Genomic DNA, 55,007 nt, shown 5'->3' on the forward strand with positions numbered 1-55,007 from the left:
TTGACCCCGGGCGGCAGTTCCAGGTTCTCGATGACCTCCGGCTTGTCCCACGGACCGAACAAGCCGCTGCGCAGCACCTGGTCCATCGGCTTGACCATGGACAGGTCGGCGGGCGGAGCCTGACCACCCCATGTCGACTGCAGGCTGTGCGGGCCGGCCACCTCGTAGTGCAGCGCCTCGTAGCCGTACTTCTGGATCTTGGCCGCTTCCTCCCTGGTGTACTGCCCCTGGTGCAGGATCGGCGCGTGGTAGAACTCGACGAACGCGTCGATGAACAGCTTCCAGTTGCTGCCGACCTCGGCCCGGTAGGAGTAGGTCTCCGTCATCGCGCCGAAGGGGTAGCCCTCGATGCCCTTGGCGAGCGGCCCCAGGTAGTCGGTGAGCGGCGCCGTGGTGTTGTCGAAGTTGATGAAGATGAAGCCTTCCCAGACCTCGCAGCGCACAGGCACGAGCCCGTACTGGCTCTTGTCGAGGTCGAAGAACTCGTCCTCCTGCTGGACGAAGGTCAGATCACCGTCCAGGCTGTACCGCCACGCGTGGTACTTGCAGGTGAACTGCCGGCAGGTGCCCGAGGTCTCCTCGTGCGGAAAGTCGTTCCACACCAGCTTGTTTCCGCGGTGGCGGCACACGTTGTGGAATGCCTTGACGGCCCCGTCCTTGGTCTTGACGACGATCACCGACATGCCGGGGCCCGCCGAGGGCAGCTCCTTGGTGAAGTAGCTGCCGGTGCGCGGGAGCCGCTCCACGCGGCCGACGTTGAGCCAGGTCCGTTTGAAGATCGCCTCGCGCTCCGCTTCGAAGAAGGCCGGATCGATCGAGTCGCTGTAATCCACCGGGGCGGTGCCCAATTCGGGATAGTGCTGCGTCCAGCTGCCCTCGGCCGGTTTGGTGAAGTGGGGCACGTTGCTACCTCTCTGTTCGGTCCTGCTCGACCTCGACGCCGAAAGTGTTGATTGCCATCGCGAGTCCCGCATAGCCGCCGACGGTGAAGACGAGGTCCATCAGTTGCCGCTCGTCGAGCCGTCCGCTCAACGCGGCCCAGGTTTCGTCGGAGAGGTCGGACCGCTCCTCGAGCTCGTCGACGGCGGTGATCACCGCACGGTCGAACTCGTCGTCCGCGGCGCCGGTGCGGGTGGCGGCGATATCGGAATCCGACAGCCCCGCCTGCCGCGCCAGCTTGACGTGATGCGTCCATTCGTAGTCGCACCGGCGCCGATGGGCGACCCGCAGGACGGCCAGCTCGCGGACGCGGGGCGGGAGAGTGGAGCCGTAGAGCAGGTAGCCGCTGAAACGGAGGTACGCGCGCGCCAGCTTGGGGTGGCGCGCGAGAGTCGACATGAGGTTGCCGGCGTCCTTCGGGTTGCGCCGCTCCGGCGGCAGCATGCCGGACAGTGAGTGCTCGACAGCCTCGTCCCACTGGTCCGCGGGCAGCGGCTGCAGGCGCATCCGCAATCTCCTCTCGGCGTCCACGCGGCTACTCTCGGTTATGGAGAATCGTATTCTCATTTCCAACCAACAGACTTGCACGAATCGAGCGGCCGGTCAATCCCGGCGCCGAATACCTCGGCGCGATTTGAGTCGATCGCTCTCGTCGAGACCTGCCGAGACGGTCGCTGGATGTTGATTCTCACTTCACGAGAAGCTAGTTTTCAAGAAGGGATCTCGGCTGCGCGGCGTCCGTGTGCCGTGTGGGAACAGAAGGATTCGCACGAAACCAGATGGACTCGATGGAGAGGGTAGTGGCCATGAACAAAGAGGACATGATGCTCATCAGCGTCGACGACCACACGGTCGAGCCGCCGGACATGTTCAAGAACCACCTCCCCAGCAAGTACCTGGACGACGCGCCCCGGCTGGTGCACAACCCCGACGGCTCGGACATGTGGAAGTTCCGCGACACCGTCATCCCGAACGTGGCCCTCAACGCCGTGGCCGGGCGGCCCAAGGAGGAGTACGGCATCGAGCCCACGGGTCTCGACGAGATCCGGCCCGGCTGCTACAACGTCGACGAGCGCGTCAAGGACATGAACGCCGGCGGCATCCTGGCCTCGATCTGCTTCCCGTCCTTCCCGGGCTTCGCCGCGCGGCTGTTCGCGACGGACGACCCCGAATTCTCGCTGGCGCTTGTGCAGGCCTACAACGACTGGCACATCGAGGAGTGGTGCGGCGCCTACCCGGCGCGATTCATCCCGATGGCGATACCGGTGATCTGGGACGCCGAGACGTGCGCCGCCGAGGTGCGGCGGGTCTCGAAGAAGGGCGTGCACGCGCTGACCTTCACCGAGAACCCCGCCGCGATGGGCTATCCCAGCTTCCACGACGAGTACTGGAACCCCCTGTGGAAAGCATTGGTGGAGACCGACACCGTCATGAACATCCACATCGGTTCCTCGGGTCGGTTGGCCATCACCGCGCCGGATGCGCCGATGGACGTGATGATCACGCTGCAGCCCATGAACATCGTGCAGGCCGCCGCGGACCTGCTGTGGTCGCGGCCGATCAAGGAGTACCCGGACCTGAAAGTCGCCCTGTCCGAGGGCGGGACCGGCTGGATCCCGTACTTCCTGGAGCGCGCCGACCGGACCTATGAGATGCATTCCGCGTGGACGCATCAGAACTTCAAGGGCAAGCTGCCCAGCGAGGTCTTCCGCGACCACTTCCTCACGTGTTTCATCAGCGACAAGGTCGGTGTGGCGTTGCGCAACATGATCGGCATCGACAACATCTGCTGGGAGGCCGACTATCCGCACAGCGACTCGATGTGGCCCGGCGCGCCGGAGGAGCTGTGGGACGTCTTGAGCGCGAACAACGTTCCCGACGACGAGATCAACAAGATGACGTACGAGAACGCGATGCGCTGGTACTCGTTCGACCCGTTCACCCACATCTCGCGCGAACAGGCGACGGTCGGCGCGCTGCGCAAGGCCGCCGAGGGGCACGACGTGTCGATCAAGGCGAAGGGCCACGACAAGGACTCCAGAGGCGGGTCGTCCTTCGCGGAGTTCGCGGCCAACGCGAAGGCCCTCACCGGCAATAAGGATTAACGGCGGGGTTGGCTCGGCCGGGGTGCGCCGCGTCGACATTGCGATGAGGGTCGCGATTTTCGGCACATTCACGACCACCACGGCAATCTCGCCGTTGGCAATGAAGAGGAGATCCCAGCAGTGCCCGGCGACGGAATGAACTTCGAGCTGACCGAGGACCAGGAGCTGATCCGCCGGTCGGTCGCGGAGTTGGCGCGCAAGTTCGACGACCACTACTGGACGGAGAAGGACCAGGCGCACGAATTCCCGACGGAGTTCTACCGGGCCATCGCCGACGGCGGCTGGCTGGGCATGACGATCCCCACCGAGTACGGGGGGCACGGCCTGGGCATCACTGAGGCCACGATCCTGCTCGAGGAGGTCGCCAAGTCCGGCGGCGGCATGAACGCGGCCAGCTCGATCCACCTGTCCATCTTCGGCATGCAGCCGGTGGTGGTGCACGGGTCCGAGGAACTCAAGGCGCGCACGCTGCCCAGCGTCGCCACCGGCGAGGTGCATGTCTGCTTCGGCGTGACCGAACCCGGTGCGGGGCTTGATACCTCGCGCATCACCACCTTCGCCAAGCGCGACGGCGATCGCTACGTCGTCAACGGTCGCAAGGTCTGGATCTCCAAGGCGATGGAGTCAGACAAGATCCTGCTCCTCACGCGCACGCAGGCCTACGACGAGGTGGCCAAGAAGACCGACGGCATGACGTTGTTCCTCACGGACCTCGACCGCAGCCGCGTCGACATCCGTCCGATCCGCAAGATGGGACGCAACGCCGTCAGCTCCAACGAGCTGTTCATCGACAACCTGGAGGTGCCGGTCGAGGACCGAGTCGGGGAGGAGGGCAAGGGATTTCAGTACATCCTCGACGGACTCAACCCCGAGCGGATGCTGATCGCCGCCGAGGCGCTCGGCATCGGCAGGGTGGCGCTGGAGAAGGCCGTCAAGTACGCCAACGACCGCGAGGTCTTCGGCCGGCCCATCGGCATGAACCAGGGCATCCAGTTCCCGCTCGCGGACTCGCTGGCCCGGCTCGACGCCGCCGAGCTGATGCTGCGCAAGGCCACCTGGCTCTACGACAACGGCAAACCCTGTGGACGCGAGGCGAATACGGCCAAGTACCTGTGCGCCGACGCCGGCTTCACCGCCGCCGACCGCGCCCTGCAGACCCACGGCGGCATGGGCTACGCGGAGGAGTACCACGTCGCCCGGTACTTCCGCGAGGCCCGGCTGATGAAGATCGCGCCGATCAGCCAGGAGATGATCCTCAACTTCCTGGGTTCGCATACCCTGAAGCTGCCGAGGAGCTACTGACGGTAAGTTGCTACTCGTCGAATGTGCACTGATCGCGATTTTTTCGTGGTTTCATCGCGCTGAGTGCACGCTCGGCGCAGGGGCGCATAGGAGCGGAGTGGGCGCATGCGTGAGACAGTCATCGTCGAGGCCGTGCGGACGCCGGTGGGCAAGCGCAACGGCGCCCTGTCGGGCATGCACGCCGCCGACCTGTCCGCGGTCGTCCTGAACGAGCTGCTGGACCGCACCGGCATCGAACCGACGATCGTCGACGACGTCATCTGGGGATGCGTGTCCCAGGTGGGCGACCAGTCGAGCAACATCGGGCGGTACGCCGTCCTCGCCGCGGGCTGGCCCGAGAGCATCCCCGGCACCACGGTGAACCGTGCGTGCGGCTCCAGCCAACAGGCGCTCGACTTCGCGGTGCAGGCGGTGATGTCCGGCCAGCAGGACGTCGTCGTGGCCGGCGGCGTCGAGGTGATGAGCCGGGTCCCCCTCGGCGCGGCCCGCGCGACGGGAATGCCGTACGGCCCGAAAGTCCTTGCGCGCTATGACGATTTCTCCTTCAACCAGGGGCTCTCGGCCGAGATGATCGCCAAGAAGTGGGGCTTTCCCCGGGCCGCCCTGGACGAGTACTCGGTCCGGTCGCACGAACGGGCGGCCGCCGCCCAGGACGCCGGCGCCTTCACCGACCAGATCGTGCCCGTGTTCGCCGACGGCGGCGCCCCCGTCGCCGCGGACGAGGGCGTGCGGCGGGGGTCCACCGTCGAGAAGCTGGCCGCGCTCAAGCCCGCGTTCGTCGAGGACGGCGTCATCCATGCCGGCAACTCGTCGCAGATCTCCGACGGCGCCGCCGCCCTGCTGGTGACGACGTCCCAGATGGCCGTCGAGTTGGGACTCACGCCGATCGTGCGCTACCGGGCGGGCGCGGTCACCGGCGCCGACCCCGTGCTCATGCTCACCGGCCCGATCCCGGCCACCGAGAAGGTCCTCAAGAAGGCCGGCGTCCCGCTGGCGGAAGTGGGCGTGTTCGAGGTGAACGAGGCATTCGCCCCGGTGCCGCTCGCGTGGATCGCGGAGACGGGCGCCGACCCGGCGCGGGTCAATCCGCTCGGGGGCGCGATCGCGCTTGGTCACCCGCTGGGCGCCTCCGGCGCGGTGCTGATGACCCGCATGGCGCACCACATGCGCGACCACGGCATCAGGTACGGGCTGCAGACCATGTGCGAGGGCGGCGGCACGGCCAACGCCACGCTGGTCGAACTCGTCCGCTGAGCCGGGCAAGCGTCTGACTGAGACCCTTGTCACAGGCGCCAAACCAACCTACTGTGTGTTCACTAGGTTGGTTGCGATCCGCATGAAGGAGTCCGGTGCCCGACGCGCGGCGATACGACACGCTCCTCGCCAAGGGTGAGGACCGCAAGCAGCGGATCCTCGAGGTCGCCCAGCGCCTGGTCGCGCGGAACGGTTGGCGCAACACGACGCTGGCGCAGATCGCGGGCGAAGCCGGCGTCACACCCGCCGGACTGCTGCACCATTTCGAATCCAAGGAGCAGTTGCTCAACGCGGTGCTCGACGCGCGCGACCTCGACGACGACCTGCACGCCGACCGGGCCGGCGACCTCATCGGCGAGATCGCGCAGGTGGCCGACCGGTTCACCCGCGCGCCGGAACTGATCGGCACCTTCACCGTGCTGCTGGCGGAGAACATCTCACCCGACGCGCCGTTGCACGACCGCATGCTCGAACGGCACCGCGCCGCGACGCAGATCGTCGCCGACCTCATTCGCCGCGGCCAGGCGGACGGCCGATTCCGCACCGACATAGACCCCGCCGTCAAGGCGATCGAAATCCTCGCCTTCGTCCACGGAATGGAAACCACATGGTTGCTCGACCCTTCGATACCGCTCACCGATGTGTTCAAGCAGTACGCGGAGACACTGGCGCGGGACTTCGCGCCGCCCACGACGGGGCAGACGACATGAGGTACCGGCTCGACGTGGTCGCGGCCGATGTCGTGGACGTGGTCTTGTTCGCGGGCGGTTGGCTCTTCGACCGGGCGATGGCCGGGTGGGACGTCACCGTGCTCCTCACGGACCTGTCCGGGCGCCCCGACTGCCGGCCGCTGCAGATCCTGGGCGCGCGGGTGGCGGACCTCGACGATGCGCTGGCGTCGGTCGGGGTGCGCCCCAAGCCTCAGGCACTGGCCGCCGCCGCCGATCTCTTCGGCTGCGATTCGCGTGTCCGGCAAGGAGTTTCGCAGGCTCTCGACCACGGCGTCACCGAGGTGACGCTCTGGGGCAACGACTGGCCCGCCGAACTGGACGGCAGTGTCGGCCAGGTGCGACACCGGCTGAGCGCCGCCGCGCGGATCTTCAAGGGGCGGGCGCTGTCCGCCGTCGCCCTGGACGGCTCGGTCGTCGACGCCTACGAGACCTTCCGGGGCGGCCTGCTGGCCAGCCCCTCGGTGGCCGCGGACCTGATCCCCGCCGGCTGACGCCCCCGCCTGCGTTGACGACCAACGCGGCCGTGTGGAAATGTAATACTCATCTCCGAGAGGGACATTCTCACTAGCCGAGATCGAACGGAGCGATTCAGTGAACGAGTTCGCCGACATGGACTTCTTCAAGGACGCCCGGCTCGTCGAGGATCCCTACCCGTACTACGAGTCCCTGCGGCAGCGGTGCCCTGTCACCCGGGAAAGCCACCACGGGGTGACGATGGTGACCGGCTGGGACGAGGCCTGCGCCGTGCTGAACGACGCCGAAACCTTTTCGTCATGCGTCTCGGTGACCGGCCCGTTCCCCGGCTTCCCGGTGTCGCTGGAGGGTCTGGAGAACAGCGACATCACCGAGCTGATCGAGCAGCATCGCGACGAGCTGCCCTTCAGCGACCAGCTGCCCACCCTCGACCCGCCGACGCACACCAATCACCGCGCGCTGCTCATGCGGCTGATCACCCCCAAGCGCCTCAAGGAGAACGAGGACGCCATGTGGCTGCTCGCCGACCGGGTGCTCGACGACTTCCTGGCCCCCGGTGAGGGCGACTTCATCAAGGCCTTCGCCGGCCCCTTCACTTTGCTGGTCATCGCCGACCTGCTCGGCGTGCCCGACGAGGACCGCGACCAGTTCGTCAAGGGCATCGGTCGCCACGCGGGCGGCGGCGTGGGCGGCACCGGGGACAAGGCGCTGGCGCACAGCCCGCTCGAGTTCCTCTACGGCACCTTCGCCGACTACGTGCGCGACCGTCGCCGCGAGCCCCGGGACGACGTGCTGACCGGCCTGGCCACCGCCACATTCCCCGACGGATCCGTCCCCGACGTCGAGGACGTCGCGCGCGTTGCGACCAACGTCTTCTCCGCGGGCCAGGAGACGACGGTGCGACTGCTGGGCGCCGCGCTGCAGATCATCGGCGAACGCCCCGACATCCAGCAACAACTGCGCAAGGACCGCAGCCTGATCCCGAACTTCATCGAGGAGGCACTGCGCATCGAGAGTCCGGTCAAGGGGGATTTCCGGCTGAGCCGGACGCCCGTCACCGTGGGTGGGGTGGACCTCGCCGCCGGCACCACCGTGATGATCCTGCAGGCGGCGGCGAACCGCGACCCGCGACGGTTCGACGACCCCGCCACCTTCGATCCCGCACGCAAGAACGCGCGCCAGCACCTCTCGTTCGGCCGGGGCATCCACAGTTGCCCCGGCGCGCCGCTGGCCCGTGCCGAAACCCGGGTGGCGATCGAGCGGCTGCTCGACCGCACGTTGGACATCGTGGTCGACGAGCGCTTCCACGGCCCGGCGAATGACCGCCGCTATCAATACGTTCCGACCTATATCCTGCGCGGCCTGACCGAGCTGCACCTGCGGTACACGCCGGCATGAAAGTCTCGGTCGACGACCAGCGCTGCCGCGGACACGGCGTCTGCGTCACCCTGTGCCCGGACGTGTTCAGCCTGACCGACGACGGTTACGCGGTGGCGATAACGTCCGACGTGCCAACCGAATTCGAGGCGGACACCCGCGAGGCGATCGACTGCTGCCCCGAGCAGGCGATCACGGAGGCCTGACGGGCAAGGGAGTTTCAGGCGTTGACTGCCCGGCCGGCCGGGCGCTCGGCGGCGGGACCGGCTACTCGACGATCGAGATCGCCTGGCGCGGGCACTGGCGCACCGCCTCGCGCACCAGCGCCTCGTTCTCGGGCGTCACCTCCGGTTTCAGCACGGTCAGCATGTCGTCATCCCCCACTTGAAAGATGTCGGGGGCGATGCCCATACACACCGCATTGCTTTCGCAGAGGTCCCAGTCGACTTCAATCTTCATCGCAACACCTTCACCGGTACGTGTTTCCATCCTGCGACGTTCTGCATGTGCACGCGCTCGCAGCCGGCCCAGTCGACCTCGAATCGAGGCATGAAGTCAAGCAGCTTCTCGAGCGCGATCGCGCTCTCCATGCGCGCCAGCGCCGCCCCCAGGCAGCTGTGAATCCCGTAGCCGAAGCCCAGGTTCAGCGCCTCGGTGCGGTCGCGGTCGATGTCGAACTTGTCGGGGTCCGTCCACGCCGCCGGGTCGCGGTTGGCCGCGCCGTTGATGAGGAAGACCGGGTACCCCGCCGGAATCGTGACGCCGTGCAACTCGACGTCCCGCATCGAGCGACGGACCTGGTATTGGGACGGCGCCTCGTAGCGCAGCAACTCTTCGACCGCCGCCGGGATCTTGCTGCGGTCGTCGAGCAGCTTCTGCCACTGCTCGGGATTGCGTCCGAACACCACCGGCGCGTTGCCGACCAGCTTGGTCACCCCGGCGGCGCCGGCGCCGCCCAACAGCGTTGCGAATCCGGCTATTTCGAGGTCGTCCAGCCTTCTCTTCGAGCCGTCGTCGCAGATCAGCTCGGCCTCGAGCAGCTTGGTGAACAGGTCGTTGCCGGGCTCGGCGCGGCGTTGCATCACCAGGTCGTAGTAGAGCATCGCCGTTTCGATGTTGGCCTTCATGCCCTCCTCGCCCACCTCGACCTGGCCGGGTTCGCGGGTGAGCGATTCGTCGATCAAGTGCCGGATCTTCTGCGCGTGCTCCTCGGGCACGCCGAGCATCGTCGTGATCACCTCGACCGGGAAGGGGCCCGAGAAGTCCTGCACGGCGTCGAACCCGTCGGGGTCGACCGCGCCGAGGTACTTGTCGACCTTCTCGCCGACCATCTGCCGCTGCGACTGGATGGCGCGCGGCGTGAAGACCTTGTTGAGCAGGCTGCGCATGTGGCGGTGGTCCGGCGGGTCCATGAAGATGATCGACTGCGGCGGCTTCTCGCCGGAACGCACCATCGCCAAGTCGATCCCGTACGCCGACGAGTACGTTTCGAAGTCCTTGAGCCCGGCGGCGACGTCCGCGTGGCGGGTCAACGCGTAGAAGTCGTACTTCTCGTCGTAGTAAACCGGCGCCTCATCCTGCATCCGGCGGTACGTCTCCCAGGGGCCGTTGAAGAATTCCTCGGAGAAGGGATCGAAGACGAGCTTCGACGTGGTCATCGGGCACTCCTCAACGGGGTCGCGGGCTGGCTCGTACCGTTACAGCGGATCGGCTCACTGTAACGCTAACGGTAGCGGTTTCGTGACGAAGCCAAAAGAACCAAAACGCCGCAACTCACAGCCTCCGGGCGGCGTCGACGGCCTCGATGGCGGCGTCCAGCGCACCCAAATCGGCGCCGGCGTCACCGGCCATGTGCCGAACCACCGCGACGTCCTTGTCGACGAATTCCCCTACGGCGTCGACGAAGGCGGCGATGGATCCTCTGGACGCGACGAGGCTCAGCACGCGGCTCGCGGCGCTGCCGTGGGCGAGCGCCCCCAACAGAACCGGCTCCGCCACACCCAGGCGCTCACCCAGGCGAACCGACTCGGCGAGCAGCCCGATCTGCGCCGCGAACAGCGCATTGTTGACGAGCTTCACCTTCTGCCCGGCGCCCAACGGCCCCACGTGCAGGACGGGATCCCCGTAGCAGTCCAGCACCGGTCGCACGCGCGCGACGGCATCGCAGGCCCCGCCCACGAAGAGGGAGAGCCGGCCGGCGGCGATGTCGTGGGGGCCGCCGCTCACCGCGGCGTCGACCACATCGACGCCGTGGGCGCGGGTGGCGATCGCGGCGACGGTGCCGACGGCGGCGGTGGTGTGCACCACCAGAGCTGAACCGGGTGGCATGGCCGACATGAGCGCCGCATCCAGGCAGACCTCGCGCAACTGATCGTCATCGAAGACGCACACCACGACGGCATCCGCGCCGGCGGCCGCCTCGGTCACGCCGCGGACCGCGGTGGCGCCCAGCTCGTGTAGCTGGCGGCGCTTGTCGGCAGTCCGGCCCAGAGCCCGGACGTCGTGGCCGGCGTAGACGAGGCGGGCCACCATGGGCCGCCCCATTCGCCCGGCACCGACGAACCCGACCTTCACGACGCCCTCATCGGGGGTGGTCCATCAGGGCCAGCGCGGCATCGGCCGCGTCGAGCACGGCGCCGGTGTTCGCGCCGGCCCGTTCAGCGACGTCGACGATCAGCCCGACGTCCTTGCGCAGGAGCCCGCCCGCGATCCCGGCGAGCCGCTGCAACCCACCGACGCCGCCGAGGGCGCCCAGCGCGAAGCTGTTCCCGCTGCTGCGTGAAACGACGTCGGTGAGCCGGTCCACGTCGACACCGAGCGCGTCCGCGAGCGACATGGTGGTCGCCGCGGTGGCGAGGTTGGCGGTGAAGAGCAGGTTGTTGAGCAGCTTGGCCGTCTGTCCGGATCCCACCCCGCCGAGGTGCACCACCGGATCGGCATAGGTCTCGAACACCTGCCGGCACCGCTCGACGACGTCGTCGTCGCCACCCACCATCACCAGCAGACGCCCCCGCTCGGCCGCGGGGGCCCCGCCGCTCACCGGCGCATCGAGCACCGAAACCTGATGCGCGGCAGCCCTGTCCGCCAGCTTGCGGCACGTGTCGGGGTGCACTGTGCTGTGCACGGCGATGACGCCTCCGGGGCTCATCGACGCCAGCAGGCCGCTCTTATCACCGGTGAGCTCGTCGACGTCGGCGTCGCCGACGACGCAGAGGCAGACCAGGTCGCTGGCCGCCGCCAATTCGGTCGGTGAGCCAACGATTGTGGCGGCGGTGTCCGCGAAGGGTTCGAGGCTTTCGGGCCGGCGCGCCCACAGTGTCGTCGGATGGCCGCCGTCGATGATGCGTCGCGCCATCGGGGCGCCCTGGCTGCCCAGGCCGATAAACCCGACCCTCATCGCGCCTCGCCCGCGGCGACACACTCGTCGGCGAACGAAAAGACCTTCGTGTGGTAGTCCGCGGCCGTGTGACCGAGGCTGATGTTGTGGCCGGCCTCGGGCTGTCGGTGCACCTCGAACCGTGGCACCCGGGAAAACAGCGCTTGAACCTCCGCCACCGCCGAAGCGTCGCTCTGCCAGACCTTCTCGTGCTCGGCGATGCTGAAGTGCACCGGGACGCGCACCGCGGGCGCGAGCGTGGGAAACGTCTTGCGCGCCCAGTCAGACACCATCTGGTCCTCGTAAGCGGGAGCCGTCGGCGAGACGGTGGCGCCATTGAGAACCTCGGGCGGGTAGAGCCTTTCGGGATGCCACAGCAGTTCGCGGAGGCCCGCCGGACGGCGTTCGCGAGTCGCGGTTTTCAAGATTTCGCGGGCGTCAGGGTGGTAGTGCCGGCCGGTGCCGGCGAATTCGATGCCCAGCAGATGTGCACCCCGATCGTCGGCGCCCATCCGAATCGCCAGCTCACATCCGCCCGAATGACTCATGATGAAAAGCCCTGCACCGCGGGGTCGGTCGCCCAGGATGCGGTCCACCGCCCCGTAGGCGAGGTCCACCCGTTGCTCGGGCAGCGCCATGGCCTCGGGGTACGGGCCCGAGCTGCCATAGCCCGGCCGGTCGAGCGCCACCACGGTGAAGCCGGCCGCCGCGCCGCTGCGCAGCAAGGACAGCGACGGGTGGCCGGGGCAGTCGAAATACGTTGCGGTGGTGCCTCCGCCGTGGATGGCCACGATGACGGCCTTCGGCTGTTCGGCCTCCGCCACCAACGCCGACATGGGCACGCCGTTGACGATGACCAGCCGTGGGCGCGGTGCGGTCACGCGTCGGCCCGCAACAGGATCACGCCGCTGGGCGTGAGGCCGCCACTGCTGACCACGCCCACGCGGGCGCCGGCGACCTGACGATCACCGGCCTCGCCCCGCAGTTGACTGACCGCCTCGTGCAACAGGCCCATGCCGTGGGTGCGGCCATGGGATAGCTGACCGCCGTGCGTGTTGAGCGGCAGCAGCCCGTCGCGGGCGATGTTCTTGCCGCCGTCCAGGAAGTCCTTCGCCCCGCCGATCTCGCAGAAGCCCAGCGCCTCGATCCACGACAGGCAGTTCATGGTGAAACCGTCGTACAGCTCGGCGACGTCGACGTCGCTCGGCCGCAGCTCGGTGCGGGTCCACACGTGCGCCGCCTGCCCCAGCACCTGCGGCTCGTGCGTGAGAGTGCTTTGATCCCAGTCGATTCGCTCGATGATCTGCGTGCCCACCGCCTCGACAAGCACGGGCGGCTTCGCCAGGTCGCGGGCGGCGTCCACGGCCGAGACGATGACCGCGATCGCGGCGTCGCACGGCACGTCACAGTCGTAGAGGCCGAACGGTGTGGTGATGGGCCGCGCGTTCAGGTAGTCGTCCATGGTCATCGGCGACCGGTACACCGCTGTCGGGTTGAGCCCGGCGTTGGCGCGCTGGTTCAGCGCGATCCAGCCGAGCGTCTCCTTGGTGGTGCCGTAACGGTGAAAGTGCCGCTGCGCGTTCATGGCCAGCGTGTGCGCGGCCGACGTCGCGCCGAACGGGAACATCCAGCCGGCGGCCCGGCCCATCGACCCGGTGATCTTGCCCTGCTTCATCAGCTCGCTGTGGGTGGCCTCCCACAGGGTGCGGAAGCACAGCACGTGGCGCGCGAGGCCGGTGGCGACGGCGAGCATCGCCGCGATGAGTGAGCCGCCGGGACCGAAGGTTTCGATGCCGCCGTTGTGCCACGTCGGGCGGATGCCCAGCGCCGCCTCCAGGGCGGTGACGCCGCCCTCCCCGAACCCGCCGAGGTTGCCGCCGCCGGGGTACGTCGAGAGGCCGTCGATGTCGGCGAAGGTCAGGCCGGCGTCAGCGACAGCGGCCTCGCAGGCCTGCATGGTCAACGACAACGGCGGAACCATCAGCCGGCGGCCGACCTGCGACATGCCGATGCCGGTCAGCGCGACCCTGTCCTCGAACTTCTCGGCCGTGAGCATGGGCCGGACGTGCTCGCCGAAACGCTCGGGCGCGATCTCGTCGTCCGGCAGGGGAGCGGGCTCGGCGTCGGGGACGGGGCGGAACAGCGGCAGCCACACGTCCTCGGCCGGCTCGAAGACCACCTCCACCCGCTGGCCGAGTTCGAGACTGTCCGGGTCGCAGTCGATGATGTTGGTGGTCAACCGAACTCGCGGGTCCTCGGCGACCGCCACCTGGGCGATCACGTAGGGCGGCGGCAGGCCCGGCAGGCCGAACCGGTAGTTGACGGTGAACCCGGCGAGCGTCGCCTTGCCCGAGACGGCGCGCACCCCCATGTCGCGGGAGCGGCAGTACCGGCACACCGGTGCCGGCGGGTGGATCAGCGACGCACAGGCCCGGCATTCCTGCAGGCGCAGCGTGCCGTCGGCGCCGGACGTCCAGAAGAACTCGTTGTCGAGCGTGACCAGGGGAGCGGGACGCCCGGTCAACGGGTGAAACCCCACTCGGCCTCGTTCTCTTCGACCTTGAGGTGCGCGACGGGATCGTCGTCGGTGTCCGTCTTTGGCGGCACGTCGTCCGGCCGGCGCTCGTCCATTTCCATGATGGCGTGCACGGGGCAGTCCATCAGCGCGCGCATCACCGCGTCGCGGTCGGCCTCGGCGACCGTGCCGTCACCGACCACGCACGCATATCCCCAGTCGTCCAGCGAGAAATACGCGGGCGCGTGCTTGGCGCAGATGCCGAAACCGTCGCACAGCGTCCGGTCGAGATGAATTTTCATGTCCCGGTTCACGCGTATGCCACCGCCTCCACCTCGTAGGGCCGCTCGGCGCGAAACGCGTTGGTACGGCAGGATTCACAGGCGTTGTCGAGATGCCGCGCCACCGCGTCCGGAAACTGGCTTAGCAGTGTGCCCGCCACGTTGGTCGCGGCGTCGAGGGTCGCGCACGCCCCGCGGCCCCGCAGCATCACCGACCATCGCCGCAACCGGCTGACGTCCTCGGCGGTGGCAACCCCGTCGCGCAGCGCACCGGCGGCGGCGGCCATCGCGGCGGTGCCGTTGAAGCAGGAGCCGCACTGGCCGGCGTTCTCCCGGTCGAAATAGGCGAGCACCGAGGCGGCAACCGCGACCGGGCAGTCGTCGGTGAGCACCGTGATCGCGCCGCAGCCCAGTCCGGCGCCCAGGCCGCGCAGCGTCTCGTGGTCCAGCGTGGCACCGAGCACGGCACGGTTGAGCATCCCGGCGAAGTATCCGCCCAGCAGCGCTCCCGTCACCTTGTCGGATGGAACTCCGTGCAACGCAAGCAGTTCCGTGAACGGAAGGCCGTGCGGGATCTCGTAGAGGCCAGGCGGCAGGCCGGCTCCGGTGAGAGTCGCCAGGAACGTGCCGGGCGACGATGTTGTGCCCTGCGACCGGAAGGCGGCCGCGCCGTGGCGCTGCAGGAAGGGCAGATTCGCAAGGGTTTCGACATTGCTGACCAGGGTGGGCAGGCCGCCGACCCCGCGCTGGAACGGCCGTGGCGGCTTGTCGGTCGGCTTGACCGGTCCGCCATTGATGGCGCGGGTGACCGCGGTCTCCTCGCCGGCGATGTATCCGGGCCCGACGCGGCACAGCTCGACGACGCCGTCACCGAACGGGCGCTCCGCCAGCGCGGCTTCGACGCTGCGCGCCGAGTCCTCGTCGGACAGGTAGACGTAGGCCCGGTCGGCGGCCACCATCGCCGCGGCCAGGCGCAGGCCGTCAAGGACCAGATGCGGCCGGTTGCGCAGCAGCCAGCGGTCCTTGATCGAGGCCGGCTCGCCCTCCTCGCCGTTCGCGACGACGGCGCACCCGCCGGCGCCGCCGGCGCTGTCGCGAACCGTGCGCAGCTTGACGGCGAGCGGGAAGGCCGCGCCGCCGCGGCCCTGCAGCCCGCTGGCCTCCACTTCGGCGAGCAGTTCGGCGGGTTCGGCGAGCGCCTGGTAACCGCCGGCGCCTTGGTAGGCGCGGTGGTCCTCCCGCGCTCCGCCGACTTGCTCACCCAGCAGCCGCGAGCCGCAGCCGGGCCAGGCGGTGACGGTGATCGCCGGCTTGGCGCTGGTTTCCATCACGAGCTCTCCCATGCCTTCGCTAGCCTTGCGCACATGCGAACCGCGGTAGTGCGCGTCAACGTCGACCCCCCCGGTCTGCTGACGGCCGCGCGGCTACGCGAGGGCATGGCCGCGCTCCTCGTGCTGGCCCGCGAAAGCGGCGCGGACGTCGTCGAGAACGACCTGGCGGTCATGCCGGTGGGCCGTCGCGAGGTGGAACTGCTGATCGCCGGCGACGACATCGACGCGCTGAGGCGCCTCGGAACCAAGCTCTGCGCAACGGCTTTCGGGACCAGCCCGGTGGCCGGCGTCGTCACGTTCATCAGCAGGGGCACCGACGATGACGCGCACGGTGTACTCGCCGGGTTCGGGCTCAGCGGCGAGATCACCCGCACGCCCGGCGACGACGGATTCGACATCGTCCACGTGACATTGCGCGAGAGCGACCTCGACCGCGTTCCCGAGAGCCGCATCCACACCGCCCTCGAGGCCTCGCTCAATTGCGAGGTCCACATCCGCACGGTGTAAAGCCAACGCCGGCATCACGATCCCAAGAATTCGAGGATCGGGGGTGCGGCCTGCACCCAGGTGTCGAACATGTTGAAGTGCTGCACTTTGCCCTTGGCCCGGTCCTCGGACGCCCGCTCCCACGCGTCCTCCGGCCACGGCGGGTCGATCAGCTTGGAGCCCTTGATCAGGCAGCTGACCTCCAGCGAGGTCCGCTTGGGGTGGTCCCAGTCGTTCTCGCCGCCGCGGATGATCAGCGTCGGAACCGTTATGCGATCGAACATCTCGTCGTCGACGCCGGGTATGGTCTGCCCGGGCTTGGAGACGAAAGCGTTGAGCCAGCGCAGCATCACCTTGAGGAATTCGTCCTTGTCGAACGAGAGGAACCGCTGCTCGTTGTCCGGGTTCTCCTCGATGCGCTCGCGCCACTCGGGGACCTTCACCACCCCCTCCATCCCGGTACCGCGGGCGGCGAGGATGCTCGGCACGATGTAGTAGGAGCCGAGCACGAACGTGCCGTAGATGCCGCCGACGATGTTCCACACCACCAGCTTCTCGACGAGTTCGGGATAGAGCATGGTGGTGAGCATGGAATCCCTTGCGCCGCCGGATCCCCCGGCCAGGATGCACCGCTCGACGCCGAGGGCGCCCAGCAGGGCGTGCAGGGTCTCGGCCCGCATGTGGGACTCGCTCTGCCCGTAGAACTGCACATCGGAGGCGCCGCAATTGGGCCGGTCCCACAGCAGCACGCGATACCCGCCGGCGACCAGCGCCTCGGCGAGCGGCCGCAGCCCCGGGATCTCCTTGCTGAACCGCCCGCCGGGGGTGAGGGCGATGAGATCGCCTGCTTCTCCGAGGATTTCGTAGACGACGTTTCCACCGTTCACCTCGATAGCGGACAACCGATTCTCCCGTCGCGTCAGGCCATTACCAACACGTCGTTGCCGACGACACGCACCGGATAGGTGCGGATGCTCCACTCGGGCTTCACCGCGGTCGTGCCGGTCGCCAGCTCGAAACCCCATTGATGCCATGGGCAGTAGATGAACTCCAGGTCGCGCACCATCACCGCGTCACCGGCGGCGGACTCGTCGACTATGGTGCGGCCGCGGGGCCGGCCGGAGCACAGCGGTCCGCCCTGATGCGGGCAGTAGTTGGCGATGGCGTAGAAGGTGCCGTTGACGTTGTAGACGCCGACGCCGTGACGGCCGATGGGCACCAATTTGTGCTTCCCGGGCGGTATTTCGTCTATCGTCGCCACGACGTGCTCGCGGCCCTGAGCGAGGCGGGGCTGGGGCCGCCCGGTGGTCGCCCCGTCGGTTTCCGACGTCAACTCAGTACACCCGGGTCTGGCCCTCGAGGACCGGCACGGTCTCGGGAAGGTGGTAGGTCGCGATCCCGTTCTTGAACATCACCGCGTCCCGCGCCGCCTTGGGCAGGTGCTTGACCAGCCAGCGCGGGTCGTCGAACGTCCAGTGCGGGTAGTCGGAGGAGAACAGCAGGATCTTGTCGCACTCCATCCACTCCAGGGCGCGGGTCAGTTCCGTCTTGTCCTCGGGATAGTCCAGCGGTTGCGTCGTGAACTTGATGTGGTCCTTGACGTATTCCGAGGGCTTGCGCTTGATGTCCAGCCACGACTTGCGAGCCTCGTAGATCGCGTCCATGCGCCACATCAGCGGCAGGATCCAGGAGAAGGCGTGCTCGACGAACACGATGCGCAGCGTCGGGAACCGGTCGAAGACGCCGTCGAAGATCAGGCTCATCACCTGGTTCGCGGCCAGCAACGAATAGGTCACCATGAAGTCGTGGTTGTAGCTGGGCAGGCCCACGGGAGGTGTCGGCAACATCTCGTAGTTGCTCCGCGACAGGTGACAGCTCACCGTGATGTCGTGCTTGGTAGCGGCGGCCCAGATCGGGTCGTACTGCGGGTGTCCCCAGGACGGCCGCGGCTCCGCCTTGATCAGGATCTGCGCCATGTAGGGGTGGCCCGCCCACTTCTCGATCTGCTCGACGGCCCCCTTAGGGTCCTCGATCGCGGCGCAGATCGAGCCGCGCCAGCGCTGGTGCCAGTTGTTGTGGCTGTCCAGCCAGTGATTGTGCTGCCAGTCGTTGAGCGCGCTCGAGAAAGCCTGGTGCGCTCCGGCCAGCCGCGGCGTCCGGCCGCCGGGCTCGAGGATCGCGATGTCGGAGCCGGCTTCCATGATCAGCTGGCGGAAGGCCATATCCGGGTCGCTGCAGGCGAATTCGCCGTCCGGCGGGAACGTGTCGACGCGCATCGCGAAGGTGTGGGCATAGTCGGGGGCGTCGTAGTAGATCAGCTCGCCGACCTTGTGGTGCTGGAAGAACTTGCTGCGCCACGGCTCGGGGATGTACTGGACGAGTTCGCCGCGCCGGGGCACGGGGTGGACGTCGGAGTCGACGCACCGGACGGCTATGCGCTCGGAGGCGGGAACCCGCTCCCGCATATGGGTCAGCGTCATCTTTCGAACTCCTCTGCTTCTTTCCTCTACTGTGCGCCCGACCCGACGGCGATGTCTATGCCGTACAGCTCGGCCGCATTGCGCCAGCACAGCTTGTCGCGCTGTTCGGCGGAAAGCGCCGCGGGCAATTTGCGGACGTCGCCGCACTGCCAGTGCGGGTAGCTGGAACCGAACATCACCATGTTCTCCTTGCCGGTGAAGCCGAACCACTCGCCGGCGAAATCGACATCCGGGGGACCGTCGAGGCTGCCCTGCACGAAATACACGTGACCGGGCAGGTAGTCGCTGGGGATCCGCGGCGCCCACGGCGTCTGCTCGAGGTGCGGCCGGCCGAAGGTGTCCATGCGCCAGATGAAGGGCGTGAGAAAGTCGGCTGCGCCGTCGGCCCATACGAACTTCAGGGACGCGAAGCGCTCGAATACGCCCTCGGCGATCATGTTCATCAGGTGGTACAGGTAGTTGAGCGCCATGAAGCTGACGTACTGCTCGTAGGTGAGCGTGTGCCCGGAGGGCGTGGGGGGAAAGCCGATGCCCTCACCCGTCTCGATGTGCACCGCGACTGGCAGGTTCGCGTCGGCGGCGGCCTCCCACAGCGGCCAGAACTGCGGTTTGCCGTAGAGCTCGCGTGACTGCAGCGGGACGCCGATCTGAACCACGCGCGGGTGCCCCCGCCACTTCTCGATCTCGCGGAGCGCCCCGGCGATGTCGTCGGGGTTCACCCGGATGGTGCCGCGGAACCGCTCCCCGAATTCCGCGGAGTCCAGCCAGCGCGTCACCATCATCTCGTTGTGGGCGGCGTGCAGCGCACTGCCGAGGTGGCGGTCGGGCATGATGCCCCGCCCCATCGGATGCAGGACCGCCACGTCGACCCCGCGCTTCGAAAACAGCTCGTGCGCAACGAAGTCCGGATCCGAACCGGGGTACTGGCCGTCCAGCCCCTCGGTATTCGGCGCATACTCGCCGCCCGGCGCCCCGTACCAGTCCATCTCGTAATCCGGGAAGCCGCGGCTCTTGAACGGCTCCCGCAGGACCGAACGCAGGTCTTGGTTGGAGGGAAAGAAGATGTGCACGCTGGCGTCGATCACCGGCGTGCGCGTGCCGTCAGCGTGCTCGATCACGAGAGCCGCCCCTTGGTTCGGGGATGGTCATATGATAGATAAGCTAACATTCTCGCCCATCGCCTATCAACGGCTTTCCGGTAAGCGTCTCGATTAAACATCGGCCCTGGTTATCCAGGGTATTACGGCCTGTCAGGTAAGTGTCGTTCTTGAATACGGATAATATCATTCTCCCTTAGAACCGACGAGCGCGACCGGCTCACGTCAAGTGCCGAAGCCGGCCCCCCGCGGGCGGTACGATCCGTCGCGTGATCGCCGGGTGAGGGTCGTGCACGCGTCCATGGTGCGCTGCACCGGCCTGCTGTTCGTGATCGGCGCGGCACTGTTCGCCCTCGGTGTCCTGCTCTCGCTGCTGCCGGGATCGCCACCGCTGCTCTCGGCGGTGACCTACGCGATCGGGGCGGTGTTCTTCACCGCCGCGGCGACGCTTCAGCTGGGCCTCGCCCGCCGAGAGCTGCCCGAGGCCGAGCGGCACTCCCTCCCGTTGCGGGCGCGCACCACCGATTGGCTGGCCGCGGCCATCCAACTGGTCGGCACGGTGCTCTTCAACATCAATACGGTGGACGCCGCGGTGACGATCGGCGCGCGCCCGGAGTTGATTGACGTCGACGTGTGGGTTCCCGACATGGTTGGCTCCCTTGCCTTCCTGGTGTCCTCGGCCATCGCGATCGTTCCCGAAGTCCGGGCCCGCCGGCATTCCCACGCTGCCAGCGCCTCGCGGCGCATCGCCTTCCTCAACTTCGCGGGGTCCGTGCTGTTTCTCGCCTCGGCCGTGGGCGCGCTGGTGTTGCGCACGGGGGCCGACGTCAGCCTCGTGTGGGCCAACGTCGGCACCTTCTTCGGCGCCCTGTGCTTCCTCGTGGCGGCCTGGCTTTTCGGCTGGCCGCCCAATCGGATTCATGACCGGACCGGTTAGCGTGACGGCGGCCCCACCGGCCCACGGTGGCGCCGGCGGCCCGCTCGAACGGGTTCGACCACCGCCCCATGTTGCCCAACCCGATGATCCGACGTCCATCACGACGACGAACCGTCGACTTCGGAGAACACTTCCCGGGCGAGGCGAAAGCTGTCGACCGCCGCCGGCATGCCGGCGTAGATGGCGACCTGGAGGAAAATCTCGCGAATCTCCTCCCGGCTGACGCCGTTGGTCAGCGCCCCTCTCAGGTGCGTGCGCAACTCGTTGGGGCGGTTGAGGACCGCGATCATGGCCAGGTTGAGCATGCTTCGCGTCTTCCTCGGCAATTCCTCCCGTCCCCACACAGCGCCCCAGCAATACTCGGTGACGAAGTCCTGCAGGGGTTTGGTGAAGTCGTCGGCTTCGGCCAGCGCCCGGCGGACGTATTCCTCACCGAGCACCGCGGACCGGACCTCGAGTCCGCGTTGGTAGGTTTCACGATCCAATGGTCCCTCTCCTTGACCTCGGGTGCCGCAACTCATGCGGGCGGTCTACAGTCAACACCCATCTGCGCCCCCCTGTGTCGCCGACGTTCGCGGAGCCGCAACGTGTTTGGCGCAGGCGCGGTCGCCGGCGCGCGATCTCCTTGCGACGGCGAGGTTTTGAGCCTGCGGAGGGGCGGTGGCCCGAGAAGGAGGAGCGGTGATGACGGGTCCGAGCAGCGACGTCTGGCAGGTCATGTCGACGGCCCGCACGATCCGGCGATTCACCGATGAACCGGTCGACGATGCGACGCTCGCTCGCTGCCTCGAAGCGGCCCGGTGGGCGCCGTCGGGCGCAAATGCCCAGGGCTGGCGCTTCGTGGTGCTGCGATCGCCCGAGCAGCGGGCGATCGTGGCCAGGGCCGCGGCGCATGCGCTGGAGGTGATCGAGCCGGTCTACGGGATGAGCCGGCCCGCCGGCGACGACCACAGCCGGCGCGCCCGCACCTACCGCGCGACGTACGAATTGCACGACCGGGCAGGGGAATTCACGTCGGTGCTGTTCGCGCAGCAGCACTATCCCACGGCGTCCGAACTGCTGCTGGGCGGCTCGGTGTTTCCCGCCATGCAGAACTTCCTGCTCGCCGCGCGCGCCCAAGGCCTGGGCGCCTGCATGACCAGCTGGGCCTCGTACGGCGGGGAGCGCCTGCTGCGCGAAGCCGTCGGTGTCCCGGACGACTGGTTGATCGCCGGCCACATCGTGGTGGGGTGGCCCAAGGGCAGGCACGGGCCGCTTCGCCGCCGGCCGCTGGCCGAATTCGTCAACCTCGACCGGTGGGGCGCGGCCGCCGACGACCTCGTGGGCGCTCTCGACCCACCAGTGACTAACCCGTAGGCCGTTCCGGAGATTATTACTTCCGCATTGGAGAATGTTATTCTCGCGGGGGTGGTGACGACAGGAGGCGGCCGGGATGCTGTTGGAGTTCGATGCCGATCAGCGGCTGTGGCAGAGCACCGTCCGCGACGTCGTCACCAAGCAGTGCCCGCCGTCCCTGGTGCGCGGCGTCGCCGAGGACGGCGTGGACGCCAGTCCGCTCTGGAAGTCCTACGTCGACCTCGGCTGGACCGAACTGCACGATCCGTCGAGCGCCGTGGAATTGGCCATCGTGCTCGAAGAGCTCGGGCATGCAACGGATCCCACGCCGTTCCTGGCGACGATGAGCCAATTCGCTCCGCTGGCCGGTGACCGCTTCGACCCGCACGAGTCGGGCACGGCCGTCTACGGCGGCGTGACCGCTTACCGGGACGCTGACGGCTGGGTGCTGGCGGGGACGGCCCGTCACGTCCTCGACGGCGATCGGGCCGACCGGTTGGCCGTGGTGACCGACGCCGGCGTCTTCCTGGCCCCGGCCAGCCAGGTGTCGGCCCGGCGGGCCGGGGTGTTCGATCCCGTCCTGCACGTCGCCGACCTGACGTTCGCCGATGTCCACGTGGGCGACGACGCCCGGCTCACGGTCGACCGCGAGCGCGCCCACCACGTGGCGCTGACGGGCATGGCGATCACGATGGTCGGCGCCTGCCAGCGCATCCTCGACCTGGTGCTCGATCATGCCCGCAGCCGGCACCAGTTCGGGGTGCCGATCGGCTCCTTCCAGGCGGTTCAGCATAAGGCCGCCGACATGCACGTCGCCATCCAGCGGGCGCGGGCGCTGGCGTACTTCGCCGCGCTCACCATCGCGGCGGACGACGCCCGTCGCCGCCTGGCGGCCGCGATGGCCAAAGCCTCTGCGGGCGAGTGCCAGTCGCTCGTCTTCCGGCACGGTCTCCAGCTTTTCGGCGCGATGGGATTCACGTGGGAGAACGACCTGCAGTTCGCGCTCAAGCGGGCCAAGGCGGGTGAGCACCTGCTGGGTGGGGCCGCGGAACACCGGGCGCGGATCGCCGAGGAGTACCGTGCAGCTGACTTTTGACGCCGAAGACGAGGCGTTCCGGGCCGAGTTCGCGGCCTTCCTCGACGAGAACCTGCCTGCCGCAAGCGAAACGCTGGAGCGCCCGCGCTCCGTCTCGCACATGCCGCAGTGGGCGCGCCGCTGGCAGCGGCTCCTGTTCGACAACGGCTGGCTGCTGCCCGGGCAACCCCCCGAGTTCGGCGGGCGCAACGCCACCGTGGTTCAGCAGTTCGTGCACCTCGAGGAGTTGTGCCGCCGGCGGATCTACCACAGCTTCAATCCGCAAGGCGTGAATATCGTTGCCGCCTCGCTGTTGTCGTTCGGCAGCGAGGAGCAGAAGCGGCGGTGGGCGGTGCCCATCCTGCGCGCCGAGATCACCGCCTCGCTCGGCATGAGCGAACCGAGCGCCGGTTCGGATCTGGCGTCGCTGCGCACCCGCGCGGTCCTCGACGGCCACCACTTCGTGGTGAACGGCCAGAAGGTCTGGACGTCGGGGGCGCACGATGCCGACGTGCTGCTCGCCTTCGTGCGGACCGACCCGGACGCGCCGAAACACAAGGGCATCAGCGCGTTGGTGATCCCCACCGACACCCCCGGCGTCGTGCGCCGGCCGTTCGCGTCCATCTGCGCCGCCGACGACCTGGACTTCAACGAGGTCTTCTTCACCGACGCGCGGGTGCCGGCCGAGAACCTGGTCGGTGCGCTCAACGAGGGCTGGCGGGTGGCCAACGGGTCGCTCGGGCATGAGCGCACGATGATGTGGCTCGGGTTCGCCGATCGCATGGACAACGTGATCGCCGATTGGCGTCCGACAACGGATCTCGAGCGCGACCAGTACGCCAGCCTGGTCATGGACAAACAGGCCCTGCGCCTGCTGGGTTCGGTGGCGCTGGCCCGCGCCGCCCGGGGCGAGGACGACGTCGCCGCGATCTCCGTGCTCAAGCTCCTGGGTTCGGAGGCGGAGCTGCGGGGAACCGAATACGCGTTGACGGCGGCCGGGGCGGACGGGCTGACCCAGCCCGGCCAGTCCGGCCCGTACGCACCGATGAATCTCGACCACTACTTCGGGAGCTGGTTCGACCGCTACGCCCGCAGCTTCTCCGGGACGATCGCCGGCGGCACCTCGGAGATCCAGCGCAACATCATCGCCCAGCGGGTGCTGGGCCTGCCGCGCTGACGGGGGGCCCTCGAGCGTCACGCTGGCGTGATGCTCGGCCGCGAGTGCCACCCCAGCGTGACACTCGCCGAAGCTCTAGTCGATGACGGCGGATTCCTTGCGCTCGGTGATGGGCCTGGCGAGTTCCTGTTCGTCGCAGATGCGTTGCAGCTTGTCGAGCGTCTCGTCGAGGCCGGCTCCGACCCGGGGGCGGGGGGTGAACGTGGCGGGGAGGTTGCGCATGCCCTGGATCACGCCGATGGTCTCGTAGTGCACCGTGCCCTCGGGATCGCAGCGGTAGTCCGGCATCCGGTCGAGCACCGCGGTCAGCATCGACTTGAACACCGTGCGTGCCACGTTGGAGCCGATGCAGCGGTGCACCCCGAGCCCGAAGCTGAAGTGGCGGTTCCCTTTTCGGTCCAGCACGACCGTGTCGGGGTCGTGGAACACCGACGGGTCGCGGTTGGCCATGGCCCACGAGATCCACAGCCGCTCGCCCTCTCTGAAGCGGATGCCGTCGAGCTCCACGTCGTCGGAGAATGTCCTGCCGTCGCCGGGCGCCGGCGTGAAGTACCGCAGGAATTCCTCGGTCGCGGGATCGAGCAGGGTGTCGCGTTGGGTGCTGAGCACCTGGCGCTGGTCGGGGTGCTGTGAAAGCCATTCCAGCGCATGGGCGGTCAGCGCCGTCGTGGTGTCGAAGCCGCCGCCGATCACCAGGCCGAGATTGCCGAGGATCTCCAGATCCGGCGCCGGCTGCCCGTCGATGCGCAGCTGAAGCAGGGCATTAACGATCCCCGGTCGCGGGTTCTCGCGGATCTCGATCATGTTGTTGACGAGGTCGAGCCCCATCTGCCGGTGCATCTCGGTGACCCGCTGGATATCGGGGGAGTGTTCCGGTGTGTAGATCGCGGCGTGGGTGGGCTCGCTGTACATCTTCCAGTTCTTCAGCGGAATCCCCATGAGCGCCAGCGTCAGAACCGCGGGCACCACGTTGGCGAGGTCGTCGACGAAGTCGATGCGGCCCTGCTCGATCCTCTCGTCGAGGCAGGCCCGCGTCACGTCGTCGATGAACGGCTCCCAGCGCTTCACGGCCGCCGGGGACAGGTACGGGTTGAGCACATTGCGGTAGATGCGGTGCTCGGGGTCGTCCATCTCGAGGATGCCGCCCCGCACGCCGTTGATGCGGCTCGCCGTCGGGATCGAGATGCCCTTGTACCCGCGGCGTTCATTGTTGACGTCGTGATCGTTGGAAACCGCGGGGCAGCGCGCCAGTTCGAACACCTCGTGGCTGCCCGCGGCCACCCAATGGCCGCCGTAGGTGTCGCTCCACGCCATCGGGCACTTGGCGTGCATCTCCTGGGTGACGGCGCTGAACTGCGCACGGTACTCCGCGCTGTGCCGGTCGAAGTGGTACAGGTACCTCGTGCGGTCGCTGTCATCGATGACGTCGTCGACGCTCACCAGCCGGCTCCCTTCACGCGTCGTCCGTGAGGACGATGGCCTGCTCGGGGCAGGACTGCGCGGCTTCGCGGACCTGTTCCTCGCGATCGGCGGGCACCACCTCGTCGACGGCCGACGAACTGCCGTCGATGTCGCTGAGCCGGAAGGAATCCGGGGCGATCATCGAACACAGGGTGTGTCCCTGGCAGCGTTCCGGGTCAACCCAGACCTTCACGGTGTCTCCTTGCCGAGTGTGTTGCCGGTGCGACTTCAGGTGTTGCGCCCGCCGTTGACGCCGAGGATCTGGCCGGTGATGTAGCCGGCCTCCTCCGACACCAGGAAGGCGCACGCCGCCGCGATGTCTTCGGGCCGCCCCATCCTGCGCACCGGCGTGCGCGCGATGGTTTCGTCGATGTCACCGAGGAACCCCTTCTCGGCGGCGGCGCGCAGCATCGGCGTGTCGATGAAGCCGGGGGGCACGGCGTTCACCGTGATTCCGCTCGGGCCGTATTCGAGCGCCAACGACTTGGTGAGCCCGTTGACCGCCGACTTGGCCGCCACGTAGTGACTCATATACGGCGCGCCGGAATGGGTGCTGGACGACGAGATGTTGACGATCCGCCCCCACCCCGCCTCGACCATGTCGGGCAGCACCGCCTGGGTGACGTGGAAGACGCCGTGCAGGTTGACGTCGATCACCCGCCGCCAGTCCTCGAACGTGATGTTGGCGAACCGCTTGAACCCGTCCAGCCCCGCCGCGTTCACCAGCACGGTAACCGGACCCAGCTGGGCGCGGACCGCGGCGAGGGCGGCGTCCACCTGCGCGCGGTCGGTGACGTCGGCGGTGAAGGCGAGCTCGACGTCGGAGGGTTTGAGGTCGAGTGTGGCGACGTCGAGACCGTCAGCGCGGAGTCGCTGCGCTACGGCGAGGCCGATGCCCGAGCCGCCACCGGTGACCAGTGCTGTCTTCACGCCCTCACCACCGAGCGATCCCCTTCTCCAAACGTGGCAGTCTCAGTCACAAAGAATCTCCCTTGCAATTATGAGAACCTTACTCTCCGGCTGAACCGGGCTGCAACAGACGCGAGAAACACCGCGCGGCCTGCAGGGGGAGGCCCAATCGGGCGTGAAATCCGTGGCGCGAGTACACCCGTCTCGTTTCTCGGGCTTTCTTGAATTATCGAGACCCGAATGTAAGATTCGCCCGGTAGGAGAATGAAGTTTTCGTGACCGGCGCCACTCGAAGGGGACGAGAATGCCAGCTCAGGACACCGCGGACACCATCACGGATGCCGCGCCTGAGCCGTCGGTCGACCGTCGACTGCTCGTCGGCTGCCGCCTCGTCGGCGTGACCTTCGCCGTTACCTCCCCTGTTCCAATGGCCGCCGGGGCGACGGCATGAGGCCGCTGGACGGCATCCGCGTCCTCGAGGTGGCGATGTACGGGTTCGTCCCGTCGGCCGGGGCGGTGCTGCGCGAATGGGGCGCCGACGTGGTGAAGGTCGAGCACGCCGTGACGGGGGACCCGCAGCGCGGGCTGCGGCAGACCGGCATGCTTCGCGTCGACGGCGACCCGAACCCCAACATCGAGCACGCCAACCGCGGCAAGCGCAGCATCGGGCTCGACATGTCCGTGCCCGAAGGCAAAGAGGTGCTCTACGAGCTGGCCCGCCGGGCCGACGTCTTCCTCACCAGCTTCCTTCCCGCTCACCGCACGAAGTTCGGCATCGACGTCGACGACATCCGTGCGGTCAATCCGAACATCGTCTACGCCCGCGGCAGCGCACTCGGCCCGCGCGGCGCCGAGTCGGAGAAGGGCGGCTACGACATGACCGCCTTCTGGTGCCGCGCCGGCACCGCGGCGACCATCACCCCCGCGGGCATGCCCGGCATGATCGCCCCGCCCGGACCCGCCTACGGCGACACCATCTCCGGCACCAATCTCGCCGGGGGCATCGCGGCCGCTCTGCTCAAGCGTGAGCGCACCGGTGAACCTTCGGTGGTCGACGTCTCGCTGCTGGGGAGCGGCCTGTGGTCGATGGGTCACACCGTGGCGTTGACCAACCACCTGCACCAGCGCATGGAGGCCCCCCCGCCGGGTGTGCACGGCGCGCCGAACAACCCCCTGGTGGGGCTCTACACCACCTCCGACGGCCGCTACATCTCGTTCGTGATGATGCAGCCCACCAAGTTCTGGGCCGACGTGTGCCGGCACGTCGACCTCCCGGAGCTGGCCGACGACCCACGGTTCGCCACGGTGGAGAGCATCGCGGCCAACACCGCCGACGCGGTGGAGATGTTGACCAAGGTGATCGCGACCCGCACTCTTGCCGAGTGGAGCGAACGCTTTGCCACGCTCGCCGGGCCGTGGGCGCCCGTGCAAGACACCTTGCAGGCGGCCGAGGACGCGCAGATCCGCGCCAACGAGTACATGATTCGCGCGGGCGAACTCGAGCTCGTTGCCAATCCGGTCCAATTCGACGTCACCGCACCGCAGACCGGGCCGGCGCCCGGATTCGCCGAGCAGACCGACGAGATCCTGCTCGAGATCGGGCTCGACTGGGACCGCATCATCGAACTCAAGACGGCCGGCGCCGTCACCTGAGGAACGAAATGTCCGAGCCGATCGCCGCTTCCGTGAATCCCGCTTCCGGGCCAGATAACGGTTATGCATTTTTTGCACCACCCAGATGTGACATGAGTCATAATCGCCGGACGCTTGTCAGACACCGGGCCCCGTCGGGCGGAGCTCTGGTGAGGCGCGGACTCGGGCGAGGAGAACGGAGGGCCGGCGTGAGGCTGGTTGCCGTTGCTGGACTGGCGCACAGCGTGATTGGTGGCGGCGAATTATTTACCTCGGCGTCAGCCCCGTCTCTGGAAGGGGTCGGGCCGGATGGCGGCTAAGAGCGCGGGGCCCGAGCGGTGGACCGGGGGCATCTCGTTGGGCCGGGGCTCCAAGCCCATGGAGGCCGTCGGGGGCTTGTTCGCGATGTCTTTCGACGCCATCAAGTTCGTGTTCCGCCGGCCCTTCCAGTGGCGGGAGTTCCTCGAGCAGTCCTGGTTCGTGGCGCGGGTGGCGCTGGCGCCCACCCTGATGGTCGCGATCCCCTTCACCGTTCTGGTCAGCTTCACGCTCAACATCCTGCTGCGGGAACTTGGTGCCGCCGACCTGTCCGGCGCCGGCGCGGCGTTTGGCGCCGTGACCCAGGTCGGGCCTTTGGTGACCGTGCTGATCGTGGCCGGCGCCGGTTCCACGGCCATGTGCGCGGACCTCGGTTCGCGCACGATCCGCGAAGAGATCGATGCGATGGAGGTGCTGGGCATCAACCCGGTGCAGCGCCTGGTGACACCGCGCATGTTAGCCGCCGGTCTGGTGGCACTGCTGCTGAACAGCCTGGTCGTCATCATCGGCATCGTGGGCGGCTATGTGTTCTCGGTGTTCGTCCAGGATGTCAACCCGGGGGCGTTCGCCGCGGGGATAACGCTGCTGACCGGGGTGCCCGAGGTGATCATCTCCTGCGTCAAGGCAGCCCTTTTCGGCTTGATCGCGGGGCTGGTCGCCTGCTATCGCGGGCTGACGGTATCGGGCGGTGGCGCGAAAGCCGTGGGCAACGCCGTCAACGAAACGGTCGTGTACGCCTTCATGTCGTTGTTCGTCGTGAATGTCGTTGTCACGGCGATCGGTATCCGCATGTCCACCAAAGGCCACTGAGGAGGTATAGGGACACGCCGTGACACTGCGCGCCGTCTATCCGCGACTATCGCGGCAGATCGACAAGCCGATCGCCACCCTGGGGCGGATCGGCGATCACACGCTGTTCTACGGCAAGGCGCTGGCCGGCGTGCCGTACGCGGTGCGCCACTACCGGCGGGAAGTCATCCGTCTGGTTGCCGAGATCAGCATGGGCGCGGGAACTCTCGCGATGATCGGCGGCACGCTCGTGATCGTCGGATTCCTGACGCTGGCCGCCGGCGGCACGCTGGCCGTGCAGGGGTACAGCTCGCTGGGCAACATCGGCATCGAGGCGCTGACCGGGTTCCTCGCGGCGTTCATCAACGTGCGCATCGCGGCGCCGATCGTCGCGGGGATCGGCCTTGCCGCCACCTTCGGAGCGGGGGTGACCGCGCAGCTCGGCGCGATGCGGATCAACGAGGAGATCGACGCGCTGGAATCCATGGCGATCCGGCCGGTTTCGTATCTGGTCAGCACCCGGATCGCGGCCGGCATGATGGCGATCACGCCGTTGTATTCGATCGCCGTCATCCTGTCCTTCCTGGCGAGCCAGTTCACCACCGTGGTCCTGTTCGGCCAGTCGGGCGGGTTGTATCAGCATTACTTCTCGACGTTCCTGAACCCGATCGACCTGCTGTGGTCGTTCCTGCAGGCCGTGCTGATGGCCATCACGATCTTGTTGATACACACCTATTTCGGTTACTTCGCGTCGGGCGGGCCGGCCGGCGTCGGCGTCGCGACGGGCAACGCCGTGCGGACCTCGCTGATCGTGGTGGTGTCGGTGACGCTGCTCGTCTCCCTGTCCATCTACGGCACCAACGGCAACTTCAACCTGTCGGGCTAGGAAGGCGGTGAAAGGACGATGACGCGCAACCTCGGGCCCGGGCCCATCCACCGGTCGGAGACAACCAGCTCCGCTCGACCCGTCGCCGCGTCACCCGGCCGCCACTTCGGCGCCCAGTCCTACGCCCGGCCCCTTGCCGGGTTGGCCACCATCGTCCTGATCGCCGTCATCTTCGCGATCTCGATCGGTCTCTTCCAGGGAGACTTCACCGAAAGCGTGCCCGTGACGGTCGTTTCGCCGCGCGCGGGCCTGGTGATGAACCCCGACGCCAAGGTCAAGATGCGCGGCGTCGAGGTCGGCCGGGTGGAATCGATCGATGTCCGGCCCAACGGTCAAGCCGTCCTGAAGCTGGCGATGCAGCCGTCGCAGATGCACCTCATTCCCGCGAACGTCCTCGTCGACATCGCTTCCACGACGGTGTTCGGCGCCAAGTTCGTCGAGCTGGTCCCGCCCGCGGATCCGTCGGCGCAGCCGCTGCGTGCGGGACAGGTGCTCGAGGGCAAGCACGTCACCGTCGAAATCAACACCGTGTTCCAGCAATTGACCTCGCTGCTGTCGACGATCGATCCCGCCAAGCTGAACGAAACCCTGGGCGCGTTGGCGTCGGCGGTCAACGGCCGCGGCCACAAGATCGGCCAGATGCTCAAGGACCTGGATTCCTTCCTGGCCACCCAGGAGCCGAGCCTTCCGGCGCTGAGCCACGACCTCGAGGCCTTGCCGGTGGTGAGTAACGCCTATGCCGACGCAGCGCCGAATCTGCTCGCGACCGCCGACAACGCGGTCCGTATCAGCAAAACGATCGTCGACGAGCAGCAGAACCTGGACGCCTTCCTCATCAGTTCAATTGGCCTGGCGGACATGGGCAATGACGTGATCGGCGGCAACAGGGAGGCGTTGACCGATGCGCTTCATCTTCTGGTGCCCACCTCGGACCTGCTCAACGAGTACCACGAAGCGCTGTGGTGCGGCCTCTCCGGATCACTGGTCAACCTGCACGCGCCGAACCTCCCGGAGCCGATGATCAAGGTGTTGGTCGAGATCGGCTTCGGCGCCGAGCGTTACCGGTACCCATCCAACCTGCCCAAGGTCGCCGCGACGGGCGGCCCGCAGTGCCAGGACCTTCCGGTCGTGCCGTTCGACAAGTCCCCGCCGTTCGTCATCACCGACGTGGGCGCCAACCCGATGGAGTACGGGAACCCGCAGTTGATGTGGAACTCCGACGCCCTCAAGCAACTCCTGTACGGGCCGATCGACGGGCCGCCGCGCAACACCATGCAGATCGGGCAACCCGGATGACCGGCTCCCGCAACATGATCATCAAGTTCGGTGTCTTCGCCACCGTGATGATTGTGCTCACCGTGTTCCTGTTCTTCATCTTCGGGCAATACACGACCGGTTCGACCAACGGGTATTCGGCGGTGTTCACGGACGTGTCCCGGCTGAAGCCCGGAGAAACGGTGCGGGTGGCCGGCATTCGGGTGGGCACCGTCAACAGCGTCAGCCTGCGTCCCGACAAGAAGGTCGTCGTCAAGTTCGACGCCGATCGCAACAGCGTCGTGCTCACCAACGGAACCCGTGCCGTCGTCCGCTACCTGAACCTGGTCGGCGACCGGTACCTCGAACTCGTCGAGGGTCCGGGATCGACGAAGACGTTGCCGCCCGGCTCGGAGATACCGCTCGACCGCACGGCGCCGGCCCTCGACCTCGACCTGCTGCTCGGCGGATTGAAGCCGGTTACCCAGGGGTTGAATCCGCGCGACGTGAACGAGTTGAGCGCCGCGCTGATCCAGGTGTTCCAGGGCGAGGGCGGGACGCTGCAGTCGCTGCTGTCGAAGACGTCGTCGTTCTCGAATGCGTTGGCCGACAACAGCCAGACCGTCCAGGAGCTGATCGACAACCTCAACACCGTGGTGGGCACGGTGGACAAGGACAACGCCAAATTCTCCGGCACCATCGACCGACTCGAGAAGCTCATCAGCGGGTTGGACCAGGACCGCGACACCATCGGCACCGCAATCACCGCCCTGGACAACGGAACCGCCTCGATTGCGGATCTGCTGACCCGGGCGCGCCCGCCGCTGGCGAGCACCGTTGACCAACTCAGTCGACTGGCTCCCTTGCTCGACAAAGACAAGGACGTCATCGACATCTCACTGAAGAAGTTGCCGAACAACTACCGCAAGCTGACGCGGCTCGGCGCCTACGGCGCCTGGTTCCCGTACTACCTATGCGGGCTGGCACTGCGGGTTTCCGATCTGCAGTACCGGACGGTGGAAGTCGGAATCAACCACGAGGTCACCGGGCGTTGCGCGGAGCCGAAGGATCCCGATGAATAAGTACCGCGGGGCAGGGCTCATCAAGGCCGGATTCATCGGCGCCGTGTTGATCGCGCTGGTGATCGCCGTCGGACTGAATCCCGACCAACTGCTACAGCGGGCGACCACGGTCCGCTACCAGGCGCTGTTCTCGGACGCGGGCGGCCTCGCCACCGGCAACGACGTGTTGGTGTCCGGAATAAAGGTCGGCAGCGTGTCGAACATGTCGCTGGACCATGGCGACGTGCTGGTGACGTTCACCGTGAAGGGCAACGTCTTGCTGGGGTCGGCGAGCACCGCCCACATCAAGACCGGTTCGCTGTTGGGGCAGCGGGTGCTCACGCTCGACTCCGCTGGCAGCGGCACGATGCGTCCGCTGGCCGTCATCCCCGCGTCCCGCACGTCGTCGCCGTATTCGCTGTCCGAGGCGGTGAGCGACCTGACCACCGACATCGGCGGGACCAACACCGACGCGCTCAACCAGTCGCTGGACACGCTGTCGTCGACGCTGAATCAGATTGCGCCCGAACTGGGCCCGGCGTTCGACGGGGTCACCCGGCTGTCTGCGACCCTCAACGCGCGCAATCAGACGCTCGGGCAGTTGCTCAAGGGTGCCGCCGACGTCACCGGCATCCTGGGGCAGCGCAGCCAGCAACTCAACACGCTGATCCTCAACGCCAACGACCTGGTGTCGATGCTGGTGTCGCGGCGGCAGGCGATCGTGCGACTGCTATCCAGCACGTCCGCTGTGGCCAGACAGCTCTCCGGCATCGTGCATGACAACGAGGCGAAGCTGGCGCCGGCGCTGGAGAAGCTGAACTCCGTGACCGACATGCTGGAGAAGAACCGCGACAACCTGTCCAAGGCCCTGCCGGGCCTGGCGAAATACGAGCTCACACAGGGCGAAACGGTGTCGAGCGGGTTCTACTACAACCCGTTCATCCCGAACGTGTTCACGCTGCAGTTCTTCCAGTGGTTGTTCGACTACACCTGGGGATTCCGGGCCTATGGCGCTCCCGGTCAGCCGCCGGACACCGCCGGACCGCGGGCGCTGTTCCCGTTCCCGTTCAACCAGAACCCCGGGGGGTCGCGATGACGCGACTCGAGGCGATCGTGCGCCACCGGAGGTTCAAGGTCGGACTGGCGGTCCTGTTGGTCGTACTGGTCGTTGTGGGCGCCGGAATCGCCGTCCGCAACACCTTCTTCCGTCCCACCACGATCACGGCCTACTTCCCCACCGCGACCGCGATCTACCCGGGTGACGACGTGCGGGTGTCCGGCATGAAGGTCGGCACGATTGCGTCGATCCAGCCGGTCGGCACACAGGCGAAGCTCGTGATGCACGTCGACCGCGGCGTGCCCATCCCGGCCGACGCGAAGGCGGTGATCGTCGCCCAGAACCTGGTGGCGGCACGCTACGTCCAACTCACCCCGGCCTACCGGACGAGCGGCCCGACCATGCACGACGGTGCGGTGATACCGGTCGAGCGGACCGCGGTGCCCGTCGAATGGGACGAGGTCAAGGACCAGTTGATGCGCCTGGCAACGGAGTTGGGCCCCAACAGCAAGGTCTCGACCCCGTCGGTCGCGCGGTTCATCGACAGCGCGGCCGACGCGCTGGGTGGCGGCAACGGTGAGAAGCTGCGGCAGACGCTGGCGCAACTGTCCGGGGTGGGCCGCGTCCTGGCAAGCGGGAGCGGCAATCTCGTCGACATCATCAAGAACTTGCAGGCCTTCGTCGGGGCGTTGCGGGACAGCAACGTTCAGATCGTGCAGTTCGACAACCGGCTGGCCACGCTCACCAGCGTGCTGGACGACAACAAGTCGGAATTGAACGCGGCCCTGACCGACCTGTCGAGTGCGGTCGGGGAGGTGCAACGCTTCATCGCGGGCAGCCGGGACGCGACCTCCGAGCAGATCGCGCGGCTGGCCGACCTCACCCAGATCCTGGTGGACAACAAGATGGCGCTGAAAAACGTTCTGCACGTTGCGCCCAACGCGTTGGCCAACGGCTACGCCGACTACGACCCCGATGTCGGGAATGTCCGTGGGGGGGTCGGCTTCCCGAACCTCGCCAACCCGGTGTTCGCCCTGTGCTCGCAGATCGGGGCGCTGGAGAACGCCACGGCCAACGAGTCGGGAAAGCTGTGTGGGCTGTACCTGAGCCCGGCGCTGCGGGTGTTCAACCCATTGCTGTACTTCAACTTCAACTACCTTCCGATCCCCATCAACCCGTTCCTGTCGCCGGCGTTCGACCCGAAGAACGTCGTGTACACCGAGCAGCGGCTCGCCCCCGGTGGCGAGGGACCCAAGCCGTCGGCGCCGGACTTGCCTCCCGCCGTGTCCGCCTACACCGGGTTGCCGGGTGACACTCCTCCGGCGGCGCCACCGCCACCGCCGCCCGGGCGTATCCCCGGAGCGGCGATGCCGGAGCCGCCCCCGCCGAGCACACCGGTCCAACCGCCGCCAGCGGGTGCCCCGGCCAACGTGCAGGACATGTTGCTCCCGAACGAAGGGCCGCAACCATGACCGCCTGGAGGGCCGCGCGGCGGCGCGTGCTTGGCGTCGCCTGCGCCGTGATGCTCGCGACGAGCGGGTGCGCGTTCAACGGCCTGAATTCGCTGCCGCTGCCGGGCGCGGTCGGACGCGGCCCGGGCGCCGCCACCTATCACGTCGAGATCGCCAATGTCGGCACCCTCGAGGCGAATTCGCCCGTCATGGTCGACGATGTCATCGTCGGCAGCATCAGCAAGATGAGGGTGCGCGGCTGGCATGCCGACGTCGACATCTCGGTGCGGCCGGGCGTGACCATCCCGGCGAACGTGGAGGCCAGCGTCGGCCAGACCAGCCTGCTGGGCTCCATGCACCTGGCACTGAATCCGCCGCTCGGCCAGGAGGGCACCGGAAAATTGAAGCCCGGTGACACGATCCCGATGAACAGATCGAAGACGTACCCGTCGACCGAGCAGACCCTGTCGTCGCTCTCGGTGGTCCTCAACGCGGGTGGGCTGGGCCAGATCGGGGACATCATCCACAACTTCAACGCATCCGTGTCCGGTAACGAAGGCGCCCTGCGCGATCTGATCAATCGCCTCGACAGGTTCGTCGGCACATTCGACCAGCAGCGCGACAACCTGGTGGAGTCGATCAAGGCGCTGAACCGGCTGTCCGGCACGTTCGCCGCGCAGCGCGACGTGATCACGCAGGCGCTCAACAAGATTCCGCCGGCCCTGGATGTCCTGATCAAGGAGCGACCCCGGTTGGTGACGGCGCTGGACAAGCTCGGGACGTTCAGCAACACGGCCACCAGGCTCGTCAACGACGCGGGCGACGACCTGGTCAAGAACCTGCAAAACCTTGCGCCGACCATCAAGGCGCTCGCCGACGTAGGGCCGGACCTCGACGCCGCGATCGCCTACGCGCCGACGTTCCCGTTCACCCAGGGCTTCATCGACCGCTACGTCCGGGGCGACTACGTCAACGGGTACTTCATCATCGACCTCACCAACGCCGGACTGCGTAAGAGCATCCTGTTGGGCACGCACTGGGGACGGCTGGGCGCCGAGGCCGTGCCGACGGTCGGCGACCCGGAGTACCTGCAATTCAAGTACGGTGCACCACCGGGAGCGCCCGGGGCCGTGCCGGCGCCCGGGCCGGTGGGCGAGCCGCTGCGACTGGGCTTCTGGCCCCCGCCGTGGCAGCCCGGCGTGCCGCCGCCCGACGCGCCCCCGGTCAACGCGCCCCCGGCATCGGTCAACCCGCAGTCGGGCGACGCCCCGTCGCCGCAGCCGCCGGTCTCGCCGCTCATCGCGGGACTGACCATGCTCGGGCCCAAAGCGCAGAACGATCCATCGTCCATACCCGCACTGCCTGCCCCCCCGCCGGGCCCGTCGGCCGGTGATGCGTCGTCACCGGCGAATCCGCCCGTCCCGGGTGCGACACCGACTTCGGGCGGGGGGCAGTAGATGCTGACGCGCTTCGTTCGAATCCAGTTGGCGATCTTCGCGATCGTCGGCATCGTGGGCGTGGTCCTGATGGTGCTCTGGTACGTGCAGGCGCCGACGTTGCTCGGCATCGGCAAGATGACCGTCACGCTGAAGCTGCCCGCGACCGGCGGGCTGTACCGCTTCAGCAACGTGACCTACCGGGGCGTGCAGATCGGCAAGGTGACCGCCGTCGGGTTGACCCCGGATGGAGCGCAGGCCACGCTCTCGCTGGACACGTCGCCGAAGATTCCGGCCGACTTGCGAGCGGAGGTGCGCAGCATCTCCGCGGTGGGCGAGTATTACGTCGATCTGCGACCGAAGACCGACAAGTCCCCCTATCTGCACGACGGCTCGGTCATTTCGGTGAACGACGCCACGATCCCGCAACCGATCGGCCCGGTGCTGGACCAGAGCAGTGCGCTGATCAACAGCATCCCCAAAGGCAAGCTGAGCCAGTTGCTCGACGAGTCGTTCCAGGCGTTCAACGGCGCCGGCTACGACTTCGGGTCTCTATTCGACTCTTCGTCACGAATCTCCGGCGATCTGAACGGTGTTGGCGATCGCGCGCGCTCCCTGACCGAGGACACCGGGCCGTTCCTCGACGCGCAGGCGCAAACCGCCGACTCGATCCGGACGTATGCGCGCAGCCTCGCCGGCTTCACCGGCCAGTTGTCCAAGAACGACCCGGAATTCCGCACGCTTCTGGAGAGGGGCCCCGGGGCGTTGGACGAGGCTTCTCGGCTGCTCGATCAGATCAAGCCGACGCTGCCGGTGCTGCTCGCCAACCTGACCACCATCGGCCAGATCGGCGTGACCTACCACCCGTCCCTGGAGCAGCTTTTGGTTCTGCTCCCGCCGTTCACCGCGGCGATCCAGTCGTTCATCGGCACCAAGTCGCCGAGTGGGCTGGCCACGGGCGCCTTCAACCTCATCGTCAGCGACCCGCCCGCCTGCACGGTCGGCTTCCTCCCGCCGAGCCAATGGCGCGCCCCATCGGACACCCGCGTCATCGACACGCCGAACGGGTTGTACTGCAAGCTGCCACAGGACTCACCTATCGGGGTCCGCGGCGCCCGCAACTACCCCTGCATGGGGCAGCCGGGGAAGCGGGCGCCGACCGTCGAAATCTGCGAAAGCGACAAACCTTTCATGCCGCTCGCGTTGCGGCAGCATGTCTTCGGCACCTATCCGCTGGACCCGAATCTGATCGCGCAGGGCATTCCGCCCGACGACCGGATGAACTTCAACCGCGAAAGAATCTTCGGGCCGGTGGAGGGAACGCCGTTGCCTCCCGGGGCCGTTCCGCGGGGAACACCCCCATCCGGCGGGCCGCCGTTGCCGGCGACGATCAACCCGGCGACGGACATGAGCGCGGTGACACCGCTGGCCCCGCTCGACGTCGCCGCCTCGCCGCCGGCACCTCCACCCACCGCGGCCGCGGCCGCGCCACCGGCCGCGCCGCCGCAGCCGACGTCCATGGCGCCAAGCGCGTTCACCGACAACCAATCCCGGCCCGGCCCGTCGGTGGCCGTCGCCCAGTACGACCCCAAGACCGGTAGCTACGTGACGCCGGATGGTCAGGTGTACCGTCAGGCGGACCTCGCCGCGCCGTCGGCGGCCAAAGTGCCGAAATCCTGGAAGGACATGTTCGCCACCTGACGGCCGTGGCTAAGGCCGGCAGTGCTTTTCGCGCGCGCCCGCTAGCCGATCCTGTCCAGCCGGAATGGCTGCTCAATCCAGAGTGGTGCATTGCTACCGCAGACACCGACCGGGCCGACCGTCTTCTCCTTGCCGGCCATTACCGTTGAGCCCAGCGAAATTTCGCCGGTATCCGGGTTGGCCGGGTAGAAGTAGATGTAGTCCGTGCCGGTGAAGGACGAGCCGTCAGGACACCTCTCCCAGTTCGGGATGTCGCGCTTGACGTACCAGTTTTGCCCGTCATGCATGTGCAGCGGCGCGGACCAGCCCTGGTCGCTGACCACCTGGCCCTTGCAGTCCTGAGCGGTGTAGCACGACGAGGTGATGGTCCAGGTGCTGCGCACCACGGCCTCCTGGTGATACACCCCTTTGGTCTGGGCCCAGTCACCGACAACGGTGGCCGTGTAGGTGCCGTTGACGGCCGGATCGAAGGCCCAAGCCGACGGTGTCGAGCCGAGGCCGCTAACCATGCCCGCGGCGACCAGCGTTGCCGCTATTGCCGTATTCGATGAACGCATCGCGTGCTCCTTGACGCGCTAAAGACCGCAATTCTCAAGCGAATCGAATTTACAGACTAACACCGCTGCCGCTCACCGGGGAATGGTTCGGGCCAGGCCGGTCTCACGCGGATTCGAATTTGTCAATGAGCCACGATCCGTTGACTTTTGTCATCGCCACCCGAACGCTGCTCGACGTCACAACCGGTTGCGGCCGGTCCTTGCTCGTCGTCTTCTGCTTGACGAACACCAAAACCACTGCCGAATTCGGCCGCAGCTCGGTGACGGCGGCCCTGACCACCGTCGCGGCCGTCGAGACCTGGCCGCGCTGCGCCGACGGGCTCACGATCTGGTCGGCGAACCGCTGGTAATACGCGAGGTAGCTGTCGCTGAGCTTGGATCTGGCGTTGGCGAGATCGCGCTCGAGCGTGGCGGGCGAGTAGGACAGCAGCGCCACGGCCCCGTCGCTGGCCGCCGTGATGACCTGACGCGCCACGGAATTGTCGGTCTGCAGATCCGGGCGATACACGACGTAGAAATAGCCGCCGCAGAACGTGGTCGCACCAACGAGCAGGACGGCCAACAGGATTGGCCGCCACCGCGCCAGGCCGCGGCGCGCCCAGCGTCGGAGCACACGTGCGTTGCGGCCCCGGGTGGGCGCCCCGGCGTCGGCGGGTGGGCTGCCTACGGTCACTGGACGAACTCGACTCGGGAGATCTTCAGCTGCCCGCCGTCCCGCTGCAGGCTGATGACCAGACGCAACGATCGCGAGTCGGGTTTTGCCTGACCGGGTTTGGTCGATTCGGACTTCGCCGCCACCAGAACAATGGCCGAATCGTCGGTCATCGAATCCACCGCGGTGGCCTGCACGGAACCCTTGGAGGAGATCTTCGATTGCTCCATGGCCTTCACCGCATCCTCGGCGCCCATCAGGACGCCGGCTTTGAACAGCCCCGTGGTGTCGTCGGCAAAACGCTGCAGGTCGTCTCGCGCCTTGTTCGAATCCATCGACAACATCATCACCACGCCATTGCGGGCCGCCGTGGTGAACTCCGCGGCTCGCTGCTTCTGCCGGTCGACGGCGTGGTGATGCCAGACGATGAATCCGCTCGCCGTCAGCGACCCGGCGACCACGAGAACGGCCGCCATCGCGGCCACGAACTTTCGGCCGGGGGGCCGCAGCCGACGCCGACGCGGGGGCGGAATCGGATCGGCCGCGTCGGGGGCGGTTGGCGCGCTGGTGTCCCCCGACGCGGCCTCGGCTTGCCGGCGCAGGCGCGTGGCGTGGGCGCGCGCAGCCTGTGCGCGTGCTTCGACTTTCGCGAGTTCGTCGGCTTCGGCGGGGGACCCAGATGGGGGCATCGTCACCTCCTTGTCCGCGCCTGCTGGAGAGTCACGTTATCACCGAGAGGTGGGGGTGCCTGCGCCGACAACGGCGGCATTCGCTCGGTACCTTCTCTTCGCGCGAGAATTCTATTTCAGTCGCAGGCGAGATAATTTACAGTTATCTCGTGCGATTCTTTGTGACCGCGTTCGCCCTGATTCTGGGCCTGAGCGTGCTCGGGGCGCCGCGCGCTGCCGCCGGACCGGTCAATTGCGACTATCCGGATTGCACCCCCGGCATCATGCCGCATCAGGTACTCGGTGCGCCGTGCGACAACTTCACGTACTACGTATTCGGTACCGCGGATTATTACGTGTCGTTCGCGACGCAGCCCGGACGGCTGATGTTCTGTGGGTCGCCCAGGCGGTACCAGGCCCGCTGGTTCCGGTCACCTCCGATGGCCGGCGTCAAGGAAGAGAACTCGTCCTGCACCGACTACCCGGAGTACTACGTCGCCCAAGCGCCGGATGGCCTCTTCCTGGTCTGCAATGCCCATGACGGAGTCCAGAACTGGGAGCGCGGCGACACCTGAGCCGCTCCGGTCGTCTTCTGCGCCTTACGGATACGGGTTCGGCTGTTCGGGCCACGTCTGAAAGGGACTGGGCCCCCAATAGTCCCCGTTGTGGATGGTGCCGTCCCTGTCGCGGTGATGCGCGTCATGGCAGGTGCTCGGATCCCACTGCGGTCCCCAGGCGGGATCGAAGGGCTGGCCGGGGCACCAGTGATATCCCACGAACGGCCAGGGCGGGTTGTCGGCGCCCGCACGGGCCGCCGGGCCGACAGCCGACAATGCGAAGCCGCCGGTGACCGTGAGCGCCGCGGCGGCGAGACGCGCCACTTTCTTCATGGAAGAACGGTACCTGAGCGCTGGGCGAATTGGGCAAAGAAATTGCAGCGGTTCATTCGCCCACATCGATCAGCCGTCGAGTGATTCGCCCGAGCGCGGAACGCAGTGTGCCGTCGTCGATGTCGGCCACCAGTGGGTGTACGACCCCAACCGCGATGGCGCCCGACAACACCGCCGCGGCCACCCGTGCGTCCTCGGCGGAGTCGTTGAGCAGCACGCCATAGAGGCGCCGGATGAATTGCTGGAATGGTTCGTGTTCGGCCAGCAGCCGCACGATCACCGGATCGAACTGCAAGGTGCTTGCCGCGCCCCGACGCTCGACCGCGACGTCGATGACGCGGTCCAGCAAGACATCTCGTGCCCGGATCCGATGATCGTGCGCCTCGGCCGCCTCCAGCGCCTCCTCGAGGCCGCCCAGCTCGCGCTCCGTGAGCGCGATGACGATCTGCTCCTTCGTCTTGTACTGGTGGTAGACGGCGGCCTTCGTCACTCCGATGGCGTCGGCGATCATCTGAAGCGACGTGCCGCCCACACCGTGCTCCGCGATCAATTGCAGCGCGGCGTCCAAGATGCGGGTCTGCGCTGCGCTGCGCGTGATGGAACGAAACCTTGGCTGAGTGGAAACCACACCGGAAGCGTAGCCGATCGGCTATTGACCACGGGTAGCCGATCGGCTAGTTTCGCTGGCGGGGGAGCGCGTCCGACTGCGGACGAGCTGGAAGGAGTTTACGAATGACCGGCGTCGGTGCTGACCGATCCCCGGGCTCCGATCGAAAGATGTTGCGGCGCATCGATGGTGAGTTGATCCTGCTGTGGACCCTGCCGGCGACGGTCCTGATCTGGGTCGGCGCGTTCCTTCTGTTTCCGGGTTTCAATCCACCGATGTCTCCCTCCATGACGGCGGAGCAGGTCGCCGCGTTCTACCGCGATCCGGCCCACCTACCCGAGATCCGGTACAGCATGATCGTGTTCAACTGGTTCGGGGTGTGCCTCGTCCCAATCCTGACGCTGATCGTGCTGCAGGTCCGCAGGATGGCGCACCGGACGCCGATCTTCTCCTACGCGTTGCTGAGTTGCGTCGCCAGCGGCCCGACTCTCTTCCTGGTGGCCAACGTGTGCTGGTTGTTGGCCGCCTTCCGGCCGGAACGCAGCCCGGAACTCACCCAGCTGCTCAACGATTTCGCCTGGATCACCTTCACCATTCTGGTGCCCTATCTGATCGGGCAGAGCGTGATCCTGGCTCTGGCAATCTATTTCGACGACCGGTCGCGTCCGGTCTTCGACCGATGGGTGGCCCACTTCAACCTGGCCGTCGCGGCCGCGCTGGTGCCCGCGGCCTTCGTCGGCCTGGGGTTGACCGGTCCGCTGGCATGGGACGGCTTCCTGTCGTTTTGGGTGAAGAACGGGGCCATCGCGGTGTGGATCGTCGTGATGGGCCTGGTGGTGGGTCGAGCGGTCTATCGGGAACGGGCCGAGCACCGCGGGCAGGAGCTGGCCCGCGCATGAGCGCGGTGATCGCACCGCACCCGGCCTCGGCGACCCCGCCGGAGGGGCCGCTGTTCCGCCGGTTCGCGTGGCACTGCCGGCACAACCCGAAACGCGAGCTGTGGTTGGCGTGGGGGACGCTCCTGGTCTTCTACAACCTGTTCTTCCCGGTGTTCTTCATCGTGGCGCAAGTCCAGCCCCCGCCGCAGCCGACCTGGGACCTCGCCACCCAGGTGCACTGGTTCGGCGAACGCCACCTCGGGATACCGGTCGGGTTCGGCATCATCTTCGCCATCGGCGGCATGACCGCGATAAACAACGCCCTCATCGCCTACTCGATGCGGCGGATGTCGGTCAGCCGCGCGTTCGCGTATTCGTACCTGATCATCTACTCCCTCAGCGCAATTCCGGGCCTCTACCTGCTCTGCATCGCGCTGATCGTGGCGACGCTGCGACCCGCCCGCGACCCCCAGCTGGTCGGCTGGCTCTACGATTTCGCGTTCCTGTCCTTCGACGGAACCATGGGCGTGTTCCTCATCGGCTCGCTGATCTGGATGCTCGCGATACTGCTCGACAAGAATCGGGTCTTCCCCAAGTGGTTCGGCTATCTCAACCTGTGCAACGCGCTCACCGAGGTTGTCGTGGCGCCCTGCTGGATCTTCCGGCGCGGCGTTCTGGCCTGGAATGGCCAGATCGCGTGGTGGCTGGACATGGTGGTGTTCGGCGTCTATCAGGTCACGTTCATCGTCATGCTGTTCCAGATGATCCGGCGCGAAGACTTCGGCACCGGACCGCTGCCCGAGCGGTCGCGGAAGGCGGTAGCGCGATGACGGACCTGGACGAAAGGGGCACACGCGTCCGGTCAGTGCCGGGCCAGCCGGACATGTGGGCCTTCGTGCTGTTCGAAACCCTGGTCTTCACCGCGTATTTCGGCTTCTACCTGTTCTACCGCGCCCGCAGCCCCGAACTCTTCTTGCACTCACAGGCGCAGCTCGACCTTCGGGTCGGTGTGTTCAACACCCTCGTCTTGCTGCTGAGCTCCTGGTCGGTGGCGCGCTGCGTTCAGTCATCCCGCGCGGGCGCGTACCGCGCGGCGCTGCGGGACGTGTACGTCACGATCGGATTGGCCACGGTGTTCTTGATCTCCAAGGTGTTCGAGTGGGCGCGCCTGGTCCGCACGGGAAACGGCTTCGACAGCAACGACTTCTTCACCTATTACTTCTTTTTGACCGGAATCCACTTCGTCCATCTGCTGATCGGGTTCGTCGCGCTCGGTGTCGTTGTTCATCAGCTGAGGAGCGATGCGCGCCGGTCGCAGAATCTGGTCGAGACGTGCGCCACCTACTGGCACACCGTGGACTTCCTCTGGGTGCTCATCTTCGCTCTGCTGTACGTGGTGAGGTGAAGTCGATGATCAGAACCAACACCAGGTTGCTGGTCGCGTGGGTGATCCTGGCGTCCCTGACCCTGGCTTACCTCGGGATCGATCACTCGGCCGCGTCACACGGCGCCAACGCGGTAGTCACGTCCTGCGTCATCGGAATCGCGGTTGTCAAGGTGCGCATCATCTTTCGCGAGTTCATGGAGGTCAGGCGGGCGCCCGCGTTGCTGTGCCGCCTGACGGACGCCTGGGTGGTACTCATCGCCGCCAGCCTGTTGGCTTGCTACTTCGCCGGAAGGCTGTGGTAGCGGCTCGGAGGTCTCAGTTGCGGGGCGTGAACGTGAGGTGGAGCTCGCTGAGCCCGCGCAGGATGTACGTCGGCTCATAGGTGTAGCGGCGATCGTCGGCCGGCCCGTGTACCTTCTCGTCGATCTTGATGTCGAGCATCCGGTCGAGGATGCGCTCGATGGAGACCCGGCCCTCGACGCGGGCCAGCGGTCCGCCCGGGCACGAATGCACGCCGCGCGCGAACGCCATGTGCTCGCGAACGTTTCTGCGGCGGGGGTTGAACTCGTGCGGGTTCTCGAACCGGCGGGGATCGCGGTTGGCCGCGCCCGGCAGCACCATCACGACGGTGCCCGGGGCGATATCGACGCCGCCGACCGTCGTCGCCCGGCGAGCCAGCCGCGAGTCGCATTTGACCGGGCTGTCCATTCGCAACGATTCCTCGATGAACCCGGGAATCAGTGTGCGGTCGTCGCGCAGTTCTTGCTGGATGTCGGGGCGGTCGCCCATCACCTGCAGCGCGGCGCTGAGCAGCTTGGCCGTCGTTTCCTGCCCGGCGGCGAACAGGAACGTCGCCGACCGGACCACCTCGATGACCTCGGGTGTGGTGCCGTCGGGGTACTTGGCCGTCGCGAGCGAGGTCAGCACGTCGTTGCGCGGTTCGCGGCGCCGGTCCTCGATGTAAGCGCAGAACTTGTCATCGAGCCACTCGAGCGGGTTGACCCCCACGGATTCGTGGTCCAGGGCTCCCACCCGGCCGGGTTTGTCGGCGCCCAGCACGACCCGAAATTCCTTGTGGTCCTCCTCGGGCACGCCGAGCAGGTCGGCGATCACCAAGGTGGCGAACGGTTTCGAGTACTCGCTGATGAACTCGCAGGCGCCGTTGACCAGGAACTCGTCGAGCTGGCGGTCGGCGAGGCGCCACATGAACTCCTCGTTCTGCTTGAGCCTGCTCGGCGTCAGCAGCTTGCTCAGCACCGACCGGGCCCGGGTGTGGTCCGGCGGGTCCATGGTCACCATGTGCTCGTACATCGGGAAATAGCTGCGGTGCTCGTCGATCAGGTGGCTGATGTCCTCGCCCTCGGGTTGGAACGGAAGCGGCGGGAACGGCCCACCGAGCGCGACGATGTTCGAGAACGTGTCGGGGTCCTTGTAGACCTCACACGCCTCGTCATAGCCCGTCACGGCGACGACGCCGTAGTGGGGGAGCCGCAGCACCGGGTTCTGGCTGCGCAGGTAGTCGAAGTACGGGTGCGGATCGGGCACCAGAGATTGGTCGGTGAAGAAGTCGATCGTGTCGAAGGTGGTCATGTCGCGCGTGTCTCCTTCAAGCCGACGCTGGCCGAATGGTGGTCCGGCGGCCCGCCCCCCGCGCCGCCCGAGTGTGAAGTGCTGAGCAACTGCTTAGCATGGTGCGATTACCAGGGTCAAGGCGACACCGCCGGAGCGAGACCCGCTGGCTAACATCTGGCATGGTCGACACTGGGCGGCCGAGACGCCGAGATAGGGGAGGGACCGCATGACATCTGCTCCCACCGCCCGCAGGCTCGGAGCGCCGGACGCGAAGAATCGCGGGCTGTTGCTGGACGCGGCCGAACAACTGATGCTCGAAGAGGGTTACGCCGCCGTCACCTCGCGTCGCCTCGCCAACAAGGCCGGGCTGAAACCGCAGCTGGTGCACTACTACTTCCGCACCATGGAAGAGCTGTTCCTCGAAGTCTTCCGCCGCCGCGCCGAGGAAGGCCTGCAGGTGCAGGAGCTGGCGCTCCGATCGCCACAGCCGCTGTGGGCGCTGTGGCGGTTGGGCACCGATCCCGCTTTCACGCGTATCTCCATGGAATTCATGGCGCTGGCCAACCATCGCAAGGAGATGCGAGCCGAGATCGCCTACTACGCGGAGCGGTTCCGGGACGGACAGCGCCGCGCGGTAGAGGATGCGCTGCGGCGCTACGGCCCCGCGTCCGGGCCCGACGTGCCGCCGGTCGTGTGGACGGTGCTCATGACGAGCGTGTCGCGGGTCCTGGTGCTCGAGCAGGCGATCGGCATGTCGGGTGGTCACGCCGAGACCAGGGAGCTGGTGGAAAGCTATCTGCGCCACCTGGAAGGCGAGCCGCAGCCGGTCGAAGGAATCCCGCCGGCCTGGACGGTTCACCAGGACCGCAGTGAACAGAGCGCGCCCTTGGGACCGATGTTGGACACCACGACCTTGCCGTCGACCGACAAGTTGCACTGAACGCCGCCGTCCGCCAGCGGCTCCCGGCCGGTAGTGGCCGTGACCATCGCCCACTGATCGGGGTTCAGCAGGTTCACCGGTTGCACCCACGGCTTATCAGGGCTGATGTCCGCGTGCACCTGCGGGGTGAATTGGTAGTTGTTGTGGCTGTAGTCGGAAAAGAGCGCGGGGTCCTGGTCCTGATAGAAGATGTCGACATAGGCGGGGGTTTTGGTCGTGGCCACGTAGACGACCTGATGCCAGACCGGGTCGGCCTGCGCGGGTGCCGGCACCGCCACACCCGCCACCAGGGTCGCCGCGCCTGCTGCCAGAACCCTTTTCACCGTGTTCATGACGCTCCTTCGGCTGCCGGGCGCGGACTGGCGGTGCGGTTCATCACCCGCTCTGCGGCCTGCCAGTGGGCGTCGGCAACCCACAGCCGTGCAAAGGATGCTATCGCCTCATCAGGCGAAACGCCGCTGATTACCCGCTTTATCTCGGCCGCCGGATGGCGGGCCAGCGAACCGGCGATCGACCGCCACCCCTCGTCGAACGTGGCGCGGGGAAAGACGATGTCCACCAAGCCGATTCGCTGGGCCTCGGCGGCTTCGAGGGTGCTTCCGGTGCCCGCCAGCAGCAAGGCCTTACCCTTCCCCACGATGGCGGCCAGCCGTTCGGCGCCGCCCCAGGCGGGCATGATCTCGAGCTGCACCTGATTGAACGCGATCTTCACGTCGTCGGCGGCCACCCGGATGTCGGCGGCGACGGCGACCTCGGCTCCGCCCCCGAAGGCGTGCCCGTTCAGCGCGGCGACCACGGGCGCGGGAAAGCCGGCCAACTGGTCGCAAATCGAGCGCATCCGCTTCGCCATCGCCGCCGCGTCCTCCTCGGTGCGCAGCGCGCTGAGCTCCTTGAGGTCGCCACCCGAGACGAAAGCCCGGTCGCCGGCGCCCCTGATGACCAATGCCCTGGCTCCCGCCGCCGCGTCGATCGCCTTTTCCAGCTGACCCATGGTGTCGAGCGCGATGGCATTGCGCGCGTGGGGGCGGTCGATGGTCAGCACCGCCAACCCGTCCTCGAACTCCAGATCGACCACGCGTCAACGCTCCAGTGATAGGGACGCCCGGAACGCCGATATTGGCATTCTCCTGTCGGGAGAATAGCATCATCGCTACGGTCGGACGGGGTTGCTGTGTGAGGGATCGAGGTGGCCGGATGGGCAGTCGCATTTCGGCGGCATTGGTCGCGTCGACGGTCGTCGTCGGCGTGGTCGCCTGCACGCCCAAGCCGCAGACCCAGCTGTCCAGTACGGCGTCGGTGACCGTCAACGGCGACGACGCGAAGCTCAACGTGGTGAAGTGCACCCAGCAGGAGTGGTACCGGACCATCGAGATCGGCGGCGATTTCGCGGGCGCGCGGGTAGTCATCGACGAGCGCGCCGTCCCGATGGTGACTCAGTCGGTCCGCATCCGGAACCTGGGCGGCTTCACCGGCATGTATTCCAAGGACGACGGCGGCGACGCCACCATGAGCTTCAGCGGCGAGAAGTTCACGATCACCGGTTCGGCGAACGGCTCGAAATCCGACAAGCCCGACGAGCCGGCTACCGCGACCTTCAAGATCGTCGCCAACTGCTGACCGGGATTCCCCTTACGTACCGTGCCGCTCGCCCGATGCGATCGCACGCAACGCGTCGCCGTACGCCTTCGCGACGGCACGCGGTCTCGCCAGCGGCCCGCGGTGGTCGAGGCCGGGCATGACCGCGACGCGCCCGGCCGGCAACGCGGCGGTGATCTCGGTTGCCGCGTCCAGGAAGTACGCGGGGCTGCGCTGGCCGACCAAGAAGCACACCGGTGTCGCGATCGACTTATAGGCCGACGCCGGTCCGTTGAGCCGCAACGCCTCCCGCCCTTCGCGGGGCACGGTCGGCAGCACCTCGCATTCGGCCTTCCACACGGTGACCACGCCGAGCCAGCTGGCGGCGAGGGTCACCCCGAAGGGCAGGTCGTCGAGGTGGCGTCCGATCCGTAGCCCCCTGGTGAGCTCGGCTATCGCCCGCGCGTGTCGTCCGCGTTCGACCGACTCCGTGAACGAGGGCAGGAAGTCGAACGGCATCGAACCGTCGATGTCGACCGCCGCGTCGTACACCACGACCGAGTCGAGTCGTCCGTCATTCGCCCGAAGGGCCGCCCGCACGGCGATCAGCCCGCCGTAGCTGTGCCCGAACACGGCTCGCGAGCTGGTCTTGTCCAGGACGGCGAAGACGTCGTCGCACTCCCGGTCCATGCAGTAGGCCTCGCCTCCCGGACCGCTCGCGCCGCGGCCGCGTCGATGCACGATGTGGACAGTGTGCGACCGGGCCAGAGCTTTCGCGAAGGAGCGGTACCGGATCGGTGGGGCCAGCGAGCCAGACAAGACGGCGATGCCGGGCCCGGAGCCGACGCTGTCGAAGGCGATTCGCGTGCCGTCGGGAGAAGTGACGAATTGGCGTTGGAAGTGGCCGACGTCCATGCGACTCCGTTCGTCCACCCCGCGTGCACTGTACCGCGCGCGATCGGCGTCGCGGCGCGCTCGCGGTTCGCTGCCCGCGGCGACCAGAGCCGCCGGATCGCCAGGGGCAGTTGCGGCCCGGGCCCTGGAGAGAATACGATTCTCGCAAATTGCGAAGGAGGATTTCATGGGTCAACTGTCGCACCGGGAGGACGTCCCGTTCCCGATCTTTGACGCGGACAACCATCTCTACGAGCCGCCGGAAGCGCTGACCAAGTTCCTGCCCAAGGAGTACAAGGACTTCGTCCAGTACGTGCAGATCAACGGGCGCACCAAGATCGCGATCCGCGGCCACATCAGCAACTACATCCCCAACCCGACCTTCGAGGTCGTCGCCCGCCCGGGCGCGTGGGAGGAGTACTTCAAGTACGGCAACCCGGACGGCAAGAGCAAGCGCGAGCTATTCGGCGAGCCGATGCGCGCGATCCCGGCGTTCTTCGAGCCCGGCCCGCGCCTGGAGAAGATGAACGAATTGGGCCTGGATCGCACCCTGATGTTTCCGACGCTGGCCAGCCTGCTCGAGGAGCGGCTGCGTGACGACCCGGTCGCCATCCACGTCCTGATTCACGCTCTGAACGAATGGCTCGACGAGGTCTGGGGCTTCAACTACCAGAACCGGATCTTCACCACCCCGGTCATCACCCTGCCGATCGTCGAGAAGGCGATCGAGGAGCTGGAGTGGGCGGTCAAGCGCGGCGCACGCTGCATCCTGATCCGCCCGGCTCCGGTCCCCGGCTTCCGCGGCCCGCGGTCGTTCGCGGTGCCCGAGTTCGACCCGTTCTGGGAGCGGGTCGTCGAGCACGACGTGCTGGTCGGCATGCACTCGAGCGACAGCGGCTACTCCCGTTACACCTCCGAGTGGGACGGCGCCGAGCAGGAGATGCTGCCGTTCCAGACAAATGCGATGGGCATCCTCAACGAGTGGCGGCCGATCCAGGACGCGGTGGGCTCGTGGGTGATCCACGGCGCGCTCTACCGCCACCCGAAGCTGAAGGTGGCGATCGTCGAGGCCGGTTCCAAGTGGATGACCCCGTTGCTGGACGGGCTCGCCGAGGTGTACCGCAAGGCGCCCGAAGTGTTTCCCAGCGACCCCGTGGAGATGGTCAAGAGCCGCATCCACGTCAGCCCGTTCTTCGAGGACGGCATCGACGATCTGGTCAACCTCGTCGGCGTGGACCGGGTGCTGTACGGCTCGGACTGGCCGCACCCGGAGGGGCTGGCGGAGCCGACCTTCTACGTCAACGCGCTGTCGCACTTGTCCGTTGACGACCAGGCAAAGATCATGGGCGGCAATCTCGGTCGGCTCGTCACGGTGTGACGGACGCATCCCCGTGGGAGACCATCCCCGAGATGGTCTTGAGCGCGGCGGACCGCTTCGGCGACGCGGAAGCGGTGGTCGACGGTCCGCTGCGCCTCACCTTCACCGAGGTGGTCGATGGAATCCGCAGGGCCGCTGGGGCTTTCGCTGACCTCGGCATCGGCAAGGGTGATCGGGTCGCCATTTGGGCGCCTAACTCCGCGGAGTGGATCATCGCGGCGTTCGGTCTGCTCACGGCGGGCTGTGTGCTGGTGCCCGTCAACACCCGGTTCAAGACCGAGGAAGCCGGCGACATCCTCGTGCGCAGCGGAGTGAAGGCAGTCCTGGTGCAGAAGGGCTTCCTGGATCAGGACTACACCGCGCCGGCGGGGATACCCGTCATCGACCTGAAATCGGGCTTCCTGTCCGCCGGTTCCCCGTTCGAGCGGGCGGTGAGCGGGACCGACATCGCGGACATCATCTTCACGTCGGGCACGACGGGGCGCCCGAAGGGCGCGATGATGAATCACCGCCAGACGCTGCGCATGTACGAGGAGTGGGCGACACTGGCGGATCTGCGCGAGGGTGACCGCTACCTGCAGATCAACCCGTACTTCCACACGTTCGGCCTCAAGGCCGGGCTGGTGGCGTCCTTTCTGCGCGGCGCGACGATGCTGCCGGTCGCGACATTCGACCTCGAAACTGTGGTGAATCTCGTTGCCCAGGAACAGATTACGATGCTGCCCGGGCCGCCTACGGTGTACCACTCGTTGCTGACGGTGGGTGAGAAGGACAAGCTCTCGACCCTGCGCGCCGGCGTCACCGGCGCCGCCGATATCCCCGTGGAACTGGTCCGCCGCATCCACGGCGAACTGCCGTTCGAGACCCTGATGACCGGTTACGGGCTGACCGAGGCCGGCAATGTGACGTTGTCCCGCCCGGGCGACACCTTCGAGCAGGTGGCCACCACCGCGGGCCTGCCCTGCGACGGGGTCGAGGTCCGGATTGCCGACGACGGCGAGGTGTTGGTCCGCGGTTACGGGGTCATGCAGGGCTACCTCGACGATCCGGTCGCCACCGCCGAGGCGATCGACACCGACGGGTGGCTGCACACCGGGGATCTCGGCGACCTCGACGCCACCGGCCGGCTGCGCATCGCGGGCCGAAAGAAGGACATGTTCATCGTCGGCGGGTTCAACGCCTATCCCGCCGAGATCGAGGGCTTCCTGCTGGGTCACCCCGCCGTCGCGCAGGCCGCGGTCATCGGCGTGCCCGACGAGCGGCTCGGCCAGGTGGGCAAGGCATTCGTCGTCACCGAGGGCGCCGACGGTGTCGTGGGCGAGGACGAACTGATCGGCTGGTGCCATGAGCGCATGGCCGGGTTCAAGGTGCCGCGGTCGATTGTTTTCGTCGAGGCGCTACCACTCAACGCGACCGGGAAGGTCGTCAAAGACCTGTTGCGGTAAAGGGGGTATCGAACGGCTGATATGCGCAAGATAAGAATCGGATTCCCCTGTTCACGGTCGCATTCGGAGCCCGCGGCGCTTCGCCTACGGTCTCGTCCAAGCAAGCGGTGATAACGTGGCTTTCCGCGGGCTGAGTGAAAACAAGGATCTATACGGCGCCGATATGCTCGCACGTCATTGCGTCTGCCGAGTAGATTGGCGCATCGGCGACGGCCCTCGCGGCCCCGAGCGCCAGAATCGGTCGACAGGCTCGATCGATTCGAGACGCCGTCGCCGGGCTCAGACCGGCAAGCGGTAGAGGAGTTTCACGGTGAGTCATGAGCAGCCGCTTCCTCGGGCTGGTGGGCGTTGAGCCCGCGCGTCCGCGCGAATACCGGTCGCACGAAATCGGATCAGATGAGTAAGGACGACACGCCCAGCGCCGCCGACATCCGGTCGTTGGCCGAGCAGGCCGAGGCCGAGGCCGAGGAAGCCGAGGCCCTCGCCGCCGCCGCGCGCGCCCGCGCCCGCGCGATCCAGCTGCGACGCCAAGCCGAACAAGCCGAGGCCGAACCGGAACTCGAGGAGGCCGAGCCGGAGACGGCAGAGCCGACCGATGACGCGGAGGAAGGGCCGGCCGACAGCGTCGATGAACGCGCCGCCGATGTCGCGGAGACTGAGCCGGTCGAGCCGGAATCTCCCGAATCCGAGGAGGGTTCGGACGAGGCGGTCGCCGCAGCAGAGGCGGGCGCTCCCGCCGCCGACGCTCCGGCGGAGCCGCGGGCGCGGCGCCGGCGCGTGCGCCTGCGTCGTCCGCGATGGTCGACCGTCGCCGCCGCCCTGGCCATCCTCGTCATCGTCGCCGCGCTCTCGGGCAGCGGCTACATGATCTACGCGCACCGCAAGGCGGAGCACGACCGCCAGCTGGCGGCCGAATTCTCTAAGGCGGCCAGTCAGGGCATCATCAATCTGACATCGCTGGACTTCAACGATGCCAAGCGGGGCGTCCAGCTCATCCTCGACAACGCAACCGGCGAGTTCAAAGACGACTTCACGAAGACGGCCGATCAGTACGTCAAGACGGTCGAACAGATCAAGGTGCATTCACAGGGCACCGTCCAGGCCGCCGCGGTGGATCGCAACACGATGACGGACGACTCGGCGGTGGTCCTCGTCGCCTCCACGCAGGAGGTCACCAATGCTGCCGGCGCCAAACAGGAACCGCGTAGCTACCGATTCGTCGTGACGATGAAACGCGACGGCGACCAGCTCAAGATCGCGAAACTGGAGTTCGTGCCGTGACGGCAGACGAGAAGCCGGTGGACGCCGAGCGGACGGTCGCGGAAGACGCCGACGAGACGGTCGATACCGAGGAGCCGACGGAACGCGACGAGACCGCCGTCGACGGCGACGAGCCGAGCAACAGCCTCCTGAGTGGCGAAACCAAACCGCGGAATCGTCGGGTCCGGCGGCTCGTTGCCCTGGCGACGGCGTCGCTCGTGATCGTGCTCTCGCTGGGACTGCTCGGTTGGCTGGCGTACTTCTGGTACTTCCCGGATCGGGAGGTCGACGCTGGGGCCGCGCGGGCGGCGATCGCGGCGGCAAGCGAGGGTGCCGTGGCGACCCTGTCGTACGGGCCGGAGAACCTGGACAACGACCTCTCCTCCGCGAAGTCCCACCTCACCGGCGAATTCCTCAAGTACTACACGCAATTCACCGACAGCGTCCTGAAACCGGCCGTCCGGGAGAAGTCGGTGAAGAGCACCGCCATCGTGCTTCGCGCCGCGTTGCAGACGCTGAATCCGGACAAAGCCGTCGCGCTGCTGTTCATCAACCAGACCACCCAGAGCAAGGACAAGCCGGAGCCGTCGTACATGAACAGCAGCGTTACCATCACGCTGACGAAAGTCGATGGCAAGTGGCTCATTTCGGAGCTCGCACCGCTTTAGGCCGGGTGGTGCCCTAGGCGGAAGGGGATGCCGGCGATGCCCCACGACATCCACTCGATGGTGATCGCGTCGGACTATCGGGTCCCGGATCCGAGCAAGGTGTGGCCGCTGCTCGAGCGCAACAAGACCAGGCTCGCCGACATCGGCGCGCACCACGTGCTGGTCTACACGTCCACCCACGACTACGGGCGGGTGCTGGTGATGATCGGGGTGCACAGCCGCGAACCGATCGTCGAATTATTGCGCTCGCGCGTGTTTTTCGACTGGTTCGATGAGGCCGGGGTCGACGACATCCCCGCCGTGTTCGCCGGCGAGATCATCGACCGGTTCGTCGCCGAGCCGTCGGCCACGCCCGAGGCGCCCGGGGTGGTGGTCGCCGCCATCGCCTGCGTCGACAACGTGTCCACGCTGGTGGCCGGCGTCCGTGCGGCGATGGGCAGGTTCACCGCGGCGGGCATCCGGAAGACCTGGGTGTTCCAGGCCTTCGACGACGAGGACGAAGTGTTGATCCTGCAGGACTTTCCCGACGAGGACAGCGCGCGCAGATGGATCGACCACCCCGACGCCGCCGCCGAGTGGATGTCCCGGGCAGGCGTGGGCGCCTACCCGCCGCTGTTCGTCGGCCGGTTCACCGACATGATGCGCATCGAGGCGGAATAGCGGGTCGCCGGGATGTTCGTGTGCCTGTGCAACGGGGTCACCAGCCAGACCGTGAACGAGGCGGTCGCGGCCGGGGCGGCGACGACGAAGGACGTCGCTTCGGCGTGCGGCGCCGGAGCCGACTGCGGGCGTTGCCGGCGCACCATCCAGGCCCTGCTGCGCTCGCCGAGCGCGGGCCGGGCCGCGAACTCCCGCTAGCTGTTGTCGCCCTGGGGTGCCATGGGCCCGACGAGCTGGCCGAGCAGGGGCGGGATCTCGAGGCGGGGCAGGACCACCTCGACGAACACCATGCGGTCCTGGTGCCGCGCGGCGGCGGTGAACGCGTCGTCGAGTTCTCCGTAGGTCTGCGCCCGGAACACCAGGTGATCACGCACCCCCAAGGCGTGGGGGATGTCCGTCCAGTTCCAGCCGACGATGTCGTTATAGGGCGCCGTCTTCCCGTGGATCGCCCGTTCGACGGTGTAGCCGTCGTTGTTGACCACCACGATGACGGGCGACAGGCCTTCGCGCGAGAAGACGCCGAGTTCCTGGATGGTCAGCTGGGCGGCGCCGTCACCGATGAGGAGGACCGTGCGCCGGTCGGGGTGGGCGACCGCGGCGCCGACGGCGGCCGGCAGCGTGTAACCGATTGAGCCCCAGAGCGGTTGGCCGATGAAGGTGACGCCGTGCGGCAGCCGGTGGTCGGCCATGCCGAAGTACGAGGTGCCCTGATCGGCGAGCACCACGTTGCCGGGCGTCAGCGCGACGCA

The 55,007-nt window shown here is 67.4% G+C and carries 63 protein-coding genes (2 of these 63 cut by a window edge); 35 read left to right on the plus strand and 28 right to left on the minus strand.

Annotated elements, in window-relative coordinates; translation table 11 throughout:
- Together GPY60_RS08195 and GPY60_RS08200 are read right to left on the minus strand one after the other, a co-directional pair.
- Positions 1-902: the 5' portion of an aromatic ring-hydroxylating oxygenase subunit alpha gene (locus GPY60_RS08195; protein ID WP_156687150.1), read on the minus strand. 376 nt of this gene lie to the left of the window's left edge; only the first 902 of its 1,278 coding nucleotides appear in the window; its start codon is at positions 900-902; the stop codon falls past the left edge of the window.
- 4 nt (positions 903-906) lie between these two features.
- Positions 907-1,446 carry a carboxymuconolactone decarboxylase family protein gene (locus GPY60_RS08200; RefSeq protein ID WP_156687151.1) on the minus strand — a complete coding sequence of 180 codons (540 nt, stop codon included), beginning with the start codon at positions 1,444-1,446 and terminating at the stop codon, positions 907-909.
- A 299-nt stretch (positions 1,447-1,745) separates the two neighbouring features.
- Here GPY60_RS08200 and GPY60_RS08205 point away from each other — a divergent pair, with 299 nt between their 5' ends.
- The 7 genes from GPY60_RS08205 (at position 1,746) to GPY60_RS08235 (ending at position 8,388) form a co-directional block, all read left to right on the plus strand.
- On the plus strand, positions 1,746-3,044 hold the full coding sequence (locus tag GPY60_RS08205) for an amidohydrolase family protein (protein WP_156687152.1): 1,299 nt from the start codon (positions 1,746-1,748) through the stop codon (positions 3,042-3,044).
- A 135-nt stretch (positions 3,045-3,179) separates the two neighbouring features.
- The gene (locus tag GPY60_RS08210) at positions 3,180-4,346 is read left to right on the plus strand and encodes an acyl-CoA dehydrogenase family protein (protein ID WP_156687231.1); all 1,167 of its coding nucleotides are present in this window, start codon (positions 3,180-3,182) and stop codon (positions 4,344-4,346) included.
- A 105-nt stretch (positions 4,347-4,451) separates the two neighbouring features.
- A complete protein-coding gene (locus GPY60_RS08215) occupies positions 4,452-5,600 on the plus strand; it encodes a thiolase family protein (protein ID WP_156687153.1) in 1,149 nt (382 codons plus the stop codon).
- A 95-nt stretch (positions 5,601-5,695) separates the two neighbouring features.
- Positions 5,696-6,310: a TetR/AcrR family transcriptional regulator gene (locus GPY60_RS08220; RefSeq protein ID WP_156687154.1), complete on the plus strand. Its 615-nt coding sequence runs from the start codon at positions 5,696-5,698 to the stop codon at positions 6,308-6,310.
- Complete coding sequence (locus tag GPY60_RS08225) at positions 6,307-6,822, plus strand: hypothetical protein (protein WP_156687155.1); 516 nt, start codon at positions 6,307-6,309, stop codon at positions 6,820-6,822. The genes GPY60_RS08220 and GPY60_RS08225 overlap by 4 nt, the downstream gene beginning before the upstream one ends.
- 118 nt (positions 6,823-6,940) lie before the next feature.
- Complete coding sequence (locus tag GPY60_RS08230; RefSeq protein ID WP_156687232.1) at positions 6,941-8,203, plus strand: cytochrome P450; 1,263 nt, start codon at positions 6,941-6,943, stop codon at positions 8,201-8,203.
- Positions 8,200-8,388, plus strand: a complete 189-nt coding sequence (locus GPY60_RS08235; protein WP_156687156.1) for a ferredoxin — start codon at positions 8,200-8,202, stop codon at positions 8,386-8,388. The genes GPY60_RS08230 and GPY60_RS08235 overlap by 4 nt, the downstream gene beginning before the upstream one ends.
- A gap of 61 nt (positions 8,389-8,449) precedes the next feature.
- Here the strand turns inward: GPY60_RS08235 and GPY60_RS08240 are convergent, their stop codons facing one another.
- The 8 genes from GPY60_RS08240 to GPY60_RS08275 form a co-directional block, all read right to left on the minus strand.
- On the minus strand, positions 8,450-8,641 hold the full coding sequence (locus tag GPY60_RS08240; RefSeq protein WP_156687157.1) for a ferredoxin: 192 nt from the start codon (positions 8,639-8,641) through the stop codon (positions 8,450-8,452).
- Positions 8,638-9,840: a cytochrome P450 gene (locus GPY60_RS08245; RefSeq protein WP_156687158.1), complete on the minus strand. Its 1,203-nt coding sequence runs from the start codon at positions 9,838-9,840 to the stop codon at positions 8,638-8,640. The genes GPY60_RS08240 and GPY60_RS08245 overlap by 4 nt, the downstream gene beginning before the upstream one ends.
- A gap of 115 nt (positions 9,841-9,955) precedes the next feature.
- Positions 9,956-10,756, minus strand: a complete 801-nt coding sequence (locus GPY60_RS08250) for an NAD(P)-dependent oxidoreductase (RefSeq protein WP_156687159.1) — start codon at positions 10,754-10,756, stop codon at positions 9,956-9,958.
- A gap of 7 nt (positions 10,757-10,763) precedes the next feature.
- Positions 10,764-11,579, minus strand: a complete 816-nt coding sequence (locus tag GPY60_RS08255) for an NAD(P)-dependent oxidoreductase (RefSeq protein ID WP_156687160.1) — start codon at positions 11,577-11,579, stop codon at positions 10,764-10,766.
- Positions 11,576-12,394: an alpha/beta hydrolase gene (locus tag GPY60_RS08260; protein ID WP_156687233.1), complete on the minus strand. Its 819-nt coding sequence runs from the start codon at positions 12,392-12,394 to the stop codon at positions 11,576-11,578. Before GPY60_RS08260 ends, GPY60_RS08255 begins: the two co-directional genes overlap by 4 nt.
- Before the next feature lie 41 nt (positions 12,395-12,435).
- Positions 12,436-14,097, minus strand: coding sequence for a thiolase C-terminal domain-containing protein (locus GPY60_RS08265; RefSeq protein WP_197283596.1), 1,662 nt, complete (start codon positions 14,095-14,097; stop codon positions 12,436-12,438).
- Positions 14,079-14,375 carry a ferredoxin gene (locus tag GPY60_RS08270; protein ID WP_156687161.1) on the minus strand — a complete coding sequence of 99 codons (297 nt, stop codon included), beginning with the start codon at positions 14,373-14,375 and terminating at the stop codon, positions 14,079-14,081. The genes GPY60_RS08265 and GPY60_RS08270 overlap by 19 nt, the downstream gene beginning before the upstream one ends.
- Before the next feature lie 8 nt (positions 14,376-14,383).
- Positions 14,384-15,682, minus strand: a complete 1,299-nt coding sequence (locus GPY60_RS08275; RefSeq protein ID WP_156687235.1) for an NADH-ubiquinone oxidoreductase-F iron-sulfur binding region domain-containing protein — start codon at positions 15,680-15,682, stop codon at positions 14,384-14,386.
- A gap of 36 nt (positions 15,683-15,718) precedes the next feature.
- Between GPY60_RS08275 and GPY60_RS08280 the strand changes: the two genes are divergently transcribed.
- A complete protein-coding gene (locus GPY60_RS08280; RefSeq protein ID WP_156687162.1) occupies positions 15,719-16,192 on the plus strand; it encodes a hypothetical protein in 474 nt (157 codons plus the stop codon).
- Between the two features lie 14 nt (positions 16,193-16,206).
- Here the strand turns inward: GPY60_RS08280 and GPY60_RS08285 are convergent, their stop codons facing one another.
- Genes GPY60_RS08285 through GPY60_RS08300 form a run of 4 tightly spaced genes read right to left on the minus strand, consistent with a single transcriptional unit; the run spans position 16,207 to position 19,769 of the window.
- Entirely contained in the window at positions 16,207-17,073 is an 867-nt protein-coding gene (locus GPY60_RS08285) for an alpha/beta fold hydrolase (protein ID WP_156687163.1), read from the minus strand.
- A 17-nt stretch (positions 17,074-17,090) separates the two neighbouring features.
- Complete coding sequence (locus GPY60_RS08290) at positions 17,091-17,504, minus strand: Rieske (2Fe-2S) protein (RefSeq protein ID WP_156687164.1); 414 nt, start codon at positions 17,502-17,504, stop codon at positions 17,091-17,093.
- A 1-nt stretch (position 17,505) separates the two neighbouring features.
- Positions 17,506-18,651 (minus strand): amidohydrolase family protein, encoded by a 1,146-nt coding sequence (locus GPY60_RS08295; RefSeq protein WP_156687165.1) that lies wholly within the window; start codon positions 18,649-18,651, stop codon positions 17,506-17,508.
- A gap of 26 nt (positions 18,652-18,677) precedes the next feature.
- Positions 18,678-19,769, minus strand: coding sequence for an amidohydrolase family protein (locus GPY60_RS08300; RefSeq protein ID WP_156687166.1), 1,092 nt, complete (start codon positions 19,767-19,769; stop codon positions 18,678-18,680).
- 259 nt (positions 19,770-20,028) lie between these two features.
- On the opposite strand from GPY60_RS08300, the gene GPY60_RS08305 reads away from it, so the two are divergent.
- Positions 20,029-20,685 (plus strand): hypothetical protein, encoded by a 657-nt coding sequence (locus GPY60_RS08305; RefSeq protein ID WP_231639470.1) that lies wholly within the window; start codon positions 20,029-20,031, stop codon positions 20,683-20,685.
- A gap of 98 nt (positions 20,686-20,783) precedes the next feature.
- Here GPY60_RS08305 and GPY60_RS08310 read toward each other — a convergent pair whose 3' ends face one another.
- Entirely contained in the window at positions 20,784-21,170 is a 387-nt protein-coding gene (locus GPY60_RS08310; protein ID WP_156687167.1) for a carboxymuconolactone decarboxylase family protein, read from the minus strand.
- Between the two features lie 199 nt (positions 21,171-21,369).
- On the opposite strand from GPY60_RS08310, the gene GPY60_RS08315 reads away from it, so the two are divergent.
- The 3 genes from GPY60_RS08315 (at position 21,370) to GPY60_RS08325 (ending at position 24,272) form a co-directional block, all read left to right on the plus strand.
- Positions 21,370-22,041, plus strand: coding sequence for a nitroreductase family protein (locus tag GPY60_RS08315; RefSeq protein WP_156687168.1), 672 nt, complete (start codon positions 21,370-21,372; stop codon positions 22,039-22,041).
- Between the two features lie 76 nt (positions 22,042-22,117).
- Entirely contained in the window at positions 22,118-23,116 is a 999-nt protein-coding gene (locus GPY60_RS08320; protein ID WP_156687169.1) for an acyl-CoA dehydrogenase family protein, read from the plus strand.
- Positions 23,100-24,272 (plus strand): acyl-CoA dehydrogenase family protein, encoded by a 1,173-nt coding sequence (locus GPY60_RS08325; RefSeq protein ID WP_156687170.1) that lies wholly within the window; start codon positions 23,100-23,102, stop codon positions 24,270-24,272. The genes GPY60_RS08320 and GPY60_RS08325 overlap by 17 nt, the downstream gene beginning before the upstream one ends.
- Before the next feature lie 75 nt (positions 24,273-24,347).
- Here the strand turns inward: GPY60_RS08325 and GPY60_RS08330 are convergent, their stop codons facing one another.
- Genes GPY60_RS08330 through GPY60_RS08340 form a run of 3 tightly spaced genes read right to left on the minus strand, consistent with a single transcriptional unit; the run spans position 24,348 to position 26,663 of the window.
- Positions 24,348-25,712, minus strand: coding sequence for a cytochrome P450 (locus GPY60_RS08330; RefSeq protein WP_156687171.1), 1,365 nt, complete (start codon positions 25,710-25,712; stop codon positions 24,348-24,350).
- A 13-nt stretch (positions 25,713-25,725) separates the two neighbouring features.
- A complete protein-coding gene (locus GPY60_RS08335; protein WP_156687172.1) occupies positions 25,726-25,926 on the minus strand; it encodes a ferredoxin in 201 nt (66 codons plus the stop codon).
- Between the two features lie 35 nt (positions 25,927-25,961).
- Entirely contained in the window at positions 25,962-26,663 is a 702-nt protein-coding gene (locus GPY60_RS08340) for an SDR family NAD(P)-dependent oxidoreductase (RefSeq protein ID WP_156687173.1), read from the minus strand.
- Between the two features lie 283 nt (positions 26,664-26,946).
- Here GPY60_RS08340 and GPY60_RS08345 point away from each other — a divergent pair, with 283 nt between their 5' ends.
- The 10 genes from GPY60_RS08345 (at position 26,947) to GPY60_RS08390 (ending at position 38,227) form a co-directional block, all read left to right on the plus strand.
- On the plus strand, positions 26,947-27,093 hold the full coding sequence (locus GPY60_RS08345; protein WP_156687174.1) for a hypothetical protein: 147 nt from the start codon (positions 26,947-26,949) through the stop codon (positions 27,091-27,093).
- The gene (locus tag GPY60_RS08350; RefSeq protein WP_156687175.1) at positions 27,090-28,295 is read left to right on the plus strand and encodes a CaiB/BaiF CoA transferase family protein; all 1,206 of its coding nucleotides are present in this window, start codon (positions 27,090-27,092) and stop codon (positions 28,293-28,295) included. The genes GPY60_RS08345 and GPY60_RS08350 overlap by 4 nt, the downstream gene beginning before the upstream one ends.
- Before the next feature lie 288 nt (positions 28,296-28,583).
- A complete protein-coding gene (locus tag GPY60_RS08355; RefSeq protein WP_156687176.1) occupies positions 28,584-29,402 on the plus strand; it encodes an MlaE family ABC transporter permease in 819 nt (272 codons plus the stop codon).
- A gap of 19 nt (positions 29,403-29,421) precedes the next feature.
- Positions 29,422-30,267 carry an ABC transporter permease gene (locus GPY60_RS08360; RefSeq protein WP_156687177.1) on the plus strand — a complete coding sequence of 282 codons (846 nt, stop codon included), beginning with the start codon at positions 29,422-29,424 and terminating at the stop codon, positions 30,265-30,267.
- A gap of 18 nt (positions 30,268-30,285) precedes the next feature.
- Entirely contained in the window at positions 30,286-31,563 is a 1,278-nt protein-coding gene (locus GPY60_RS08365) for an MCE family protein (RefSeq protein ID WP_156687178.1), read from the plus strand.
- A complete protein-coding gene (locus GPY60_RS08370; protein WP_156687179.1) occupies positions 31,560-32,603 on the plus strand; it encodes an MCE family protein in 1,044 nt (347 codons plus the stop codon). The genes GPY60_RS08365 and GPY60_RS08370 overlap by 4 nt, the downstream gene beginning before the upstream one ends.
- The gene (locus GPY60_RS08375; RefSeq protein WP_156687180.1) at positions 32,596-33,678 is read left to right on the plus strand and encodes an MCE family protein; all 1,083 of its coding nucleotides are present in this window, start codon (positions 32,596-32,598) and stop codon (positions 33,676-33,678) included. Before GPY60_RS08370 ends, GPY60_RS08375 begins: the two co-directional genes overlap by 8 nt.
- On the plus strand, positions 33,675-35,111 hold the full coding sequence (locus GPY60_RS08380; RefSeq protein ID WP_156687181.1) for an MCE family protein: 1,437 nt from the start codon (positions 33,675-33,677) through the stop codon (positions 35,109-35,111). Before GPY60_RS08375 ends, GPY60_RS08380 begins: the two co-directional genes overlap by 4 nt.
- Positions 35,108-36,547, plus strand: a complete 1,440-nt coding sequence (locus GPY60_RS08385) for an MCE family protein (RefSeq protein ID WP_156687182.1) — start codon at positions 35,108-35,110, stop codon at positions 36,545-36,547. Before GPY60_RS08380 ends, GPY60_RS08385 begins: the two co-directional genes overlap by 4 nt.
- Positions 36,548-38,227, plus strand: coding sequence for an MCE family protein (locus tag GPY60_RS08390; RefSeq protein ID WP_156687183.1), 1,680 nt, complete (start codon positions 36,548-36,550; stop codon positions 38,225-38,227).
- A 41-nt stretch (positions 38,228-38,268) separates the two neighbouring features.
- Here GPY60_RS08390 and GPY60_RS08395 read toward each other — a convergent pair whose 3' ends face one another.
- From GPY60_RS08395 to GPY60_RS08405, 3 genes are all read right to left on the minus strand, one after another.
- Complete coding sequence (locus tag GPY60_RS08395) at positions 38,269-38,784, minus strand: hypothetical protein (RefSeq protein ID WP_156687184.1); 516 nt, start codon at positions 38,782-38,784, stop codon at positions 38,269-38,271.
- 103 nt (positions 38,785-38,887) lie between these two features.
- Entirely contained in the window at positions 38,888-39,457 is a 570-nt protein-coding gene (locus GPY60_RS08400) for a twin-arginine translocation pathway signal (RefSeq protein WP_231639472.1), read from the minus strand.
- Positions 39,454-39,921 (minus strand): hypothetical protein, encoded by a 468-nt coding sequence (locus tag GPY60_RS08405; protein WP_156687185.1) that lies wholly within the window; start codon positions 39,919-39,921, stop codon positions 39,454-39,456. The genes GPY60_RS08400 and GPY60_RS08405 overlap by 4 nt, the downstream gene beginning before the upstream one ends.
- A 353-nt stretch (positions 39,922-40,274) precedes the next feature.
- Between GPY60_RS08405 and GPY60_RS08410 the strand changes: the two genes are divergently transcribed.
- Positions 40,275-40,679, plus strand: coding sequence for a hypothetical protein (locus GPY60_RS08410; protein ID WP_231639474.1), 405 nt, complete (start codon positions 40,275-40,277; stop codon positions 40,677-40,679).
- A 24-nt stretch (positions 40,680-40,703) separates the two neighbouring features.
- Here the strand turns inward: GPY60_RS08410 and GPY60_RS08415 are convergent, their stop codons facing one another.
- Both GPY60_RS08415 and GPY60_RS08420 read right to left on the minus strand, forming a co-directional pair.
- Positions 40,704-40,994, minus strand: a complete 291-nt coding sequence (locus GPY60_RS08415; RefSeq protein ID WP_156687186.1) for a hypothetical protein — start codon at positions 40,992-40,994, stop codon at positions 40,704-40,706.
- 52 nt (positions 40,995-41,046) lie between these two features.
- Positions 41,047-41,622 carry a TetR/AcrR family transcriptional regulator gene (locus GPY60_RS08420; protein ID WP_156687187.1) on the minus strand — a complete coding sequence of 192 codons (576 nt, stop codon included), beginning with the start codon at positions 41,620-41,622 and terminating at the stop codon, positions 41,047-41,049.
- Between the two features lie 149 nt (positions 41,623-41,771).
- Between GPY60_RS08420 and GPY60_RS08425 the strand changes: the two genes are divergently transcribed.
- Genes GPY60_RS08425 through GPY60_RS08440 form a run of 4 tightly spaced genes read left to right on the plus strand, consistent with a single transcriptional unit; the run spans position 41,772 to position 44,168 of the window.
- Complete coding sequence (locus GPY60_RS08425; protein ID WP_197283602.1) at positions 41,772-42,500, plus strand: hypothetical protein; 729 nt, start codon at positions 41,772-41,774, stop codon at positions 42,498-42,500.
- Positions 42,497-43,309: a hypothetical protein gene (locus GPY60_RS08430; protein WP_156687189.1), complete on the plus strand. Its 813-nt coding sequence runs from the start codon at positions 42,497-42,499 to the stop codon at positions 43,307-43,309. The genes GPY60_RS08425 and GPY60_RS08430 overlap by 4 nt, the downstream gene beginning before the upstream one ends.
- On the plus strand, positions 43,306-43,884 hold the full coding sequence (locus GPY60_RS08435; protein ID WP_156687190.1) for a cytochrome c oxidase subunit 3 family protein: 579 nt from the start codon (positions 43,306-43,308) through the stop codon (positions 43,882-43,884). The genes GPY60_RS08430 and GPY60_RS08435 overlap by 4 nt, the downstream gene beginning before the upstream one ends.
- A gap of 5 nt (positions 43,885-43,889) precedes the next feature.
- Positions 43,890-44,168, plus strand: coding sequence for a cytochrome C oxidase subunit IV family protein (locus tag GPY60_RS08440; protein ID WP_156687191.1), 279 nt, complete (start codon positions 43,890-43,892; stop codon positions 44,166-44,168).
- A gap of 13 nt (positions 44,169-44,181) precedes the next feature.
- Here GPY60_RS08440 and GPY60_RS08445 read toward each other — a convergent pair whose 3' ends face one another.
- The gene (locus GPY60_RS08445; RefSeq protein ID WP_156687192.1) at positions 44,182-45,456 is read right to left on the minus strand and encodes a cytochrome P450; all 1,275 of its coding nucleotides are present in this window, start codon (positions 45,454-45,456) and stop codon (positions 44,182-44,184) included.
- Positions 45,457-45,664: 208 nt separating this feature from the next.
- Between GPY60_RS08445 and GPY60_RS08450 the strand changes: the two genes are divergently transcribed.
- Positions 45,665-46,378, plus strand: a complete 714-nt coding sequence (locus tag GPY60_RS08450) for a TetR/AcrR family transcriptional regulator (RefSeq protein ID WP_156687193.1) — start codon at positions 45,665-45,667, stop codon at positions 46,376-46,378.
- Here the strand turns inward: GPY60_RS08450 and GPY60_RS08455 are convergent.
- Positions 46,294-46,710, minus strand: a complete 417-nt coding sequence (locus GPY60_RS08455) for a hypothetical protein (RefSeq protein WP_156687194.1) — start codon at positions 46,708-46,710, stop codon at positions 46,294-46,296. The genes GPY60_RS08450 and GPY60_RS08455 overlap by 85 nt on opposite strands.
- Positions 46,707-47,453 (minus strand): enoyl-CoA hydratase/isomerase family protein, encoded by a 747-nt coding sequence (locus tag GPY60_RS08460; protein WP_156687195.1) that lies wholly within the window; start codon positions 47,451-47,453, stop codon positions 46,707-46,709. Before GPY60_RS08460 ends, GPY60_RS08455 begins: the two co-directional genes overlap by 4 nt.
- 119 nt (positions 47,454-47,572) lie before the next feature.
- Here GPY60_RS08460 and GPY60_RS08465 point away from each other — a divergent pair, with 119 nt between their 5' ends.
- Positions 47,573-47,995, plus strand: coding sequence for a lipoprotein LpqH (locus tag GPY60_RS08465; RefSeq protein ID WP_156687196.1), 423 nt, complete (start codon positions 47,573-47,575; stop codon positions 47,993-47,995).
- 12 nt (positions 47,996-48,007) lie between these two features.
- Here GPY60_RS08465 and GPY60_RS08470 read toward each other — a convergent pair whose 3' ends face one another.
- Entirely contained in the window at positions 48,008-48,886 is an 879-nt protein-coding gene (locus GPY60_RS08470) for an alpha/beta fold hydrolase (RefSeq protein ID WP_197283597.1), read from the minus strand.
- 148 nt (positions 48,887-49,034) lie between these two features.
- Here GPY60_RS08470 and GPY60_RS08475 point away from each other — a divergent pair, with 148 nt between their 5' ends.
- The 6 genes from GPY60_RS08475 (at position 49,035) to GPY60_RS08500 (ending at position 54,456) form a co-directional block, all read left to right on the plus strand.
- Positions 49,035-50,225, plus strand: coding sequence for an amidohydrolase family protein (locus GPY60_RS08475; RefSeq protein WP_156687198.1), 1,191 nt, complete (start codon positions 49,035-49,037; stop codon positions 50,223-50,225).
- Positions 50,222-51,670: a FadD3 family acyl-CoA ligase gene (locus tag GPY60_RS08480; RefSeq protein WP_156687199.1), complete on the plus strand. Its 1,449-nt coding sequence runs from the start codon at positions 50,222-50,224 to the stop codon at positions 51,668-51,670. Before GPY60_RS08475 ends, GPY60_RS08480 begins: the two co-directional genes overlap by 4 nt.
- A gap of 438 nt (positions 51,671-52,108) precedes the next feature.
- A complete protein-coding gene (locus GPY60_RS08485; RefSeq protein WP_231639476.1) occupies positions 52,109-52,951 on the plus strand; it encodes a hypothetical protein in 843 nt (280 codons plus the stop codon).
- On the plus strand, positions 52,948-53,598 hold the full coding sequence (locus tag GPY60_RS08490) for a twin-arginine translocation pathway signal (RefSeq protein WP_156687201.1): 651 nt from the start codon (positions 52,948-52,950) through the stop codon (positions 53,596-53,598). Before GPY60_RS08485 ends, GPY60_RS08490 begins: the two co-directional genes overlap by 4 nt.
- A 36-nt stretch (positions 53,599-53,634) precedes the next feature.
- Positions 53,635-54,258 carry a fatty-acid--CoA ligase gene (locus tag GPY60_RS08495; protein WP_156687239.1) on the plus strand — a complete coding sequence of 208 codons (624 nt, stop codon included), beginning with the start codon at positions 53,635-53,637 and terminating at the stop codon, positions 54,256-54,258.
- Between the two features lie 12 nt (positions 54,259-54,270).
- Complete coding sequence (locus GPY60_RS08500) at positions 54,271-54,456, plus strand: (2Fe-2S)-binding protein (RefSeq protein WP_156687202.1); 186 nt, start codon at positions 54,271-54,273, stop codon at positions 54,454-54,456.
- Here the strand turns inward: GPY60_RS08500 and GPY60_RS08505 are convergent.
- Positions 54,453-55,007, minus strand: the final stretch of a protein-coding gene (locus tag GPY60_RS08505; protein ID WP_156687203.1) for an alpha-keto acid decarboxylase family protein. 1,122 nt of this gene lie beyond the right edge of the window; the window shows 555 of its 1,677 coding nt (coding positions 1,123-1,677); its start codon lies beyond the right edge, outside the window; its stop codon occupies positions 54,453-54,455. The genes GPY60_RS08500 and GPY60_RS08505 overlap by 4 nt on opposite strands.

The sequence above is a fragment of the Mycobacterium sp. Marseille-P9652 genome, assembly GCF_902652685.1.
Classification (GTDB): Bacteria; Actinomycetota; Actinomycetes; order Mycobacteriales; family Mycobacteriaceae; genus Mycobacterium.

Coding starts and splice junctions, on each gene's coding strand:
- GPY60_RS08425 (WP_197283602.1), top strand. CDS start 41,772: ATGTTGCGGCGCATCGATGGTGAGTTGATCCTGCTGTGGACCCTGCCG.
- GPY60_RS08390 (WP_156687183.1), top strand. CDS start 36,548: ATGCTGACGCGCTTCGTTCGAATCCAGTTGGCGATCTTCGCGATCGTC.
- GPY60_RS08345 (WP_156687174.1), top strand. CDS start 26,947: ATGCCAGCTCAGGACACCGCGGACACCATCACGGATGCCGCGCCTGAG.
- GPY60_RS08445 (WP_156687192.1), bottom strand. CDS start 45,456: ATGACCACCTTCGACACGATCGACTTCTTCACCGACCAATCTCTGGTG.
- GPY60_RS08450 (WP_156687193.1), top strand. CDS start 45,665: ATGACATCTGCTCCCACCGCCCGCAGGCTCGGAGCGCCGGACGCGAAG.
- GPY60_RS08235 (WP_156687156.1), top strand. CDS start 8,200: ATGAAAGTCTCGGTCGACGACCAGCGCTGCCGCGGACACGGCGTCTGC.
- GPY60_RS08245 (WP_156687158.1), bottom strand. CDS start 9,840: ATGACCACGTCGAAGCTCGTCTTCGATCCCTTCTCCGAGGAATTCTTC.
- GPY60_RS08375 (WP_156687180.1), top strand. CDS start 32,596: ATGAATAAGTACCGCGGGGCAGGGCTCATCAAGGCCGGATTCATCGGC.
- GPY60_RS08440 (WP_156687191.1), top strand. CDS start 43,890: ATGATCAGAACCAACACCAGGTTGCTGGTCGCGTGGGTGATCCTGGCG.
- GPY60_RS08495 (WP_156687239.1), top strand. CDS start 53,635: ATGCCCCACGACATCCACTCGATGGTGATCGCGTCGGACTATCGGGTC.
- GPY60_RS08455 (WP_156687194.1), bottom strand. CDS start 46,710: ATGAACACGGTGAAAAGGGTTCTGGCAGCAGGCGCGGCGACCCTGGTG.
- GPY60_RS08395 (WP_156687184.1), bottom strand. CDS start 38,784: ATGCGTTCATCGAATACGGCAATAGCGGCAACGCTGGTCGCCGCGGGC.
- GPY60_RS08320 (WP_156687169.1), top strand. CDS start 22,118: ATGCTGTTGGAGTTCGATGCCGATCAGCGGCTGTGGCAGAGCACCGTC.
- GPY60_RS08350 (WP_156687175.1), top strand. CDS start 27,090: ATGAGGCCGCTGGACGGCATCCGCGTCCTCGAGGTGGCGATGTACGGG.
- GPY60_RS08240 (WP_156687157.1), bottom strand. CDS start 8,641: ATGAAGATTGAAGTCGACTGGGACCTCTGCGAAAGCAATGCGGTGTGT.
- GPY60_RS08260 (WP_156687233.1), bottom strand. CDS start 12,394: ATGTCGGCGTTGGTGGCGGAGGCCGAACAGCCGAAGGCCGTCATCGTG.
- GPY60_RS08215 (WP_156687153.1), top strand. CDS start 4,452: ATGCGTGAGACAGTCATCGTCGAGGCCGTGCGGACGCCGGTGGGCAAG.
- GPY60_RS08205 (WP_156687152.1), top strand. CDS start 1,746: ATGAACAAAGAGGACATGATGCTCATCAGCGTCGACGACCACACGGTC.
- GPY60_RS08355 (WP_156687176.1), top strand. CDS start 28,584: ATGGCGGCTAAGAGCGCGGGGCCCGAGCGGTGGACCGGGGGCATCTCG.
- GPY60_RS08475 (WP_156687198.1), top strand. CDS start 49,035: ATGGGTCAACTGTCGCACCGGGAGGACGTCCCGTTCCCGATCTTTGAC.
- GPY60_RS08415 (WP_156687186.1), bottom strand. CDS start 40,994: ATGAAGAAAGTGGCGCGTCTCGCCGCCGCGGCGCTCACGGTCACCGGC.
- GPY60_RS08315 (WP_156687168.1), top strand. CDS start 21,370: ATGACGGGTCCGAGCAGCGACGTCTGGCAGGTCATGTCGACGGCCCGC.
- GPY60_RS08380 (WP_156687181.1), top strand. CDS start 33,675: ATGACGCGACTCGAGGCGATCGTGCGCCACCGGAGGTTCAAGGTCGGA.
- GPY60_RS08465 (WP_156687196.1), top strand. CDS start 47,573: ATGGGCAGTCGCATTTCGGCGGCATTGGTCGCGTCGACGGTCGTCGTC.
- GPY60_RS08255 (WP_156687160.1), bottom strand. CDS start 11,579: ATGAGGGTCGGGTTTATCGGCCTGGGCAGCCAGGGCGCCCCGATGGCG.
- GPY60_RS08500 (WP_156687202.1), top strand. CDS start 54,271: ATGTTCGTGTGCCTGTGCAACGGGGTCACCAGCCAGACCGTGAACGAG.
- GPY60_RS08275 (WP_156687235.1), bottom strand. CDS start 15,682: ATGGAAACCAGCGCCAAGCCGGCGATCACCGTCACCGCCTGGCCCGGC.
- GPY60_RS08435 (WP_156687190.1), top strand. CDS start 43,306: ATGACGGACCTGGACGAAAGGGGCACACGCGTCCGGTCAGTGCCGGGC.
- GPY60_RS08295 (WP_156687165.1), bottom strand. CDS start 18,651: ATGACGCTGACCCATATGCGGGAGCGGGTTCCCGCCTCCGAGCGCATA.
- GPY60_RS08210 (WP_156687231.1), top strand. CDS start 3,180: ATGAACTTCGAGCTGACCGAGGACCAGGAGCTGATCCGCCGGTCGGTC.
- GPY60_RS08270 (WP_156687161.1), bottom strand. CDS start 14,375: ATGAAAATTCATCTCGACCGGACGCTGTGCGACGGTTTCGGCATCTGC.
- GPY60_RS08365 (WP_156687178.1), top strand. CDS start 30,286: ATGACGCGCAACCTCGGGCCCGGGCCCATCCACCGGTCGGAGACAACC.
- GPY60_RS08200 (WP_156687151.1), bottom strand. CDS start 1,446: ATGCGCCTGCAGCCGCTGCCCGCGGACCAGTGGGACGAGGCTGTCGAG.
- GPY60_RS08280 (WP_156687162.1), top strand. CDS start 15,719: ATGCGAACCGCGGTAGTGCGCGTCAACGTCGACCCCCCCGGTCTGCTG.
- GPY60_RS08230 (WP_156687232.1), top strand. CDS start 6,941: ATGGACTTCTTCAAGGACGCCCGGCTCGTCGAGGATCCCTACCCGTAC.
- GPY60_RS08385 (WP_156687182.1), top strand. CDS start 35,108: ATGACCGCCTGGAGGGCCGCGCGGCGGCGCGTGCTTGGCGTCGCCTGC.
- GPY60_RS08370 (WP_156687179.1), top strand. CDS start 31,560: ATGACCGGCTCCCGCAACATGATCATCAAGTTCGGTGTCTTCGCCACC.
- GPY60_RS08430 (WP_156687189.1), top strand. CDS start 42,497: ATGAGCGCGGTGATCGCACCGCACCCGGCCTCGGCGACCCCGCCGGAG.
- GPY60_RS08225 (WP_156687155.1), top strand. CDS start 6,307: ATGAGGTACCGGCTCGACGTGGTCGCGGCCGATGTCGTGGACGTGGTC.